We start from the raw sequence: 57,671 nt of genomic DNA, 5'->3' as shown, positions 1-57,671 counted from the left end.
TAGATACACCGGGTCACCAAGATTTTTCAGAAGATACGTATCGCACATTAATGGCGGCTGACAGTGCCGTCATGTTAATTGATATTGCGAAAGGCGTGGAAGCACAAACAAAAAAATTGTTTGCTGTCTGTAAAGAACGAGGCATCCCCATCTTTACATTTGCTAATAAACTGGATCACTATGGGAAAAACCCATTTGACTTGATCGAAGAAATTGAACAAGTCCTTGGTATTCGTGCAGTACCGATGAATTGGCCGATTGGCATTAATGGTGAATACAAAGGCATTTACGACCGCATGAATCACACTATTGAATTATTCGATAAAGATGAAACTCATGGGCAAGAAAAACTTGCCTCTACTAAAGGCTCTGTCGATGATCCTATGTTTAAAGAAATTTTAGGTGCTGATATTCATCAAGCCCTCATCGATGACATTGAGTTACTCGATGTAGCAGGAGATCAATTTGATTTTGATAAAGTCCAAGCTGGCGAATTAACACCTATGTATTTTGGTTCAGCTATGACTAATTTTGGGGTTAAACCTTTCTTGGAAAGTTTCTTAGAGTTAGCACCATCCCCTGCTCCACGACAAGCACTCGAAGAGGTGGTATATCCTACTTCAGAAGATTTTTCTGCCTTAGTCTTTAAAATTCAGGCGAATATGAATCCAAATCATCACGACCGCATTGTATTTATGCGTATTTGTTCCGGTAAATTCGAAAAAGGAATGACCGTTCTTCATAGACAATCGGGAAAACAGTTGCGCCTATCACAACCTCAACAATTTCTAGCTACAGAACGAACCATTGTGGAAGATGCATTCCCTGGCGACATCATCGGTGTCTTTGACGCTGGCGTTATGGGCGTAGGCGACACGCTATGTATGGCCAAGCACAAGGTTACATTTGGCGATTTTCCTGTGTTCCCACCTGAATTTTTTGCTCGTATATCGCCGAAAGATACGATGAAGCGTAAGCAATTTATTAAAGGCATGACGCAACTAGCTCAGGAAGGGGCCGTTCAAATCTTTGAACAACCTCATTCCCTAGATTCTTATATTGTCGGTGCTGTCGGTATGTTGCAATTTGAGGTATTAGAGTATCGATTAAAGAATGAATACGGCGTAGATTTATTAAATCATACCTTACCATATAGTGTAGCTCGTTGGGTAGGCGATGAAGTAGATATAAGCTCTATAAAAGGGTTAGATGCGGCGATGGTGGTCAAAGATAGTCGAAACCGCACGGTTATCTTGATTAGCAACGAGTGGCAAATGAATTGGGTACAAGAACGCAATCCAGATATCACTTTCTTGCGTACGCCTAAGTTACACGACAACTAGGGCCAAGTAGTCCCTCTATCAAGGGATACGATTAACTTATACATGATGGTAGGCACTTATGAAGCTTGTATATTCTTACAGTTTCTTACCCTACGGAAAGTAGGTTATTATTTTTAACGATATGGTTACAAAATAAGGGATTTCTTACAATTTTTTGTAAGAAATCCCTTATTTTCGTTTCTGCCATGCACGATTTACTTATACAAGTCGCTTATTATTCTATTATCATAGTTGTATGGCCCGTATATACTGATAGTACTCCATCGCCTATACATTAGATGTCTTGTGCTAAGCCTTGTTCCTGGGCAATGACCGCCGCAATTTGATTACATATTTGATTCAATTGTTCTTGATTAGATCCTTCCGCCATAACACGGATTAATGGTTCCGTTCCACTAGGTCGCACTAGAATACGTCCATTTTCACCTAATTCTAACTCACCTGTAGCAATGGCTGCTGCAATAAGTGTATTCGTTTCCCATCCTGTTTTAGTGGCTACACGAACATTCACAAGTTGTTGTGGATATTTAGTCATCAACCCGGCTAGTTCAGATAAAGGTTTCCCTTTTTCTTTCACAATGCTAACGAGTTGTGTAGCCGTCAATAGTCCATCGCCAGTGCTATTATATTGCAAGAATATAACATGTCCCGATTGTTCGCCCCCAATCGAGTAATCATCTTCTAGCATTCTTTCTAATACATAGCGATCCCCTACTGCAGTAGTGCACGTCTGCATGCCTAATTCTTTAGCTGCTTTATGAAAGCCAATATTACTCATCACAGTGCTGACAATCATATTATCATGCAATTGGCCTGCCTCTTTTAACTTTAAGGCACATAAGAGCATAATTTGATCTCCATCTAAGACCTGTCCTTTTTCATCAACGAATAGGCATCGATCGGCATCACCATCATTAGCTATCCCTAGATCTGCTTTATGAGCGATAACAGTTTCTTGAAGGCTCTCTAAATGGGTAGATCCGCATTGTTCATTAATATTAGTGCCGTTTGGATCAACATGAATAGGAATGACAGTAGCCCCTAATCGTTTTAATACTTCTGGTCCTACTACAGAAGCTGCGCCATTCGCACCATCATAGACAATTGTCATACCCTCTAAGGACATAGTTACTGTGGATACGATGAAATCCGCATACTCATGAGCTAGTTCCATATGATATTCAATACGCCCTATCTCTGCCCCTGTAGGTCGCGCTAATTCATTGCTCCCACTTTGACGACAGTATTCTTCAATTTCATCTTCTACTGCATCAGGTAATTTAAACCCTTCATGGTTAAAAAATTTAATCCCATTATCTTGAAATGGATTATGAGAGGCAGAAATAACAACCCCTGCATCCCACTCATGATGGCGAACAAGATATGCTACACCTGGTGTAGGAATAACACCAGCTATTACCACATTGCCTCCCATCGAAGTAATTCCTGCTGCTAAGGCACATTCTAGCATACCTCCGGAAATACGGGTATCACGACCGATTAAAAAGGTAGGATGTGCCTTTTTTTTACTAAAATACATCGCCGCCGCACGGCCTAAATGGTAAGCCAATTCCGGTGTCAACATTTCATTAACAACTCCACGAACTCCATCTGTCCCAAATAATCTAGCCATATATACCTCCGTATTATTCATTCACTCATCATGATTCTATTGTATTAGGGCGTTACACGGGTATGTATCGATTCAACTATACAGGTACATACCGATTTTATATAGTTACATCAGTCATTTACAGACTATAATTCATTCTAGTATATCATCATACTAGCACATATCATAGAAACTACCTTATCATATCTCTTTCGGTTTAGCAAATTCTGCCATAACCATAATTGCTGTTTCAGCACCATCTAAAGCGGCACTCATAATACCTCCTGCATAACCAGCGCCTTCTCCCATCGGATACAATCCATGTACATTAGAGGAAACTCGTTGTTCATTACGCTGAATCCTAAGTGGCGCAGATGTTCTAGTTTCTACACCAGTCATGCAGATGTTTTCATCATCAAAGCCTTGTATGCGTTGTCCAAAATACGGCAACGCGCGCTCCATTACTTCCGTTACATATGGTGGTAAGCAGTCGTGGAGATCGCTTACTACCACCCCTGGCTTATATGAATACAGTGCAGATGATTCTATATCTTCTATGGTATTTCTTAAAAAGGCACCAATTGTTTGTATAGGCGCTTGATATGTACCACCGCCCAACTCATAGGCCTTGTGTTCCCATTTTCGTTGAAACTCTACACCTGCTAATGGATGTGTGCCAAAGTCATCTGGTCCCACGGTAACCACTAACGCACTATTTGCAATCCCCGTATTTCTAGCATATAAGCTCATGCCATTTGTAACTACATGGTTTTCTTCCGAAGCACTCGCTACCACGTGTCCACCAGGGCACATACAGAAACTGTAACAGGTTCGCTTTGTTTGACTATCATGATACACCAGAGAATACTCTGCCGCACCAAGTCCTAGTTCCGTAGGATCCATACCATATTGAGAGCGGTCAATCATATCTTGCGGATGTTCAATGCGAACACCTATGGCAAAAGCTTTCCCCTCCATATCGACACCTTTATGGTACATCATTTCATACGTATCTCGAGCACTATGACCGATACCGAGTAGTACAATGGATGTGGAAATTTTTTCTTTGTCATTGACAACCACTGCTGCAATGCCCCCATTTTCAATGACAAGGTCCGTCACTTTAGCGCCGAAACGCACTTCGCCACCCCAATCGATAATCTGTTGGCGCATGGCTTTCACCATACCCCGTAATATATCGGTTCCCACATGTGGCTTATGCTTATATAAAATTTCTTCCGGAGCGCCAAAATTTACGAAATATTGAGCGATTTCATGCAAACGAGGATGGGTAATTCTCGTTGTCAATTTGCCATCTGAAAATGTACCAGAACCGCCTTCACCAAATTGTACATTCGATTCTTTTTTAAACGTACCATGTTTCCAAAAATTCTCCACATCTGCCGTACGCGTATCTACATCTTGCCCTCGTTCTAACACGATAGGCCTATATCCTTCACGAGCCAAATAAAAGGCTGCCAGCATGCCTGCTGGGCCAAATCCAATCACGATTGGTCGATGCTGTAACGTTTGTACGCCATGAGAAATAGGTTTTGGTTTTTCAGGGTTCATTTTACTAATATTTTTATCATTTCTTAGTTGGCGAAGTACCCTTTCCTCATGATCTACTTCTAAAAACAATGTGTACACAAAATAAATATGTGGTTTCTTGCGTGCATCTACGGCACGACGAACTACATGAATTTGTGTAATGGATCCACGTAAGGGCACATATTTCTTTTCTAATAACTGAATTAATTTTGTTTGTACCGTAACAGGTACACGAAAATTAATAAGTCTAATCATATACTTCTCCTATATTATATCTGCCATACGTGAGGTATTACTATAACAGATGTGATCAGCTAAACAATACTATATCTTATGAGCGTTCTAAGCCCATAAGATATAGTATCCTATACCACTATAACGAATAGGAATTCGCCATGGCATCTTTTATAATTTCAATTTTCACTTTTACCGTTGTTATAGCACTCGTTAAACCGGATGGTAAAAGTAGATTATAGGTTCCTTCTACTGTCGATTCAACACCAGATATGTCAATGGGTTGTGTTTTTATATCGGTCATGCTATTCAGTAATTCTTCTTTACCGTATATAGTAATTTGTGCTGGTGTAACGGTAGTTGCTTTTACAGTACATCCATCAGCTGGCACGCCTACTACATTCGCCGTAATAGGAAAGGCTTTTTCGGTTCGTATTTTGGTCAATTCAAATTGGGCTTGTCCCTGTGTAGGAGAAATTGTAACTGGTATCGTCTTACTATCAATATCAACAGCCTCTAATTTTCCTGTTTGGGTAAAACTCTTCGTTTGTTCCGACATGTTTACTTTTAATATAACATGCGCTACTTTATTAACTTTTGCCTTAGGTCCACTAATAAGAACTGTCTTTGGCATAACTGTTATTTTTTGCACTGCCATGTCATCTGGCAATTTACCAATCTGAATAATTTCTACCGGTACAGTCCGTTCTGCATATTCGTCAATGGTAACGGTAACGGTTTCAGGTGACATATCAGCAACCGTTGTGCCAGATGGAGGGGTAAAAATAATCGGTATATTACTTTGTCCTGGTTTCACTTCTGCTAAATCAATATAGGCTTTCATCAATTTATCATTCATCGTTAAAATTGTATTGCGTGGCCCTTTTAGTTGTACTCGAATTTCATGAGGCAATCCATCGGCTACATAATGGACATTCAGATTTTGCACTTGTACAGGAATCGTATAGGAAGCTTCAATGACCGGGTTTTGTTCTCGCATAATAAAGAACCACATCACAATAGCCGCTAAGACCGCTAATATTTTAGCACCCCAATTATGTTTAATATGTGTCAATATCTTTATCATTTGCGTGCCCCCCATTTCCATATACCTGTCATTGTTTGACGTGGGCGTTCCATAAATGTATGAAGGGCCTCTCTAATTTGTTCTTCTGGTAAATGGCGATAAATATGTCCACCATAGGTATAAGAAATTTTACCAGTTTCTTCACTGACTACCACTACTACTGCATCCGTCTGTTCGGTTACGCCAATGGCAGCTCGATGCCTTGTGCCTAGTTCTGTGCTAAGTGATCGATCTTCTGTCAACGGTAATAGGCAACCAGCAGCCATAATGCGTCCATTTTTAATAATCACGGCCCCATCATGTAACGGTGTACTAGGAACAAATATATTTTTTAGTAGTTCTCTTGAAAGCTTGGCATCTAATGCTACGCCTGTATCAATATAATCGCCTAAGCCAACTTCTCGTTCAAATACCATCAATGCCCCTGTATGATCGCGCGACATGACGCGCGCCGCTGCCATAACTTCAGAAATAGCCGCATCCATTTCTGCTTCGCTTACATCTTGGGCTTTGGCAAAAATACGGCCACGTCCTAGCTGTTCTAACGCACGTCGCAGTTCTGGTTGAAAGACGACTGGCAAGGCAAACAAAATAACTGTCATACCTTGTTGTAAGAGCCAACTCACCACATATAGATCGAGCATATGGGCAAGAACGTTAGCAACGCCAAGTATAAATAAGCCTTTCACCAAGGATACGGCCCGTGTATCTTTTAATAATTTATATAAAAAATAAAGGAACATCGCCACCACTAGAATGTCAACGACATCCATGAGGCGAAATGTTTCTAACAATGTTTGAAAGTGAATTCCCATAAATGTACTCCTTATCATATTGAATCAAGGAATATACATACTATATTACCATGTACTGTTTCATTTTACCTTATTTTACTAGGCCTGTAAAATCTCTACTCATATTGTGCTGAAATCCATACATCCATTGTACCGCCACACACCATGCCTTCTTTAACCGCTTCATCGTCATCTAAGGACACCCGAATTCGTCTACATGTTTCTCGGTGTTGCAACACATCTAACGCAGTAGCACGAATTTCATATTCTGCACGGCCACCACCGATAGTGCCAAAGGTAGTACCATTAGGATGCACTACCATGCTAACACCAGCTTTTCGTGGTGTTGATCCTTGGGTCCATACAATAGTTGCTACCGCTAGTGTATCATGTGGTCGCTCCCCCAAATATTCAATCATCTCTCGTATCATATTCTGTTACGCCTCCTATTAACCATTTAGTTATACTGCGGGGCTACGTAACGTACCTCCTCGTTTATTGCGTGTAACCGCCAAATATTCACTGACAATTGACAGAGCAATTTCTTCTGGTGTTTGTGCCCCAATATCAAGCCCAATCGGTGCATATATCTGTGCTAACTCTTCTTCGGTCCATCCTTCATGTCTCAATTGTTCAAAGGCATAATGAATCCGTTTTCGACTACCCATAACGCCCATATATGTAGGCAATTGCGTCCGCAACTGATTAAGACAAATCGTATCATATTCATGTGCCCGCGTAACAATGATAAATCCGGTATACTTAGATAACACTAAGGATTCTTCTAAGCATGTCATATCACAATGGACACGATGCACAGCAGCATCGAAAAATTCTGGTCGCAAGTAATCAAGTCTATCATCTACAACAGTTACTGCACAACCGACAAATAACAATATATCAGAAATAGCGCGACTCACATGTCCTGCTCCCATCACAAGCACCTCTGGATCACGCTCGATAGCTTGAACAAAATATTCAACGTGATCAGCTACTATCAACTCATTCACCTTAGCATCGCCTAATGAGAATCCTACGAAAGGTTCTCCATAAATAGTAGCACCCGATTTTTCATAAATAACACGATCCCCTTTGCGTGTGCCTGTCAAGGCCGTCACGAGGAACGTATCTTCTCGAGATTGTAATTGTCTTTTCATTGCATCATAAATTGTTTTCATAGGTTTCTTCCTTTTGTGCAATACCATGATTCCACAGCTTCTACAACACCACCACCAACAGCTAACGCTTTATCTGAAATTGTATAACAATGAAACTCTTCACAACGAGGATCGATATCGGCCAACTTACAATGTTTTGTAACCATCAATCCACTCGTTAAAATACCTCTTAGTATACCTGTAATTTTGGCTGTAATAGGTGTATCGTCTACATAGCCAAGCGTATCACCTTTTTTTACAGTTTCCCCAATATGTCGTTTGGCCGTAAATAGACCTACACATGGTGAATGCATAACCCGTTCATGTGTATATCCCCCTATATTACCAGGTACTCCCGTATTAAGAATGGCACTGCCTTCGTAAATACAACGCCCCAATGTATGTCCTCGCATAGTTTCTACAACTACATCAACACTTTCACCCGCTATAAATCCAGGGCCTACACCGACTACTAAGGATGCATCATCTGCACGGGTCCCTAAATTTTTTTTTGCCATAATAGCATCAACCACAATTCGTGGCTCTAATATATCTAATAGATCCCTATACGGCTCGATGACTACTGGAATATGTCCACGTAATAAAATTTCTTGTACCCTTGTCAAGGGTACACATTCTGCGGTAAGTCGTTCCAACGTGACTACGCCTTTATGCACCGCCGTACCATAACAAACTTCTCGTCGAATCATTGTAGGTATGGCAATTTCATTCACCACTACTCGATACCCTGAACGCACTAATCGATAAATGATCCCCGATGCAATATCTCCACCGCCACGAACTAATACTAATGATTTCATTGTTGCCTCTCTTTATACAATCCTATCTAGTACTATACTAACATATATTGTATCTAACTATCATGTTAGATGATTCATAGCTATACGTATCTATACTATGTGTCATATAGGAATACAATTATTACTCATGTCTCTTTCGTTGACTCTTATCTATGGTATGTATCATATAGTAATTGGTATTCTTCCATCGTATCTACATCTATGCCTTCATCACGATGAATGGGCACATATACGCACGATGTTTTCCCTTCACCATAGATAATTGAACGGCCCCCTACATCACCTGATAGCTGACGTAATCGTGAAAACCAATAAGGGCTAAATACAACGGGATTCGCTGCGGCAAAAACATTTCTATATTGAGGAATAACAATAGCCCTAGGATTTTTGCTACGTACATCATAAAAAGTTTCTATTATGCTTTCTACTACCATAGTCGACAACAGGGGCTGATCACAGACGGAGAATAAAACGCCATCTATACGCTTATTTTCTTGTGCTTCTATTTCGTCTACTGCTCGCATGGCTAATTGAATTGAATAGCCTTGTCCCCATTCTGGTTGATCATTTATGACAGTAGAAAATCCATACTCTTCTACAATGGATGTCAATTTTTTCTCTCTTCCATTAACAACTGCTAAGCGAACTACGTCGTAATCACCATCACCTGATAAGGCAACACATATATGGTCAAGTATCGTCTTAGATTTCCAAGGTAACAAGGCTTTACAAGTTCCCATTCGTTTCGACTCACCAGCAGCCAATATAATAATTCCTAATGCCATTGTATCACCTTATCAATCTGACAATCCTCTTCATATCCATTGGCCAATACAATCATAGTAATCGTAGTAGGCAGCAAGGCGATAAATTTTTGAATTTTCTCTTTATCAACTGTATCGGCACCCGTACAAAACAGAATATATTCACCTTTGGCGTATTGAAATAATCCATGCTCATGAGCTACGAAATGTGCTAACAAATCGGGTGTCATCGCCGTACCAACCGGTACATCTAAAAGTTGTAGCAACAGCGGTAGATTATGTATATAGAGCGAAGTAAATGTTTGATTTAGAATTTGTAAATTCACCACCCCTATCGTTCGTCTTGTCATAGTAGGAATCATCGGTTCTGTCCTTTTGTGAGCAGTCAGCCATTTTTCTTTGGCTCCGTCTGCTTCCACCACTATGTGCCATTGAGGATGTTTCCTATGAATGCTATCAATGTATTCTCCTCTAAGACCTATTGCTTTTCTATTCGCCACAGAATGAAACCAAGCAGCATACCCTGTACGAGCCATAGCGCTAGTACAATATGTTTCTGCCTCTGCCAGATTGTCACCATAATAGGGATCCCATGTGGCAATTTGTGATTCATACATTTTAGTGGTACTACTTACCATTGTTTCTTTTCCTATGAGCTGGCCATAAAAAACGAGTTTAGATAGTACCGTGGTTTTGCCTCCTGCTCCTACTAAGGCGGTAATGCCTGGAATCATCAATTGTTTCCATAGTACGATGTGTCTTGTCATTATCTATCCCTCATGGCTATGATAACATTACATTGCCTTATATTCTTCATTCATCGCCATATACACTTTTTCTGGTGTCATAGGCAATGTGGTAACATCCGCACCTACCGCATTATAAATGGCATTATGAATTGCTGGTGCCGACGTATTAATCACTACTTCCCCGATTGATTTAACCCCTACTGGCGAACTTGGTTCATAAGATTCAACAAATCCTACATGAATAGCACCAATATCTTGACGCGTTGGCAATTTATAGGTCATAAATCCCGCCGTTTCCTTGCGTCCATTTTTACCATAACGAACATCTTCATATAAAGCCATCCCAATACCTTGTACAATACCACCTTCAGCTTGTACTCTAACTAAATTAGGATTGATAATCGTACCACAATCAACGACGGCATAAAAATTAGTAGGAATAACTTTACCTGTATAGGTATCAACTTTAACTTCTGCTATACCAACCATAAACGGTGGTGGCGATATAGAACTCCCCCAGGAAGCAGTGGCCATCAATTGTTGACACTGTGTACCTACTAGCAATTTAGGGGCTAAGTCCTTTAATGATAACTTCTCTGTACCATCGCTAGTACTAGCTTTCACACCATCAAATTCAACTTGATCTATCGAGGTATGAAAGTAGTTAGCAAAGGCTTGTATAATTTTTTCTCGCAATTCTGTAGCGGCCATATGGGCGGCCGTACCCGTTACATAGGTTGTGCTCGATGCATACGAGCCAGGATCAAAGGGAACTACATCTGTATCCGATTCAATCACATTCATACATTCTACAGGACAGCCTAACACCTCACAGGCAATTTGACGCAATATAGTATTGGATCCCATTCCCATATCAGAAGACCCCGTGTATAGAGTATAATAGCCATCATCACCGACGCGAATTTCCACAGAGGCTGTATCAATATTCGCCACGCCCGATCCTTGCAAAGCTAGTGCCATTCCTAGTCCACCACGATAACGTTCATCAATTTGCCAACTATGTGGTCGTTCATCCCACCGTGCCATCGTGCGTGCTTTTTCCAAGGCTTCCTCAAATAATCCAGATGTCATAATTTCACCAGGTTCATAGAAAATGCTGGTTTCTCCTGCATGAATTAAGTTTTTCTTTCGTAAATCCGCTTCATCAACACCCATACGATGGGCTAACAAACTAACGGCGGACTCTAGGGGCCATAATGCTTCTGTCGCGCCATAGCCACGAAATGCACCACCTGGTGTGTGATTGGTGTACACACATTCAGATCCATAGTGTCCAGCCACAACCTTATTGTACAAGGGAACCGATTTATGTTCGCCTGCAGTCGTAGTCGTATAGGCGTGCGTCGCATGAGCCCCTGCGTCGGTAATCGCGTGCATATCAATGACTTTGATAATACCATCCTTTGTAGCACCCAATCGAATTGTCCAATCCCTAGCATGACGGCTAGTAGTGCAAGTATTAGCTTCCTCACGACTGTAGATAATTACCGATGGTTTTTGTAGTTTCCACGTAACAAAGGCATTCATAATCTCTGTAGCCGCTGTTTGCTTAGACCCAAATCCGCCACCAATGCGTGGCTTAATGACTCTGATTTTCGAGGCTGGGATTCCTAACGCTCTAGCAATATGTCGCCGTACATGGAACACGATTTGCGTAGAACTTGTAATACATAGTCGTCCCAAATGATCGATGGTGCAAAAACTTCTAAATGTTTCCATAGCAGACTGTAACGTAGCTTGATTCGAATAGGTACTTTCTACTATATAATCACATTCTTTTAACGTTTTCTCTATATCCCCCACCGTATGATTATAGGAACAAGCAATATTTCTTTTCGGATTTTCTCCTACAGGAAAATTGACAAAATAGTCATCTTCATCGTGAATGACTGTTTCATGATCAATCGCCGTATGCATATCAAGAACTGGAGGAAGCACTTGGTATTTTACTTTAATAAGTGGCATTGCTTTCATAGCGGCTATTTCATCGACGGCTACGATCAAAGCTACTTCATCCCCTACATAGCGTACCGTTTCTTCCAAAATGAGTGCGTCATAAGCAGAAGGTTCTGGATAGGTTTGTCCTGCCAAAGTAAACCGATGCGCTGGCACATCTTTATAGGTAAAAATAGCTTCTACACCTGGTATTTTCATGGCTAGCGTTGTATCAATATCTATAATTTTTGCCATTGCATAGGGGCTACGCAACACTTTTATGATAAGTGCATTGGGCGGAATGAAATCAGCTGTATACGCTGGTTTTCCTGATAAAATAGCATGGGCATCTACTTTATCATAGGTCTTTCCAATATGTTTCATTCTAAATCCCCCTCTAAATATTTTTTTATACCTCGCAATTGTGATTCATATCCTGTACAACGGCATAAATTACCAATGAGATATTCTTTAATTTCATCATCGGTAGGATGTACATCATGTGCCTTTAACATAAGCGCACTCATCATCATGCCCGTCGTACAATATCCGCATTGATCTGCCCCTTCAGAGGCTAAACAGGCTGCCAACTTACTCGCCTCTACTTCTACCCCTTCTAAGGTTGTAATCTCATGATTGGTGGCTCTAAAAGTAGGGTATGCACAGGATAATACTGTTTTCCCGTCTATCCAAATGGTACACAAACCACAGTTCGTAGTATCACAACCACAACGAACGCTGAAATATCCTAATTTACGCAATGTAGTCAATAGCATTTCATCTGTTTCAATCGATATATGATGCTGTTTACCATTTACTGTTAACGTGACTTCCATTTGTCTACCTCCGATACTAATCGACGAACCATACCTACCACCATGGCTTGTCGATATGCTGATGATGCATGAGAATTGCTCTGATATGTCAACTCATTCGCTGCTAATTCACCTGCTTTACAGGCCATCTGAGGGCCTATAGCGTTTAATAGATTGCTGGCTTCTACCGCCTTACCGGGTGCACCAGGTCGTGCTCCAATATATAGAGCATATCCTTCTGTATCGTAACGAATCGCCCCCGTTAGATAAGGAAAATCACCGCGAGAATTGCGCAGAGTATCAATGGCTACGGCTGGTGGATCACAAGAAATACGGACTTCTACAAGGATATCCCGTTCTTTCCACGTCATATATGATTCTAAGGACATACGTCCCCCATGATATAAGACCACATCGGCCCGCAAGGCTAATAAGAGAGGAATTATATCGGAAAATCCGAATCGACTTGCTACGGACCCACCCATAGTAGCCATATTCCTAAACTGCACTCCTAAAATTTCATGTACCGCTTTGGGTAATAAACCGTGGGCTACAGATTGTAATGATGTATCCCGTTCCACGTCACCTTGGGTAGCCATGGCACCAATGCAAATTTCACGTTCTTTTTCATCGAGTCGTATATAATCAAGTCCCGATTGACTCATGTCAATCACTAGTGGCCATCGTCGTTTTCCCAATCGTAACCAACAGCCGCCTGCTAATAAAGGGGCTGTCTTATGTTTTATAAATAATTGATATGCTTCCTCTAGTGTTTTAGGTTGTAAAACTTTTACAAAAGCTAACATATATACCTCTCTCAATGTTATAATACTATTATAATGAACAAATTAAAATTGATAGACTATTGCCAACAATTACATATTCACGCTGTAGGAATCGCTCCTTGGCCACTTCCTATGGAAGAAGCACGTCGCATTCTCTTCGAACAAGATCCTTGTCCCTTTACTGCCAGTGAATTACAGGCACGCTTACAAGGAAATACCACACTTGTGAATCCTCGTTGTGCCATTGTATGCTTATTTCCTTATTATGTGCCTACAAACGAGCCAACCAATATAGCTCGTTATACATGGGCCACCGATTACCATTTAGTCGTGCCTCACTATCTTTCTCAAATTATATCCTATTTACAGCAAGAGGAGCCATCTGCAGAATTTGAAATCCATTGTGATACATCCCCCCTAGCCGATCGCTACATGGCTTATTTAGCAGGTCTCGGATTTTACGGGAAAAATCACTGTTTTATTCATCCTTCATTAGGATCCTACGTGGTTATCGGAACGATCTTAACATCTATTCCCTTTGAACCGGATAGGCCATTACATGCTACTTGTTTAGGCTGTAACCGTTGTTTACAAGCTTGTCCAGGTCAAGCCCTCCAAGCCGATCATTTTCATTATCACACTTGTAAAAGCTATTTAACACAAAAAAAGGGAGATTTATCTGAAACGGAACAACAGATTATTGGAAAAACACCGCTCCTATTCGGTTGTGATATTTGCCAAGAAGTATGTCCTCATAACGCGCATCTTCCTATCACTCCATTTGCCGAATTTCGTCATATAGATCCACAGATATCAACCGAAGAGCTAGCCAATATGACTAACAAGCAATTCAAAGAGCGGTATGGGCATCGCGCTTTTTCATGGCGTGGGAAAAAAATTCTCCTACGCAACGAAGCGTATATTAAATCTAAAAAAGATTCTACCTAATATAGCCACTAGATGTCTTCTTTTGCCTTAGCACTATCTATATGATAGTAATGAAGTTTATCTAAGGAATAGCTTAATGGCTTACTATATAACTGTAAAAATAAATCTACTTCTGGCATATCTAAGGCTCGTAGTTTTGCCAAAATACTATCATGTGCTTCTTGAAATTCATCATTGCCAGCATGTACTTCGCGCACACATTTCATATAGGCTGCCAAAATATCTGCGGCTTTTACAAATCGACCAGTAGCTGATGTTGCATCTTCACAAATTAACGGTTCATAATCTGGTTGTAAGGGTTCTGGTAAGGTCTCTAATAATTTATGTTGTGCCGCTTTTTCAATATCTCCGTATAATTGTCGCAATGTAGCATTAAAATATTTAATCGGCGTAGGCATATCGCCTGTAAATACTTCACTAGCATCATGAAACATAGCCTTAACTGCTACTTCATTCGCATCAATGTGTCCGCCATAATAATGGTTGCTAATACATGCCAGATTATGTGCTATAAAAGCTACATCTAAACTATGTTCCTTTATATTTTCTATTTCCGTATTACGCATTAACCCCCATCGCTGAATATATTTCATGCGATGCAGAAAGGCAAATAAAAAACTTTCTTTCATATACACACGCTCACTTCTACTAACTACACATTCACAATTCTAACGTTCTATCTATACGATGGTAGCACGATAGACACCATTCATACATGCATAACCCACACTATGGCAGTCTTATGTTTTTCATATATGCTTATACCTAATAGTATTTTATATATTGTACCTATATCATTATCAAACAATCGATTTACATAGCAACGCTTTCATGCGAGTCTGTATGACTCGTTTTTTTATATCCTATCTATTCATGCTACGCAAGTGCTAAGCTTGTGCATTTTTTATATCAGAAGTGGTTTCTTTCACATTACTTACAGGTTCTTGTGTGTTCTCCACAGCTTCCTTTACATATACCACACGCTGTGGGTATGGAATATCAATACCATTAGCGTCAAATTTATCTTTCACTTCTGACATAGTACGATAGTAGACAGCCCAATAATTTTCATTTTTCACCAATGGCATGGCTCTAATTTGTACCGCATTGTCGCCAAAAGCAATAATACCAATTTCCATGTGATTCGCATTTAACACTAATTTATTCGCTTTAAAAATTTCTTTTAACAACTTAATCGCCTTATGATGATCATTATCATAACTAATATCAAAAACAAACTGAATGTACCGTTTCTTCATATAGCTACTATTCGTTAATTTTTGAGAGGTCAATAAAGAATTAGGAATAAATACAGTTTTGTTTTCTCTTGTTACAATGGCTGTATTCATGAGGTGAATATTCTTAACAGTTCCCTCTGCACCGTCAACTACGATATAGTCGCCTACTTTAAAGGTTTGAAAAAAAAGTATCATTAATCCAGATGCAAAATTAGACATATTATTTTGCAATGCTAAGCCAATGCCGATACCGATAGCACCAAAGCCAGCTATAAAGGATGTCATAGGAATGCCCATTTGATCTGCTGCCATCAACACAACGACGGCAATCATCAAGTAATACACAATTTGGCTGACAAAGTTCATGACTGTCTTATCATATTTTGTGCGCGCAATAATTCGATCGATGGCCCGTCTTAACAGCCGTGCAATCGCTTGCCCTATAACAAATGTAACAATGGCTAATAATAAATCAGTGATATGTGCTATTAACCAATATTGAATGTTTTCAACAGCAAAAAAACCTTTATCAATGGATAGTTTTATAGAATCAAAAAATTCAAACATAGGGGCCTCTTTCTATTAATAATACATCCCTTATAGTATACCATATCTAGTGATACCACGTGGAAATCAATCTTTTTTGTGTCGTCTTATCTCTATACAAATTTCTTTTCTATATAAAATTAGTCAATTATCTATGTCCATGATATACTTACTAATATGCTATAGCAATCATTTAAAGGACGTTATATCACAGTATGATTATCAATTATAATAACGGTATGATAGGTAGCTTCTTACACCCAATACGTGTCCATAGTGTCACGATTCAAATTTACTGTACTATACTCCTTCTCATCATAGATACAGTATACTATATTTTATTACCATCATTATGAGGTCATTATGCATACATCTAAGATTACACCTTTTCCAGCACCCACTCAGTTAGCTACTGGTGGTCATGTTCATTATGATACAAATTCCCTAACGATTACTTTTGATGATATACATTACTCACTAAGTACAGGTCAATTAAACGGAGGATATCATCATACCCTAGCAGTTCGCAATCAAAAATTAAATTTTTTCATTACTACAGAGCAAGACTTACCAGGTGGTTCTGTGGCTAACTATTTAGCTAGTGAATTTGAAACATTGGACTTGCCCATTCATTTTTGTACGGCTCTACTTACTTCTGCCGATATGACAAAACATGTGTATACCAAAGTCGTACAAGATGATTGCATCGTAGAAACAATAATTACTGCTGGCATTGAACAAACTGCACACACTGCTGGTGACGGTTACCATTATAAGGAAGAAAAGGGAGAATTCTGTCCACCGGGAACTATTAATATTTTAGCCTTTACGAATAAGGCGTTAACTGACGGTGCTATGGCTAAAGCCCTTATCACTATAACAGAAGCTAAATCAGCAGCGCTACAGGATACTAATATTTCTAGCCTTCAATCGACCTCTATCGCAACTGGATCCGCCACTGATGGCATTATTCTTACCATCGATACATCTGGTGACATTTTAACTGATGCTGGTACCTTCTCATTATTTGGCGATACGCTAGCCAAAGCAGTTCGCCAAGGTTTAGTTGCATCATTAACCACATTCTAACAGAAGAGAGTATTTCTGCTATATAGTGTCACCAATTAATACTCCTCAAACCACGTTGCTATACGTTCTCTGTCTGTAGTTTTTGTTAAGGCTAACATCAACAAAATACGTGCTTTCATAGGATTTAGTGTGCCACACACTAAGTAGTTACCGAATCGATCCGTGCCTAGCGAAGACACCATACCTCCATGCGTGCGTGAAGCACGTACAACGGGAATGGAAAGCCCTTTAGTAATCCTGTAAATCTGCTCGGGAATAGTCCCATGGCCTAACCCTACCAGGATCAATCCCTCTGGTCGTGTACTCAATATAGCTTGTAATAATTGAGGGTCTATACCTGCATAACAATAGGCAATCGCCACATTTGGTAAGGAGTGTATCTGCCTAGCAAAAAACTGTGATTCATAGGTATGTTTTTTAGTGGAAGTATAGTAAAAGTATGCTTTCCCATTTTGTATGATTCCCATATGGCCAAATACAGAATTACCAAAGGTATCCACATTCGTTGTATTCATTTTGGTCACATCTCTAGCACTATCTATATAACCATTAAGAGCAACAAGTACACCCTTGGCCGCGCTATCTTCTGTACGCACTAATTGTGCTGCATATAATAAATTGAGCGGTCCATCAGCACTAATAGAACCTGCTGGCCTCATAGCTCCTGTTATGGCGATGGGTTTTCTCGTATGTACCGTAAGATGTAAAAAATAGGCTGTTTCTTCCATACTATCGGTGCCATGTGTAATAATCACACCTGCCACATCATCTTCTTCTACAACAGACTCTACTAATTTTGCCAATGATAACCAAGTATCTGGCATAATATCAGAACTTTCCATATTAGAAAACTGAATATATTCAAAGGGGCCATAGGATTTTATATCCGGTACAGATGCGATAATATCTTGCAATGATAGAACGCCAGATGTATATCCTATTAAATCAGTCGCAGAACTACCTTTTCCTGCTATTGTTCCACCAGTACCAATTAAGACGATTTTTTTTCTTGTCATAAAAACATACTCCTACTCTACTCGTACTAGCACTACAACAAGACTACACTATAGTGATAAGGCTCCATCACTATTAATATACGCCTTATTGCGGTGCTTTATTGTATATCTAGGCTACTTCATGTAGTCTCATTTATTTCTATCTTATATTCTATCTATATTAATATTGTATATCAAATATACTATTCTTTGCTAGAAAGCTTTGTCATATCTCTAGCAATATGATAATGTAATAGTTAGAATATATTCATTGGTATGACTATTTTCTAACTAACTAGAATCATTCACAATAAGAGAGGTGCTATACATGAATGTAAATGTAGATTCACAAGTTGTATTAGATTTATTTACCACTATGAACAAAATCCCTCGTGGATCGGGCAACGAAAAAGCAATTAGTGATTTCCTAGTAAAATTTGCCAAAGATCGACACTTAGAAGTATCACAGGATGAACAATGGAATGTAATCATGCGCAAACCAGCTTCGCCAGGATATGAAGATAGACCTTCCATCATTTTACAAGGTCATATCGATATGGTCTGCGAAAAAAGTGCCGACGCAACGCATGATTTCACAAAAGATCCTATCACCTGTATTATAGATGGCGAATGGATGCACGCTGACAAAACAACCTTAGGAGCCGATAATTTAATGGGAGTAGCTATGGCATTAGCAGTCTTTGATTCTTCTACCATTCTTCACGGTCCACTAGAAGGTCTATTTACCACTAACGAAGAAACTGGTATGGAAGGGGCTGCAGCCATCAAAAAAGGTGCCCTTCAAGGTCAGTATTTACTCAACATCGATACAGAAGTAGAAGGAGAGTTTATCGTAAGTTGTGCTGGCGGTTGCCGTATCGATGTAGGTATTCCTTTACTTAGAGAATATCCAAGTGACATCTATGATGCTGCATTAGAAATATCGATTGATGGATTACTAGGTGGCCACTCTGGCATTGAAATCCATAAACAACGGGCTAATGCATTGCAAATACTAGCCAGAGCTCTTTATGACCTATCTCATGAATATTCCTACCAACTTGCTAACTTTCACGGCGGTTCAAAACATAATGCCATTCCTCGTAAGGCAACTTGTCTACTAACGGTAAAAAAAGAAGATGTACCGGCTATTAAAAACTGGTTTATTGCTAAAGCACTAGCATATCGTGCAGAGTTTACGCCACAAGACAAAGATTTAACGATTGTTGTTACCGATGCAACTATACCTAATACGGTCTATGCCGATGACACTACTGAAGCATTAATTACATTCTTATTCTTAGCCCCTAATGGCGTATTTTCAATGAGTCAATCCTTAGATAATTTAGTGGAAGCTAGTAATAATTTAGCCATTGTCAAAGAATCTGATCATACGATTGACATATTAATCTCCATTCGCAGTTCCAATAGAAATACATTAGCATTTATTAAAGACAAATTATTGCGCCTAGCCGATGTACTAGGCTTACAACATGAAGTAATTGGTAGTTATCCTGCTTGGGAATATGATGCGGGATCTAAATTAGAAGAACAAGCTATTAGCTTATATACAACGATGTTTGGCAAAGAGCCAAAGGTAACAGCCATCCATGCTGGTCTTGAATGTGGTTTATTAAAAGGTGCTTTACCAAATACGCAAATGATTAGTTTTGGTCCAACTATCACTGGTGCTCATACACCAGAAGAAAAAGTATATTTACCATCTGTCACACGTATATATACGTATTTAGTAGCCTTACTTAAACAACTATAATAACTGATTCTTAGAAAATCTATATACACCAAAAGCACTGATAGTACATGCTTACTATCAGTGCTTTTTAATTATCCATTAACTACGTTAATTGGTGTACCATTAAAAAATTGTTCTATATTATCAGCAATAATACTTACTAACCGTTCTCTTGTTTCTAATCCTTTCCATCCCATATGTGGCGTAATAATCACATTATCTAATGTATAAAGTGGACTATCCATAGCTGGCGGCTCTACTTCCTGTACATCAAGACCTGCTCCAGCAATGTCATGATGTACTAACGCAGCAATCAACGCTTTTTCGTCTACTAATGCACCGCGAGCAGTGTTAATTAAAAAAGCGCTGTCTTTCATACTCTTCAAAGCCTTAGCATCGATAATATGTTTCGTTTCTTCTGTTAATGGACAATGCAAAGACACATAATCAGACTGGGCCAATAGTTCAGGCAATGTAACATACGTAACACCTGGTTCATTATGACCTGGATGACGCTTATAGATTAATACGTTCATATCTAAGGCGCGAGCCACTTTCATGACCACTGTACCTATGCCGCCACAACCAATAAGACCAATTGTCTTTCCATGGACTTCTCTGTGAGGAACCATCAAATGGTCCGTAAAATTTCTATAATCCTTGGCCTGTAACATGCGAATTTGTTGTTGCATCATAGATGATAATTGTAAGACCATCATAATTGCTGTATGAGCTACACGCTCTGAACTATAGGCTGGAATATTACATACAGTAATACCTTTCTTAGTGGCCGCCTCAATATCAATATTATTATACCCCGTACCTGCCTCTACTAGTAATGTAACCGAACCAGGAAATCTATCAATCATGCTAGCTGTTACGGGCATCTCTTTGGTGACTAACACATTCGCGTCTTGAATGCGCAATAATAACTCATCTGCCGTGGTATCATCATAGGCTTCAACATGTCCCTTAATTACTGAAAAATCTAGTTTCTTATCATAATTCATTTTAAACGCATTGGCAATAACCACTTTTGGATTCATACATATACCACTCCTCTATTGTATACATAACACCACTAATACTGTCGCTTGCTCACTCTAATCCCAATCACTCACGATAACTGGATGTCTCTTATCATAAAAAATACGTCTACCTCGCTGTACACTAGATATCATACATGCCATAGATAGAAGGTTGTAACATTCTACATACACTTACACTACAATACTAAATGAATATCTGTCTTTATATATATTCGACAAAAAACGGGAAACTCCTACTTTGTTTCCCGTTTTCAATCATTCTATGAAATTCTACACCACTTATGCTTTTGCTAGTGCTTGTTCTAAATCTTCTAATAAATCGTCAATATTTTCAATGCCCACTGACAAACGAATCATATCTTCTGATACACCTGCAGCTCGTTGTTCTTCTTCATTTAATTGTGCATGCGTTGTACTAGCTGGATGAATTACTAATGACTTCGCATCAGCTACATTTGCCAAATTAGAAAAAATATGCAATGCATCCACAAATCGTACGCCAGCTTCTTTGCCGCCTGTAATGCCAAAGGTAAAAATAGCTCCTACACCTTTCGTAAAGTACTTATCCGCTAAGTGTTTATATGGACTCGTAGGAAGTTCTGGATAATTCACCCACGCTACTTTTTCATGGTTTGATAGGAACTCAACTACCTTTCTAGTATTTTCTACATGACGTTCCACACGCAATGACAAGGTTTCAATGCCTTGAATAATCGAAAAAGCCGATAGTGGTGCCAAGGTAGCGCCTGTATCACGAAGTAATTGTGCTCGCACTTTTACAGTAAACGGTGTCGGTAAATCAGACCATTTAAGACCGTTGTAGTGTTCATCTCCTTCTGTAAAATGAGGATATTTACCGCTGGCTCTATAATCGAACTTACCACTTTCCACAATAATACCTGCAATGGTAGTGCCATGACCACCTAAATATTTAGTAGCTGAATGAACAACCACATCTGCCCCATGTTCAATTGGACGGATTAAATAGCCACCGCCACCAAATGTATTATCCACGATCAAAATAATGTTATGCTTGTGTGCAATATCAGCAACAGCTTGTATATCTACCAAATTAATATTTGGATTTCCAATGGATTCAATATAAATCGCTTTAGTGCGATCATCAATGGCCGCTTCAAATTCTTCTAGCCGATCTGGATTTACAAAATTCGTATGGATGCCAACCCGTTCTAAAGTAGTACTAAATAAGCAATACGTACCACCATACAACGTAGATGCTGCAACAATATTATCACCTGCATCAGCTACATTCATAATGGCGTAGGTGATGGCAGCGGCACCTGAACCAACAGAAATGGCACCGGCGCCACCTTCTAATTGGGCCACACGACTTTCTAACACATCATTAGTAGGGTTTCCCAATCGAGAATAAATCGCACCTGGATCTGTTAAGGCAAATCGTCCTGCCGCTTGCTCTGCATCTTTAAACACAAAACTTGTAGATTGGTAAATCGGTACTGCTCTAGCACCGGTAGGGTCAATGGTATGACCTGCATGCAATTGTAATGTTTCAAATTTATACTGTGTACTCATAATGATCTCTCCTTCTTTTTCTACACACATAGTAGTTTCTCACGCTACTATATTATCTCTTTCTTCTCTTAATGCATATCATTTTACTATGTTTTAACTTCTTTGTCTACACAAATACAGCATATATGCTAGATTTCATCATAGTAATTATGTATGCATAGGTATAGTCTAAAACTATAAGAAATATATATTCTATTGCTCAATAGCTTATGTCAGCTATCCCAGCTAATCAATATATCCTAAAAATTTTCTACCGATGCACATAGATGCGTTTCATTTTTTCAATTTGATTCGCTATAAATGGCGTTTCTTGATACACATAATAATTAAGCCAATTCGTATATAAGATAGTAGCTGTCGATTTCCAACGTACAATGGGGCGCTTAGTACTATCATCATCAGGATAATAGTTCTTAGGTAATTCTATATCGAGTCCCAGTGCTTTATCTCGTTCATATTCTAACTTTAACGTATTCCTATCATATTCTGCATGGCCGAATATAAATACATGCCGATTGTCTAAGCTTCTAACAATAGCAGCTCCTGTTTCCTTGGATCCAGCAAGCACTTGTAATTCATCATGTTCTTGAATTTCATCCATATCCACCGTAGTATGGCGTGAATGGGGCATATAAAATATTTCATTCATCCCTCGCATTAACATAGGATGATCTTCATACATTTCATTTTCAAATACGCCGAATAGTTTTGAGGTCAATAATTTTTTATGAATACCAAAATGATAGTACATAGCGGCTTGTGCACCCCAGCATATGTACAAATTAGAGTAAACATGGCTATTGCTCCAATTCATAATATCAGATAATTCTTGCCAATAGTCTACTTCCTCAAAATCCATCAACTCCACTGGAGCGCCTGTAATAATCATGCCATCAAAATATTTCGTTTTAATCTCTTCAAACGTTCGATAAAAGCTTTCCAAATGGCTTTCTGCTACATGTTTCGCCGTCCTTGAAGCGGTGTGTAAAAACGTAACATCTAATTGTAAGGGAGTATTACTCAAGGCTCTAAGCAATTGTGTTTCTGTAATTTCCTTGGTAGGCATCAAATTCACAACTAATATATTTAAAGGGCGAATATCTTGTGACTCTGCACGTATCGTATCCATAACAAAAATATTCTCTTGTGCCAACTTTTCAATAGCTGGTAGATTTTTAACAACCGTGACTGGCATAACATGCTCCTATCTAGTATTGCTGCATAAGGTAATACATTATATTGATAATAAATCATTTTATTATACTAGCATTTATCAAGTAATGCTGATGTGTATCATCTTATCATAGAATTATTATATAAATAAATGATTATCTGTATAGTAATTCATATTCAAAACCTATGTTTTGTAATAGATTATACCTATAGACAAACCACCTATGAAATATGCTATAATAATAAAGTATTCTATGCGGCTGTAGTTCATCGGTAGAATGCGAGCTTCCCAAGCTTGAGAGGTGGGTTCGATTCCCATCAGCCGCTCCACCAAACACATAGAAAGAGCTAACGACAATGATACTATCATCTTCGTTAGCTCTTTCTTTTTTAATGTACAAGGGATTATTTACAACAAATACTTGTAAATCATCCCTTAGTGTCATTTTTATCGATCCTTTGCTAACCAGTCTATCAGCGTATGCGTTCTCTTGCTAATCAATTTGCTCCTCGTAAATAATAGTGTTTCAACACAGTCACCGCTGATAACTTATAAGATCTCCTAATACGGTTATATGAATCATGATGTACCTACAATCTACGAAAACTACGGTCTCTTCTTAGTATTTCATTCTGAGTATTCATGCCAAACAACCATTTTAAAACAATTGTAATTCGACTTCATCTTTTGTAATTATATTCGTAAATGAATATCTACACTGCCTCTATATCCATTTTTAAGAACCTGCATTAGCCCTACCATGTTTTCTACAACTAAAGCCACAATTAGGGCATCTAACATTTTTCATAAAAATATTCCTTCTAAAAAAATATATTCCTAGAAAGATAAAACCCTATTTAGGACAATAAATGCAAGGACTTTCAGTTTTTTGGCAACACATTTTGTCAGTCCTTTACAGTTCACTAAAAAATAAAATGCTGATAGAACTAGATATTTTCTAGTTCTATCAGCATTTAAAACAACACGTTTTGTCCTATAACCCTGAAAGTATGACTATCCTTTTCTTACAGTCTCATATATGGTTAACTTATTTCATCTTTATATCGTTGTTCTATACTATCACGAACCAACGTAGCATAAGCTTCTACGCCTTTATCATTAGGATGTACGCCATCTTCACCTAACCATTCTGGGTGCTTTGATACGGCGCTATACCAGTCAATAATCGTTATATTATGATGTTCTTTTGCTAATTGTTCTAAATATCGGTTATTGCTAGTTTGCCAATCTAGATCGGGACAATACACATTAATCCAAAATATGTGTCGATTCGCTCCTAAATAATTAATGAGATCATTCGTTTCATGTTCGTAGTATCCCGTAATCGGTCCATTTGTGCCTAACCCCACTAAGACAACGTCTCCAAGGCGCCCTTCTTCGTCCATACGTTTAGCAATATCTAATCCTGCCCCTACATAGCGTGATACTTTTGCATCAATATACACACCTGGCAATTCATTTCGTAATGCATCAGACGATCCTAACATAACAGAATCACCGATAGCTGCCACGTTCGTTAACGCTTTCTTAACGGCTGCTTGCGATAGTTCTTGTTGATGTCGCGCTTTTTCATTTTCCGCATCCTGTTTCGCTTGAATCGCTGCTAATCGGCTCTCTAATTCATTTTGCTCCTGTACTTTTTGATCTGACGATATGGCCACACCGTATATACCTACTGCCATGGCAAGAACTATTAAAAGTGCCACTATTCTTATAAATGTATCCTTACATAATCGCCATAATCCTAACATACTTGATATGCGCTGCATACCCTTGGTCATATAATCAATAAAAGTAGCCCCTAGTAAAATGGTGATAATTATCAATAAATTACATAGGTATTCGTTAGAAATTTGTCCATTCCTATGTAGTCGGTGAAAGGCAAATAACACAGGATAGTGACAAAGGAAAATGCCATAACTTTGTTGTCCTAACCATTTTAATATAGGCGTATCTAACCAATTCCCTAAAGTGGCCCTATTGCATTCTACTAATTTAACGAGCAACAAAAGGCCTACAGTAATTAGTACCATGCCCCCTTGATACACAATTGGTTCTTGACCATTAAAGCTGACATAGGCCACTAATAATCCTGCTAGTAGGAGAAAGGCTAATATGATACTAACAATTTTTTTACTTTCTACGGTTATTTGCTGATTGCCATAATTAGCACGTAACAATCCTAAGATAGCTCCGAACAACAAGGCATATAATCTTGTATCCGTACCATAATACAGACGAGTCACATCTTGTCCTGGTATATACAACAAAGGCATCATACTAGCAGATACTACCCCTACTATACCAATCACCGTAATTCCATAATATATATTCTTTGTTTTCTTAGTTAACCACCGATATAGATAGTATAGAATAGGCCAAATAATAAAGTACTGCATTTCTACTGCAATAAACCACAGATGGGTAAACGGCGAAGCATTTATGAGGCGCGTAAAATAGTTCGCATTTTGACTGATCTGCCACCAGTTATTATAGCCTAGAAAAATAGACAGTACTTCCATTCGAATCGCCGAAATCGCATGGGGCAATATAAAATTAAATATGCCTACCGTGGCCAATACGGTAATCAATAATGGTGGATAAATTCGTTGCAATCGTTTCATCACATATGTGCCAAGAGAAAATGGATGACTAGGGTTCGCACTTGTATAGGCTAATAAATAGCCTGTAATTACGAAAAATAAACATACGCCTAAATAACCACCACATACACTATCTGGGAACATATGAAATAAAGTAACACCTATAATAGCAATGGCTTTTAATCCATCTAAACCTGCAATATATGGTGATGCAATCTGACTCATATGTGTATTCTTAGAATCCAATTGTGACATAAACTATACACCCTTACTTTCCTATTTTTATTCGTTACTTAGCTTTATTAATTAAACACTGTGTATATATTCACATCATAAAGATTTTAAATTACGCCATACTTATTGACAGATAGCATAATGACAATCATTAACCTATTTCCACTATATAAACAGTACAATGTTTTATAATACTATATTTCAACAGTACTCATTATACCATACTATGTTAACTTATGGACGACAAATCAGATCATTAATTTGTAAAATCATCTGACAAGATTTAACAAAAGAGTCTATTGGCAAAAACTCTGCATAGGAATGGAAATTATGAGCTCCTGTAAAAAATTAGGCGTTGGAATGCCCTGCGTAGAAATAAAGGAACCATCTGATCGTCTTAAACTTTATTTCACCTCTAAGGTAGACCACGCATTAGCTATACGTGCGAATTCCTCTAATGTAAACGTTTCACCTCGACGATTTCCATCAATACCAGCTTTTTCTAATATAGTAGCAATCATTTCTTTGGCAAGTCCTGTGGTCTTCATCGTATTGGAAAAAGTTTTTCGTCTCTGTTCAAAGCCAGCTTTAACAACACGGAAAAATCGTTTTTCATCAATCACATCAACTGGTGGAGTAGTACGCACTGTGCAACGAACTACTGCACTATTGACAGCTGGTGCTGGCAAAAATGCTTTTGGCGGTACATCTAATACAATATCCGGTTCTGTGTAATATTGCACAGCTACCGATAAAGCACCATAGGCTTTTGTGCCAGGAGTCGCCACCATTCTCTGAGCAACTTCTTTTTGAACCATCATAACCATACATTCAATAGGCAGTTTACTTTCTAATAAATGCATAATAATAGGTGTTGTAATATAGTAGGGTAAATTAGCTACTACTTTAAATGGTTGATAATTCATAATCGATGGTATATCTAGTTTTAATGCATCACCATGGATAATCTGTACATTGTCATAAGGGGCCAAAGTAGTATCTAGTACTTCCAATAAACGTCGATCTAACTCAATCGCTGTTACCGTAGCACCTGTTTGTGCTAGTCCTTGGGTTAATGTACCAATACCAGGTCCAATTTCAAGAACTCGATCAATTTCTGTTACATTAGCAGCATGTACAATTTCATCAACCACGGAGCGACGAATTAAAAAGTTTTGTCCTAACTTTTTACTCATATGAATGCCAAAGCGTTTACACACATAGTGTACAACTTCTGGGCTTGCAATTACTGATTCTAACATACAGACTCCTTTTCTCTATCCATTTAATCCTATTATCGCTTATACTTACCAAAATGTATTTTATTCTATATCACGTATCGCCGTTTCAAAGTCCTGGCGACTAATGCCATAATGATTAAGGCGATATAAAAATTGTTTTCCATTACCATAACCTATGCCTAACGCAGCACCTAATTGTGTGCGTCTATGAACGCTATTATCAGCTCCTATCAACTCATGTGCTACCAAGTCAGTCATTGAGAGCTCATTAGATGATGTCATGCTATGCGTATGTAATACTGATAAAGCTTTACGAATGGCTTCTGGCGATGCTTGTTCGATGCCAATATCATCATTAGCAAAGGCCTCCTCTCTCGGCACAAAAGCGTGTTGTGCCTGAGGAAATCGTTTTGCCAAAAAACGACGAATACGCTCTCCTGCATAATCAGGGTCCGTGAGAATAATAATACCTCGTTTTTCATAGGCTACGCGAATTTTATCCAATTGTCGTTTATGTAGATTAAAACCTTCCGTTATAATACAATCTGCTTCCACAGCTTGTGAAATACGTTGTACATCAGATTTTCCTTCTACTACAATGACTTCTTTCAACATATCATATCTCCTGTAATGACTCACGTAATCTCTCATTCGCGCATACTATCTACCACTATTATCTCCATCAATATGACTTGTACAAATCAACCGTAGACTAGATTCTATGGTAGTTCTTATAAAAGTAGCATATGCATACTATTCTCTAGAATAATTGGTTATTCATTGCTTTTTAACCTATAGTTCTATCGACTTCTTTCTAGTCTATAAAAATTCAATGTCTACATCTACAAAGAAATACAATAGCTATAATAAGACATCATAGCGGTCATTATGACTTATAAATTGGTTGCAATCGTTCAATTACGGTCATGCGTTCTGTGTCGGCTTCTTTAGCTTCTCGCATCAATTCTTCTTGTGCTGAAATAGGATGTTCGTGATTCACTGTCTTTCTATAACTACCATCAGCACGCATTATATGTGTTTTTTGATTATCTTCTAGATACAAGCGTAGAATATCCATAATACGTGTTTTATGTCGTTTATCTTCAACAGGAATCATCAATTCCACCCGTTCATTTAAATTTCTAGGCATCCAATCAGCACTGGAAAGAAATATATTTTCATGGCCCCCATTATAAAAGTAAAATAACCGATGGTGTTCTAAAAATCTACCTACAATAGACCGTACAGATATGGTATCACTAACGCCAGTAATACCGGGACGCAATGTACAAATGCCACGTACGATTAAATCAATTTTTACTCCCGCCGAAGAAGCTTCATATAATTTTGCAATCACTTTCTTATCCAACAAAGAATTCATTTTTGCAATCATATAGGCTGGATTGCCCGCCTTTGCCTGTTGAATTTCATTGTCAATATATTCAATAATTTTTTCTCGCAAATTCAAAGGGGCTACAATAAATTTATTCCATAGTGGCGGATCAGAATAACCAGAAATGACATTAAAGAAACTAGACGCATCTGCACCATATTCATCATTACACGTAAAAATACCACAATCCGTATACATACGAGCTGTTTTACCATTATAATTGCCTGTCGCCACATGCACATAGCGGCGAATGCCATCTGCTTCTCTACGAACCACCATCGTAATCTTCGAATGCGTTTTTAGTCCTTTTAATCCATAAATAACATGGCAACCCGCTTTTTCTAACCGCCGTGCCATTTGAATATTATTTTCTTCATCAAAACGGGCTTTTACTTCCATCAATACGGTCACTTGTTTGCCATTATCAGCGGCTTTCATTAAGGACTTGATAATAGGTGAATGACCGCTAACGCGGTATAAGGTCTGCTTAATCGCCAACACTCCAGGATCAATAGCTGCTTGTGCCACAAAATCTTCTACGACGGTAAACGTTTCAAAAGGGTGATGAACAAAAATATCTCGTTCACGAATAGCATCAAATAAAGATGAAGGAGCGACCCCGATTAATTCTTGTGGTTGATGTGGTTCAAACGGAGGAAAGCGCAAATGTTCATACCCAGGCATATCACAAATGGAAAAATACATACGACAATCCAAATGACCATCAATACGATAGGCTGCCGATTTTTCTAGTTGCAAACTTTGTAAAAGAAATTCTAATAATTCCATATCACCTGTGCCACTCACTTCGATACGTACCACGTCACCACGACGACGTCTACGCAATGAAGCTTCTACTTCTGTAAGTAGGTCTTTCGTATCTTCTTCATCGATGGATAAATCGCCATCTCTTGTAACACGGAATGTCATAGCACTTTCAATAGTGTACCCTAAAAAGAAATCCTTTGCAAAGTATCGAATCACATCTTCCAAATAGATAAAATGATGTTCTTTAGTCTCTTTATTAGGCACTTCAATTAATCGATTTAACACAGATGGAATTGGTAAAATCGCAATTTTTATGTCCTCTTCATCTTTTGTACCTTGTCGCTTAATTTGTACGATTGTATTAATCGTATGATTTGCTAACAGAGGAAATGGATGTCCAGAGTCAACGGCTAGAGGGGTAACAACAGGATATACCTCACGTTCAAAATAAGACTGTAACCATTCTTTTTGAGACTCTGTTAATTCATCGATTTTCTTAATGCATAAACCTTCTGCTTCACATAATTCCAACACTTTATTAACATACGTATATTGCATATGCACTAGGCGGCGTACAGAATCATCGATGGCTTTGAGCTGCATAGACGCATTCATATGTGCTGGATCGTAATCAATCGGATCCGTCATAGCTTTATGACGTAAACCAGCCACGCGAATCATGAAAAACTCATCTAAATTAGAACTAGTGATAGCAATAAATCGCAACCGTTCTAACAAAGGGTTATGGCAATCCATTGATTCTGATAAGACACGTTGATTAAATTTTAACCACGACAGTTCGCGATTAAAATAATATTTAGAATTAGTAAACATTACCTATTCCTCCGAATCATCAATTGAATTTCCATGCCAAAAATTTCTGTGAAATATTCAGAATCACGTTTAAAGATCCATTCTTCTAAGGAAATATCTTCTTGTGTATACGCAATGACATGAACCACATTATCCTCAATCTGAATATCGATACTTTCTACCTTTTGATTGCTACCTGCATCTAAGGAACAAGCAGTGCGAATGATCGCCACCAATTTAGTCACTTGTATCTTTTGTAATTCTGTAAGTTTGGAAAAATTGTCGTCATCATCACTAGGTGTCCCTTTATAGTGATAATACACCACATTAGCCACTACTTCTTTTTCCTGTTCCGACAAGCCAAAAATATCTGTACCCATAATGATATGATACGAGTGTTCCCCATGATTACGAAGACTTACATATTTCCCTACACTGCATAAAATGGCTGCGAAGCGGCTCAAGTAGGCCCAACGTTCTGGCAATCCATAGGATGTTAAGGCTTGGCAAAATTGCAAGCTAAACCGTTCTACTTCTCGATCATGCAATGCATCTGTATGGTAACGGGCTGCAATAGCGCGAGCCAACTGTATATTTTGTTCCCTCAACATATGTAAATAGGGATGTTTTTCGTATTCTGCGCCATAATATAAACTAATGCCTTCTGAAAAGGATGCACGATTCATCAATAGTCGCTTAGGACGAATCATACTAATCAACTCATGATGTAAAATAATAGTCGGCATTAATATATGTGCTTTAAATTCTGGTAAATGGAAGCGATTGATCAATTTTGTCGCAGTTACACCATGAAAGGAATCAAAGAAATCATTAAAAATCTGGGGATCAATACTACGTGTTGCATCTGATACTTCTCCATAATTCATAAGTTTCGCAATGAGTCGTGCTTCATCACCAGATAAGACAATGCTCGTAATATGACATTCTTGTAATTCCGCTTTTAAAGGAGAAATCATACGCCGTATATATTCTGCTACAGCCGTTGGAAATGTGGCTGCCGCCCGTTCATTACGGTTAAAGGATTCCATAATGCGCAAGGATCCACTATGCACATTTCTTTGAAACAGCATAGATCCACCTTTCCAAACGGTCAACCCTACACCACCAGAGCTCATTTCTAAAAATAGCACCGCTTCATCATCACGTAACAAGTGTTCCTCATTCATAGAAAAGTATAGTAGAAAATATTTATAATATACTTCCTTAGGCATATCAACCACTTCAACGCGCATACCTGTATGAATAAAAATTTGATCTAAAATACTGCGACGATTAGTCGCTTCTCGCACTACGGCGGTACCATATAATTTATACCGCGATATACCATAATCGGCCATAAGCGATTTATAGCCCTTTAATACTACACATATTTCTTCAATCGTCTTAAAGCTTAATCGATTCGTTTGAAATAATTCTTCTCCAAATGTAACTTCTCGCCGTGCGTAATCAATTACTTTTACCTTATCAATTGTTTGATACTCTAATATAGTAATACTCATGCTACTAGCACCTACATGCAAAATAGCATAGCGTAATGGTTTATAGAGACCCATCTTTACACCTCACCATGATACATCGTCTATAGTCGCTCTTTCCACTCTACCAATAATTCTTTTTTAAATTCTTTTTTAAATGACTTGGTCAATTTATCGATAGCAGCCATAGCGATTAAGGCATTAACTTGTTTTTTTGTCCATACTGTCAATACCACTTCTCGATCTGTAATCACAGATGATACAGATACGGCCAATTGTTCATGACTTTCATCAATCGCTTCCGCAACACTCAAAATGAGTGACATTTTAGCAATTATCGTCTTATGTCCACTACCTAATAATTTAGCATACTCTGATGTTTTATATAACTTATTCGTATACCCATGAGAATTCATAACGATGAAAGCACATATGGCTTGTTCCACATGAGAAATACCGTATAAATTGCTATTAACTAGCATATACGCACTATGTCTAGCATGACTGTAATAATTAATTTGTTTGCCCATATCATGTAATAATGCGGCCACCATTAATAATTTACGTATTCGTTCATTACAGCCATGTAATGATTGCCATTGTTCAAAAATCGTATCTGCCAAATTCGCCGTATATTTTACATGGTCCAAATCATTTTGAGGTATTGATAGCAATACATTTTCTGCAGAATGCATTAATATATCATCAATAACACCGGATGTATTCATGTAATGTTTACCATAGTAATCATAAAATAAACCTTCTCGAAGCCCAGACCCACCGATATACATCGATTTAGCACCTACATACTTACTAAGTTGTTGAATCAAGGCTGCCCCCGCCACAATAATATCGGCTCGTTCTTGAGAAAGTCCAGGGATTTTACGCCGTTGTGCTAATGATTTACTCGTCACTAACTCTAAAATTTCTACTATTCGTGAATATTTTAATTCATAATTATGGAGTTTAGCAATGGGATATTCGTGGGAGCGCTGATCTATTTTAGCCATGTTTCTGGCCGTACCACCAATGCCAACTAAAGGCCATCCTATCTGTTTTAACCACGGTTCATCCTCTAGTAGCATTTGAATATGGGCTATCATTATATCATACTCTTTTGTCGTTAACTCTGTGCCATGTTGGAACATCCCCGTCAATGTTAACGCCCCCATAGGTAGACTCACTGAACGCACCACTTGTCGATTTTCTACTAAGGATACTTCCGTGCTAGCACCGCCTAAATCAAAGAGCACAAAATTATCCAATCCGATCGTATTAATAACACCAAGAAATCCCAAGCGAGCTTCTTCTTCACCAGATATACAAGTTAAAGTAATTCCAGTTTCTTCATACACCCGTTTAATAAAGGCCTTGCCATTACGAGAAAATCGTACTGCTGCTGTGGCCACTGCATACACGTGTGTTGCGTGCATAACTTCTGCCATATGTGAAAAAACTTGTAACGCATTAATAGCACGCTTCATAGCCGCTTCCGTTAAATAATTAGTTTCCCACATACCTTCACTAAGACGAATGCTCTCTTTTTCCTGATAAATAAGCCGATAACTCCCATTATCTGCAATTTCACTAATCACAAACCGTACTGAATTTGACCCCAAGTCTATCAATGCTAGTCGTTCCATATAAACTCCAAATCTTTCTGACTACCTTACAAAAGAGCACACTACTTAATAGTTGCTAATATATAGAATATCTATATACAGAGTTCTACCAAGCAATGTGCCTCTTATTATTTTATATTAAAAATTGTTTTACCATTCTCAAGAGTGATATGTGCTAATTCTTCTTGATCAATCCCTTTTAATCGAGCAATCTCTTCTACCACAAATTGTGTCTTAGATGGATCATTCCGTTTTCCTCTAAAAGGAGGCGGTGTTAAATAAGGAGAATCAGTTTCTACCAATAGTCTATCCAAAGGAATTTCTTTTGCCACTTCTTTTAAGGATGTAGATTTTGGAAATACTACTGGTCCTGCAAAAGAGATATAAAATCCCATCTTCATCGCTTGTCGAGCCATTTCGTAACTGCCCGAGTAGCAATGAAAAATACCTCGATTACCTTTTCCATGAAGGCGCAATAAATCCATTACATCTCCATGTGCATCACGATCATGAATAATAATCGGCACATCTACCTCTCGTGCAATATCTAACTGACGAATGAAATATTCTTTTTGTAGGTCTTTTGTAGATGTGTCCCAATAATAGTCTAGTCCGATTTCACCAATAGCTACAACCTTCGGATGCTCTTTAGCCGTAGTGTAATAATATTCAAAATCTTCTTCCTTAGCCGTTTTCACCTCTTCTGGGTGTAAGCCAACAGCGGCATAAATTTGTGTATACCGCTCTGCCAAGGCAACTGCCGATTCAGAAGTAGGTCGATCACAACCGGGACATACGATATATTCTACGCCGCTATCGAAACACGCCTCTAGCATACGCTCTCTATCATCCAAAAAGGCTTCATCATTGACATGGGCATGAGTATCAAATAGTTTCATTATTTCACCAAGCTTCCTGGTGCCATATCTTGAATCGTAGTTACTTCTAAATGTTCTGAAAAATCAGAGGCTGATAAAATCATACCATATGATTCTATCCCCATTAACTTACGTGGTGATAGGTTCGCTAAATAAATAACTTTTTTCCCTATAAGCTCTTCTGGTTCATAGTAATTAGAAATACCACTAACCACAGTACGTTCTTCTACACCGACATCTAAGGTAAATTTAAGTAATTTTTTTGATTTCTTCACTTTTTCACAAGTTAGCACTTTAGCTACGCGTAAGTCCAGCTTTTCAAAATCATCGTAGCTAATCGATTCCTTAATAGGAGGAATCGTTTCTACTGTACTATCTTCCACGGATTTTCCCTCCTCTGTATTCGTTACGACTGTTCCCTTTTCTTTTTCTATATCTGATGACACCTCTATCATTTCTGGCATGTCAAAACGAGGATAAATCGGTTCTCCTTTCATCACCTTTGTACCAGTTGGAATCTGCCCCCATGTAGTGGCATCCTGTAAAGTAATCTTGTCAAATCCTGTAAGTCCTAATTGTTCCCAAATACGAGGCGCCCCAGTTGGTAAGATTGGTGATACTAAAATGGCAATGATACGCAACGCTTCTGCCAAGTGATACATAACTGCCTGTAACCGTTCTTCATCACCATCATGACTATGTTTTGCCAATATCCATGGTGTTGTTTCATCAATATATTTATTGGTACGACTAATGAAAGCCCATACAGCTTTTAAGGCTTTATTAAGTTCCATATGTTCCATATGTTCCTCATAGTCGGTAACTGTTTGCATCGTCAACGCTACTAAATCTGTATCAAATTCGCTCGTGCTATCACATTTCGTAAGAATTCCATGATGATATTTTTCAATCATCGCTACTGTACGATTCAACAAATTACCTAAATCATTAGCCAAGTCAGAATTAATGCGTTGTATAAAATTAGGTAATGTAAAGTTTCCATCATTTCCCAACTGAATTTCGCTGAGTAAGAAATACCGCAATGCATCCGATCCGTATGTATCAATCAATGGAATTGGATCAATCACATTCCCCAAGGATTTACTCATTTTTGTGCCATCCACAATTAACCATCCATGACCAAATACTTGTTTTGGAAGGGGAAGTCCTAAACTCATCAACATAATCGGCCAAATAATCGTATGGAATCGAACAATTTCTTTCCCTACCAAATGCAAATCTGCTGGCCAAAATGTATTATATAAATCACCTGTTAATGTGTCTCCATCTATAGTTGGTTCCAACGCACTAATATAGTTAACGAGTGCATCAAACCATACATAGACAACATGTTTTTTATCGAAAGGTACTTGAATACCCCAGTCAAAACTAGTGCGAGATACACACAAGTCCTCTAACCCTTGTTTCACAAACTGAATCATTTCATTCCGTCGTGATTCTGGTTGGATAAAGTCAGGATGTTCTTCAATAAATTGTAGCCATCGATCGGCATATTTGTTCATTTTAAAGAAGTAACTTTCTTCTTTAACCAATTCTACTGGTCGACCACAGTCAGGGCAGGTATGATTATCCCCCAATTTTTGTTCTGTCCAAAAACTTTCACATGGCGTACAATACCAACCTTCATATTCTGCTTTATAAATATCTCCATTGTCATAGGCTCGTTGAAATAAAGCTTGTACTACACGTTCATGACGAGCATCTGTAGTCCTAATAAAATCGTCATTAGAAATGTTCAATCGTTTCCAAAGGTTCTGAAAGGTAGATACAATCTCATTCGTATACTCAATGGGTGTAATACCTCTCTCTTCAGCCGCACGCTGAATCTTTTGACCATGTTCATCAGAGCCTGTCAAAAAACGTACTGTATAGCCCGCCAATCGTTTATACCGAGCAATCGTATCCGCCACTGTAGTGCAGTACGTATGACCTATATGCAATTTAGCACTAGGGTAGTAAATCGGTGTGGTAATATAAAAACGTTTATTTTCTGCCATTCTTAAAATCCTCCTTGCCCACTCGCTGCCTCTACGGCATTATATACATCTCGCCGTGATACATGACGCTTCTTAGCAACGATTCGTATCGCTTCTTTTTTAGCTATGCCACTCTGTATAAGACTATATACAGCTTCTTCATAGGGAATATCTTCCGTAGTATCATCATGCGCCGCCGTGTTTAGCGATGTTTCCGCCCCGCCGACAACGACTACAAATTCACCTTTATACATAATTTGACTATCATCCGCCACTAAGGATGACAAATCTGTGCGAATCATAGTTTCAAATTTTTTTGTCACTTCTCGAGCAATCACAATCGGTCGATTGCCTAATTGTTCATGCATATCTAATAACACGTCTCGCAACCGATGGGGTGCCTCATAAAACAATAATGTTCCGTCTTGTGAACGTATGCGAGATAACATTTCTTTGCGATTCGACTTTCGCTTTGGCAAAAATCCAAAAAATGTAAACTGTTTTGTAGAAAGGCCTGAAGCAATGAGTGATGTCAATGCTGCATTAGCACCTGGTAAAGGAACAATGGAAATACCCGCTGCAATCGCTTTTTTGACTAAGTCTGCACCTGGATCAGAAATAGCTGGCATACCTGCATCACTCACTTGAGCAACGGAGTTACCCGCTTGTAGTAAAGAAAGTAAATACGCCCCCTTCTCATTCTTATTATGTTCGTGATAAGAAATTAATGGTTTATGAATATCATAATAGGATAATAAAATGCCCGTATGTCTTGTATCTTCAGCGGCAATCATATCCACTTCTCTTAATACTCTAACCGCTCGATAGGTCATGTCTTCCATATTTCCAATCGGCGTTGGTACCAAGTATAGTACGCCACTTCTATTACGCTCCACATCATGTATTGCATGGTCAACGAATCTACTATCCCCACTCATCGATACCTTATCTTGCTTGGCATTTTCTATATGAATACTATCATTTTTTTCATGTATCCATGAGTTGTTCTCCATACCAGTCACTCACCTCCTTACTGTATACATTTTTTTCTTGATAGATATATAAAGGCGGTTCTACCATAACGCCCTCTTTTCCCCCTTGTACCGCTTCAACGAGTACTAATTTGGCTACCTGATGAGGAAAACTATGAACAAATCGTATGCGTTTAGGGGCAAACCCATGGGCTTCTAAGAGCCTTAGCACATAGGATATACGATCCGCTACATAAATCATCCAATATTTTCCTTTATATTTAACAAGCCTTTTAGCGGCTTGTATCACCTCATCTAAGGATGTGTCATCTTCATGAAGTGCTAACGCCCTATCCTTATGCTGTGAAAGAGCACCGCAGTTGACGCCATAATACGGGGGATTAGCAATGAGGCCATCAAAATGGCGTTCTACCTTATAGGGGATATAGGCGACCATGGGCGATGCAGTGTCTTTCTTATAAGAAGATGACTTACTATCTATCTTATAATCATGGCTTACGGAATTAATGGAATGATTTTGTGTGTTTTCTATCTCTTCTACAGATAGATGCTTCATCGTTTGCCATGTGGCTAGTTGTCGATAATCACCTTGTATAATCTGAATCGACTCTTTCTTTTTATTATAGTCTACACTACATGTTGCCAATAACGCCATGGTGGGATTTTTTTCAACTCCTACAATATGTCTACAACCTTTCGCAGTAGCCAATAAAGGGATTATACCTGTACCTGTTCCCAATTCCACATAGGAATCCTTTGCTTTATAAGGTATAAAATTAGCTAATATAACCGCATCAATAGAAAAGCAAAACTGATCCGACCGCTGATATAATTTCATGTCATCAATAATTATATCGTCCAGTCGAACACGAGGATCTCTAAGCAATCGTCCCGTGTCTATCAAGTTTTGCTCTTTCAGTGCAATTTCTAACTGTGCCGAAGAGTCGGAAAAATGTCTGTCAAAAGGTTGATTCATAGTCTTCCTATTCTTCACCTCATTCATCCGGTTCTGCCACCTCTGACCAAGGCAAATCGATAGTTCTTCCTGCCTCAAGCTGTACTTTCACAGTTTTTTTATTTTTATTAATCTTTACTACCTTACCGATGCCTTCATCGGTTACCACATCTTTACCTACACCAGGTGGCTCTACATCTACAGGAGGTTGATTTGTTTTCTGTACATACAAATCGCCCCCCTTAGCATATAAATGATCTTCATAGTTTAAGCAACACATTAATCGACCACATACACCTGATATTTTAGTCGGGTTCAAGCTCAAATTTTGATCCTTAGCCATGCGAATTGATACGGGCGAAAAATCTCCTAAATAAGTGGAACAACATAGTGATCTGCCACAAGCACCAATACTATTGATAATTTTAGCTTCATCACGAACGCCCACTTGTCGTAACTCAATACGCGTTCTAAATACAGTCGCTAAATCCTTAACCAATTCACGAAAATCAATACGCCCATCAGCAGTAAAGAAAAAGATGATTTTATTCATATCAAATGTGTATTCTACATCAATCAATTTCATGGGCAAATTTCGGTTAGCAATTTTTTCCAAACAAATAGAAAAGGCCTTTTGTTCGCGCAACTCATTTTTATTAACTTGCTTCATATCTTTCGCGGTAGCTTTACGAATCACTGTTTTCAATGGTTGCACCACTGCATCATCGGCTACCATACGAGGACCGATTACTACTGAACCATATTCTAATCCTCTAGCCGTTTCCACAATGACACCATCATGTAACTCTAAATTAATAGTTCCTGGTGAAAAATAATATATTTTTCCTGCTTTTTTAAATCGCACACCTACAATAGTAATCAATCTGTATCCTCCTGTAGTGCTCGATGAACTGCTATTATCAATCCATCAACCACTAATGATGTTTTTACATATAATTTTAACGCCTTTTCAGCTTGTAATGATTGTTTCATTAAATAATCTAAGGTTTTAGTCCGCCATACAGGCAGCATAGTCAGCAATGTATCATGATGCAAAGGACATTGCCATGTATCTCTTGTAGCCCCATAACGTAAGGCTAACATATCTCTCGCCAACACACGAATCCAATGTAATACTTCGATCATGTCATCACGACTGAGTGATTCTGTCCACAACGATATGAGTGTAAAATACCTACTTTCAAAGGACAAAGCATCCATAATATCGACCGCTAAGGAAAGCATCTTAAGTTGCCCCTCGATCGCGAGTTGCCTAACGAGTGCAGGATTACCATGTCCAGAGATAATTGCTTGTTCAATATCGCCTGTAATCCCTTCTTTTTTTAAGGTATCGCGAATGATATCATCAGAAACTGCGGTAAAAGGCAACGCCATACATCTAGATATAATGGTTGGTAACACTGTATGGATTGTATTCGTAATGATAATAAAGTATACATTGTCAGGTGGTTCTTCAATCGTTTTTAACATAGCATTAGCCATGACTGCGTTGGCCGTCTGAAAGTCTTCAATAATAACGACGCGAGGTGATTCACTCGTTACCGTAAGATAGGTTTGAAGCAGTGTATACCATTGTTCTACCTTTAACATAGTTTTCACAGGACGCAACCAAAAAGCCTCGTGTTGGTCCACATACATCGATAATCCTTCAGCTTGAATTTTTTTATCTGATTCACCCTGTTGACTGCGAATCGTATCTATATGGGCTAAATACTCCTTACCACCATGAGGGGAAAATACCTGTCTGCCTATCAATAACGAAGCTAGTCCTATGGCCATATCTAATTTACCAAGGCCCGCCTCACCATAGAATAATATACTATGCGGTAAGACTTGTTTATGAACTAATTCTATAAGAGTTGACTTATTAGTATCTTGTCCTATTACAGAATCAAAATATGTCATAATTCACCTCTTACTAGCAAAATTTATACAACAATAACAGTATTATTTTATCATAGGTGCTATATATTTTCTATACTAAAAGCAATCTACCTATATTCTATCGTTATTCCAACAGGTAAGTGATACGCGCTATGCATAATTTATAGGTTATAGTAAATCTACGATTGCCGTATAGATGTCTTCATGAATAGCTTCTATGGAGCGCATGTGACTCGTTGTACCATCTGCACTAGCAGCACAAGGAATTCGTCGCCACCCATAGCGTTCAACTAGCTCATCATACGCAGCATGCACATCTGCTAAGTATTGGTGATTCTTTTCATGAATATCACCGGTTGCTCCCCCCGTTTTATGTTCTCTATGCTTCATTAAGTCTTCACTAACTAAGAGCGGTACATCCAGCAAGCACACCAAATCTGGTTTAGGTAATTGAAATTTAATAAATTCAAAATCTTCTAACCATGTTAGAAATGCGTGCCTTTTTTCAGGATCCCTATATTTTACCATCTGATGCACCATATTTGATGTAGTATAGCGATCGGCTAATACAATGCCGCCCTCTTCATAAAATGATTGCCAGTCTTGTCGATAGGACGCAAATCGATCAATGGCATAAAAACTACTCGCCACATAAGGGTTGACATCATTTACATCCTTACCAAATTCACCAGCTAAATACATTTTTATCGGCATAGAAGAGGGGCTATCATAGTTGGGAAAACTAACAGCTTTAACAGCATAGCCTTCTTGTTGTAATCGTTTTGTTAATAACGCAGTCTGTGTTGCTTTCCCGCTACCATCGCCACCTTCTATAATGAATAATTTGCCCATGCCTATTCCTCCATCTATACTACATATATCATACTATAGCGATTCACGAATGATTCCCTATAAAAATTTTCCTATACTACCTATATTATACTGCATGATTTGATTCATCTATCACACGAATCGTAGATAGCGTTATATCTGCTGCCCCATTAGGTATATACCCCGCTAATCTCTGACTTTCAATATAGTCCACTACTTCCTTTGTAATTACCTCGCCCCTAGAAAGGAAAGGAATACCTGGTGGATAGTAACTAATCGTTTCCGCACTAATGCATCCTAGGGCCTCTTGTAATAGTATCTGTTTATATCCTTTATAAAATGCCTGTCGTGGTGTCATGGCGACAACAGGCGTTGGTAATGGATGTATTGTTCTCGTTGGCGGTACTATTGTATTGTCTGTACGAATAGTATTAATCATACTGTCACTAATTCTTTGTATTCCCTGTACTAGCGCCTGTATCGATGCTAGTGTATCACCTATCGTAATTAATACTAACACGTGGTTGCCTTGTACCAATTCCACTTCTATATGTTCTTTACGTAATAGCTTTTCAAAAGAAATACCATCTAACCCTAATTCACTAGCATCAATTAACACCTTAGTCAAATCAAAATGAGTAACTCCCTCTAATGAAGTAAGATTCATAACACGAATGCCAGCAATCGCCATTAATTGACGACGCAATTGATTAGCTAACATAACCGCTCGTTCGACTAATACAGATCCCTCTGTAGCCAATTGATGGCGTGCCATATCAAGAGAAGCAAGAAATATATAATTAGGGCTCGTACTTTGTAACATTTGATGTACCTGTGTAACACGCCTATAATCAATGCGTTGTCCTTGCCCTAATAAAATTGATGTTTGTGTGAGAGAGCCTACTAATTTATGCGTACTTTGTGCCACTAAATCAGCCCCTGCTGCAATTGCTTCCACAGGCAAAGCTTCTGAAAAAGGCAAATGTGCCCCATGTGCCTCATCTACGAGAACAATAACGCCATGCGCATGAGCCATCTCAACAATCGCTTCTATATCAACACCAATACCATAATAATTAGGATACACTAATACAATTGCTTTTGCTTCTGGATGTGCTTGTAAACACATTGATACTTCCTCTACCGTAGTCCCCAAAGGGATGTTCCAACGATTGCTATATCGTCCTTCTAAATAAACTGGTGTAGCCCCACTCAATACTAAGGCATTATTAATAGACTTATGTGCTTCTCGTGGAATGATCACTGTATCATGTTCGCCAACCACGCTCATGATCATGGTTTCAATCAATGCAGTTGTGCCATTAATAGAAAACCAACATTGCTTTGCACCGTATACATCAGCGGTTAACATCTGCGCTTCCCGTAAAACTCCCTCTGGTTCATGCAAATCATCTAATGCATACATGACACCTAAATCATAGGCCAACGTATCGCCTAACCACCGTTTAAGTGACTTAGGAGCTTCTCGCCCCAACTTATGACCTGGTGTATGAAATGGCACAAAGCATTCTGCTTTATACGCTTCTAAGGCCTCTACAAAAGGCATTCGTTTCTGTTTATTTATATCCATATCTACTGTCCATTATCTACCATTTATCACTCCATGCCAGCTTGATGTGATTGTTTGTAGGAAATCTATCGTATAGTAATATTCTACAAACCACTCGTTGCTACTAGCATATATTCTTTTTTATTATATAACAAATATCTCGTTAGAACGATAAAAAAGTAGTCATTCTTTCATAGAGCAGACAATATCATCCATATAGGCCTACCTTATAACGTTTTATAAGAAATGTAAACTAGCGATGATCCTAGATATAATCTATTTTCATCGCTAGTAAAAATACTGCTGTAATCCTATCAACTACATGTATATTCATAGATACAACAGCACCTATTACATGTAACGCTATACGATTAACGACTTAGGCATCATTGACAGCAATGATACCTAAGTCGTTACCTATATACATATTAAGTTTCTATCATCTATCACAATCTATAGTCCATACGACGGAATATGCACATAAAAGAACGTAAACGATCAATTATGTATGCCGTTTTCCCTTTTTAGGATTATACAAGTTCATTCCTTTATCAATACCTACTTCTATAGTCCCCAAAACGGCTTTTGCCATATTGGTAACTCCCTCAGTAATGGTATGCTCTTGTTCTTCTGTAAAGGGTGATAATACATGATCAACAACAGTCCATTTTGGCAAAGGACGTCCTATCCCCACACGAAACCGCGGAAATTCTTCGGTGCCTAAATGAAGAATTAAAGACTTAATGCCATTGTGTCCACCAGCACTACCATTTGGTCGAATGCGTAGCTTTCCCACAGGTAAATCCATATCATCATAGATACAATAGACATCAGCAGGATCTATTTTATAATATCTCATTAAAGACCCTACCGCTTCACCACTATTATTCATAAATGTTTGTGGCTTTACTAACAGCACTTTTTCTCCAGCTACCGTACTAGTACATACATCGGCCTTTTTCTCTTCCCGCCACGGTGTATGGGAGAGAGTACTAGCGATCTCATCAATAACCATGAATCCTACATTATGTTTCGTCGCTTCATACTGTTTGCCAGGATTTCCTAAGCCTACTACTAATTTCACAAAATCACCTATTATTTGTCAAATAAATTACTTACCGATACTTCGTGGAAAATACGCATAATTGCTTCGCCTAACAATGGAGCTACTGATAAACTTGTAATCGTATGTAAGTTCTTAGCTTCTGGAGGCAAAGGAATTGTATTAGTTAAAATCAATTCACTAATATTAGAATTAGCAATGCGTTCACAAGCAGGATTTGTTAATACCCCATGTGTCACACAAGCAGTAACTGATTTGGCGCCAAATTCTTGTAACGCTTTAGCACCTTCTACTAATGAGCCAGCTGTATCGACAATATCATCGATAACAATACAGTTCTTACCCTCCACATTACCAATTAAATTCATAACCTTTGCCACACCTGGTTCAGGTCGTTTTTTCTCGATAATAGCAATCGGTGCATCGATGCGATCGGCTAAATCACGAGCACGCGTAACACCGCCTAAATCAGGAGATACAACAATGACATCTTTCATTTGTTTCTCATTAATATATTTAGCAATGATACCAGCACCGAGCAAATGGTCTACAGGTACATTGAAAAAGCCCTGGATTTGACCTGCATGCAAATCAATTGTCACAAGACGAGTAATACCTGCAGTTTGCATTAAATCGGCTACCAACTTGGATGTAATTGGTTCACGACCACGGGTTTTTCGATCTTGTCGCGCATACCCATAATAAGGTACCACGGCTGTAATATGACGTGCAGAAGCACGTTTTAATGCATCTGCAATAACTAGTAGTTCCACTAAATTATCATTAACAGGATAACTAGTTGGTTGCACAACGAAAACATCTTTACCGCGAACACTTTCGTCAATCATAACCTGTACTTCACCATTATTAAAGCGACCAACATGAGCTTTACCCAAAGGCAATCCTAAATAATCACAAATTTCTTTTGCCAATTCTGGATTCGCGTTACCTGTGAAAATTTTTAGTTTTTTGCCGTCTTCAAATGCCATTTTCAATACCTCTTTAGCCTTACTGATAAACACCTATTTATACATATAATGTACTACATCTTTATATTGTATACTATTTTACGAAAAATTGTAATGCGTTTTACTATTTTCAAAAAATATTTCTATTTGCTTTGCTTTTTAAAAGTATCTTCTGTTACCCAATGTTCTTTTATAATTTGTTTACTGCGTCCTACAGCTAATGCCTTAGATGGTACATTTTTAGTAATCGTAGATCCAGCACCGATATAGCTATATTCGCCAACAGTTACAGGCGCCACCAAATTACTATTGCAGCCTACAAACGCACCATTTCCTATGGTAGTGCGATGTTTAATTTTACCGTCATAATTAACAGTAATACTCCCACAACCGATATTAACACCACTGCCTATGTCGCTATCTCCAATATAGGATAAATGAGGTAATTTAGTGCCTTCACCGACATGACTATTTTTTACTTCCACAAAATTGCCAATATGAACTGTATCGTAAATAACAGTATTAGGCCTTAAATGTACATAGGGACCAATATCTGTATTATTTTTAATTTCACAGTCATGACCATAGGTAAAATGAATTGTATTACCATCGCCTACAGTCACATTAGTAAGTCGTGTATGCGGCCCAATCTGACATTCTCTACCAATGATGGTGTGTCCCTCCAAGATAGTTCCTGGATATAATATAGTATCTTGTCCTACAGTCACTTCTGGGGCTACATAGGTGTTAAGAGGATCAATAATAGTCACTCCCGACTCCATTAATTCACGATTTTTACGATGTTTCAAAATAGCTTCCGCTTCTGCTAATTGTGCTCGTGAGTTAACACCTAACGATTCTTCAAAATCATCTGTTACATAGGCACTGACGCATTCACCAGCATTCACTAAAATGCTAATCACATCGGTAATATATAATTCTCCTTGTGCATTATCATCAGACAATTGTGCTAAACAAGGCCATAATTTATGACTATCAAAGGCATACATACCTGTATTTACTTCCGTTACCGCTAATTCCTCTGGTTTACCATCCTTTTGTTCCACGATGCGAAGCACATGTCCTCGATCATCACGGATAATTCTTCCATACCCAGTAGGATCTGGCATATGTGCCGTTAATACAGTCGCTGCTGCATGCATCGCATCATGTGTTTCTAGCAAAGCTTGTAAGGTTTCCCGTTTCACTAGTGGCGTATCGCCACACAATACTAAAATAGTGCCATCAAATGTTTCTAACATCGGCTGTGCTTGTTTAACTGCATGACCTGTACCTTTTTGTTCCTCTTGTACCACAAAATCAGCTCTATCACCGATATAGTCTTTCACCATATCACCGCCAAAGCCAATGACAATAATGTTTTTCTCTGTACCCAAGGATTGTACCGTATCTAGCACTCGTTCCACCATAGCTTTACCAGCCACTTTATGCAGTACCTTTGGCAACTTGGATTTCATACGAGTTCCTTTGCCTGCAGCTAAAATTAATGCGCCTATATCTTTCATATATCCTCCTGCCATTCACATCGTACCAATTACTTTCCATTACGTGTATATCATCGATTATTCTATGTCCTATCAACCGCATCAAATATGGGTTCTATGTGAATTTTTTTCGTTTGTTCATCGATACTGTAAAACGTAAATAGTGCTTCATAATCATTCACCAATTTAGGGCTAGGGCTTTGGGTCGCTACTAATACACCTGTACCTACAACGACACCATTCATTTCTGCCACTAATTCTGCCAACCCCTTCGCTGTACCCCCAGCTTTCATAAAGTCATCAATAATTAATACTCGTGCATGAGGGGGAATGGCACGCTTCGTTAATGACATAGTTTGAATGCGTCCCGACGATCCTGTTACATAATTAATGCTAATCGACGACCCCTCTGTAACCTTGCTATCACGCCGTGCAATCACCAACGGTTTATTAAATGCTCGTGCCACCATAACCGCCAACGGAATTCCCTTGGTTTCCACCGTCATAATATAATCCGGATGAGAGGTAGCAAACCGAGTCATAATAATTTCACCTAACCGACTCACCACATGCCAATCATAGAGAATGTCAGACATGTAAATAAAGCCGCCTGGAATAATACGATCCGACGTCATCAATCGTTGGTATACATCCTCAAGTACTTGATTGGCTCGTTCTCCCTTGCGATAAGGAATAAACCGCACACCACCTGCTGCACCAGCTACAGTTTCCAATGTACCTAATTCAAAATGTTTCAATGATTCTTTTACAGAAGATAAATCTTCACTTAATGTGGACTTAGCAATATTAAAAAAATCACAAAATGTATTGAGCGAAATAAGTCTTTGTGGGGAATCCACTAATAATTTGGTTAAAGCAACCATCCGATTCACACGTTTTACCTTTTCCACAAATATCCCCCTTTACATCACTTCTTGGTAATATGTATTTCATACGTATCTAAAGTATTATACACTACTTGTCTATGATTATCAATCATTTTTAGCATATCACAAAATGTAAAAGAAATATATGATAAAATGCACGAAAACTACGGCCTTGTCCTGGCATTTCATTCTGAGTATTCTTGCCGAACAACCGTTTTAAAAACATTTGTAATTCGACTTCATCTTTTGTAATTATATTCGTAAATGAACATCTACACTGCCTCTATATCCATCTTTGGGAACCTGCATTAGACCTACCATGTTTTCTACAACTAAAGCCACAATTAGGGCATCTAACATTTTTCATAAAAATACTCCTTCTAAAAAATATATTCCTAGAAAGATAAAAACCTATTTAGCCCCGTAATTGCAAGAGGTTTCAGATTTTTCTGCAACACGTTTCGTTCACCCTTTAAAGTTCACTAAAAAAATAAAATACCAATAGAAGCATATACTTCCTAGCTCCATCAGCATTCAAAGCAACACGTTGTCCTATAAGCTGATATAAATTACCTCATCTAACAAGGTTTTCCTCTCACCTAGCTGCTATCAACTACTAAAAAGACGGCTATCCATCATATGGATAACCGTCCTTGATTACCTATAACATCTAAGTACTATATTACTTAGCGCGTTTTAATTGTACTATTTCTTTTTGTTGTTTCTCTACTTGTGCTTGCAATTTTGCTATCGCTGCATACAACTCTGCCACTTGTGACACATGTTGTTTTTCAGCAGTTTTGCTATGAGATCCTACACGAACAGATGCACCAAAGGTATAAGCATTGTCGTTACCACCTACAGAGGATCCAAAGCTAAGAAGTATATCGCGATTTGGTTGATAGAATCCGCCTAGTGCTAACGCATGTTCACTCTTATACGAACCGCTAGCTACGGAAAGGCTCAATTTGTTATTTTTATCGAATGCTAGTGGATGTAATCCAGCTAATGCCGTTACCTTAGCTAACCCTTTGTTAGTTTGGTTACGTAATTCATTCATTTCTTTCATAACATTTCCTTTTGGAGCCCCCATAGCACCTTGTATATCATCTCTAAGGCTCTTTATTTCTTTATCGAATTTCTCTACTTCTTTTTCTGCTTTCTCTGCTTTGCTTTTTGCTGCAGTCGCCTGAACCTGTGCATCCTGAGCCTGAGCTATAACATCCGGCAAAGCTCCTGCTTTTTCTTCAAGATTCTTTATCTTCTCATCATGACCGTCTACTCGTCCTTTAAGCACATTAGCGTTGTCTTGGGCAGCACCAATCTTCTGGTCTAGTTCAGGCACCCTATCTGCATTAGCTTTTACTTCCTTTACAGCCTCTTCTGCTTTAGTAAGCTCCTGCTTAATAAGAAGATTTGAAGTTCTTTGTCCTTCTACCAAAGCAGAAGCTTTTTTTATTTCTTCATCATAACTATTTATCTTTTGATCATAGCCATTTATCTTTTGGTCATAATCATTAAACTTGCCCTCATGTTGTTGTATTTTACCTTCATTTTCATTCGCTTTTGTCTCAGCATTACCAGCAGTTTTTCCTACATTGTCAATCTTCCCATCCAACGCATTAACCTTATCTAATGCTTGCTGTGCTATTTCTTGTGGTGTTTGTCCTGCTTGTTGTGCTTGTGCACAAGCCAAGGTAGAGAAAAACGCGGTACAAATGGCAGTGGTTACTATAATTTTTTTCATATATACTCCTATACTCTTAAAAAGAACTTAAACATATTTTTTATCAGTATAACCAAGTTTTGTATGAAAAATCAAGATATTTTGTATGATTTATTTTCATAAGCTATATCAAATAAACATATTAGATATAAACATCACAAGAACCGCTTTATATCTGCATTTTATGATAAAATAATGTCGATTACAATGCATTTTTTATTATCTCATTTTATAAAACAAAACGATAACAAACTGGTGTGTACACATTAGCTATTGAAAATCGCATCGCATGATATGTCCCCCTTATTCCACGAATTATAGATATAAAAAGCGTATTCAAATCAACTCTCATGAACGCCTACCAAGATGTCCACCCTTACCAGTAGATATCTAATCATCACAAAAGCCCCACCCTTTTCAGTATGTCTACCGAAAAGAATAGGGCTTATATGTGATTGATAAGCATGCAGCTAGGTTATTCTATTTCATTCCCATCGCCTGCATAAGCATTTTAATTTGTGCTTTCATTTCTGCATTTTCTGCATCTTTTCTAGCATTTTCTGCTTTTAATGCAGCAATTTCATCTTGCATAACATAGATAGAAGATATCGGTCCACCTTTATATCGTTCTGGAATGCGGTTCGCATCGCTTGTACCAAAACGATAGGTAGCGCCAATATTTGCCATCATCTTACCTTCACCCACTGTAAAGCCTGCATTCACCATAATGTTTTCATTTGGATTATAGGCAAGGCCCAGTGCTAGCGCTTGGTTTCCATCATAGGTTCCGATGCCTGCCATGATTTGAGATTTTCTCAATGGATCATAGCCTAATGGATTCATCGCAGCCAATGCAGCTGCATGAGCCCCCACTTCATTAACCCGTTGTGCATTTTTAAGGATTGCATCGCCGGCTTTAAGAAGGTCTTCACGCAACTCATAGATTTGTCCGCCATTGACAGCATCTTTAGAATCTTTTGCAATCGCCCCATCTTTAACATTGGTGAGTTGCATCCCATCATCATTTGGACCTACTGGTGGTTTAAGACTCATTTTAATGGCACCGCCACTTACTGGTTTTACCTCATTACCATTATTTTGTTCTTTCGTAAGCGGTTCACCGTTATCGTTTAACTCACTTTTTTTATAATAATTACCATCTTGTCCTTTTACTACAGGCTCTCCATCTAGATTTACATATTGGAATCCCCCTGCTGGACCGTCTTTAAGTTCCTTAATATCCTTACGAAGTTTTGCCGTCATCTCCGGATCGAGTCCTACTGTGAAAGTTTTGACTTTCGTCGTATCGTCCACCTTAGACGATACGACAATCCCCTTATCACCTGTCACATTGATAAGGCCGGTAATCACTTCTTTACCTTTTGAAGATAGGTCTTTTAAATCTTTCGCATTCGTAGCGACTGTAGTAATTCGATTATCCAAATTAGTTACCGCATCGCCTACGGTGTTTACTTCTTTAGTGGTACCATCGGCTTCATTCGTAACCTTGAAAGTCGGTTTTTCAATAGTGCCATCATCGTTCACTTTGGCACCACCGCCAAGAGCATCTGCAACGCTCTTATTACCGGCGTAGATTTGTGCACCATTCACCGCATCTGTCGATGTTTCTCCAATTTTACCCTTACCCACATTCGAGAATGCTACAGGCGTATCGGTTCCATCTGGATTCATTAATCGGGCTTGTATTTTATCCGATGCTACTGGTGTTGGCTTCGCGCCATCACCACCTACTTTCACATTACCATCCGCATCCACGTCGGTTTCTTTGTATAATTTCCCATCCTTTGCTTTTCTCAACGGATTTCCTTGATCATCTCTGTAGACTACGGAACCGGCTTGACCGTTGCGCAACGCATTTACTTTTTCTGTCAATGTTTTACCATTCAACCCATCAGCACCTGTCATGCCTTGATCGGAACCTACACCATCTGAAGATGTATCGCCTAATTGATCTATCTTACTTAATTTATCTTTCAACGTTTGTGCTAAACCAATGGTGATTTCATTACCTTTTACCGCTGTAGCGATTTCATCACTAGCACCTTTAACGGTTAATGTATCTTTCGTTAAGTTCACCGCTACATCAGGTGCATCTGTATCTTCCTTGGTTTTTGTTGTATCCCCTTTAATTTTTAATACTGTAGTATTGGATAAATCATTTTTCAATGCATCAATTTTATCCGTAATATCCGCAGTCCATACTTTATCCGTAACTGCTTTTTTTATATCTTTAATATCGTTTTCAGCAGTAGTTAAACGAGTTCCCTGGTCGGTAACTGTTTGATCAATATCCTTGACTTTATCTTGCACCGTCTTCACATCAGTTTTAATAGTACCTACTTCGGTTTTAGTGGCCACACCAGTAATCGTAATTTCTTTACCTGCTATCGCTGTATCTGGGTTTGTGCCATTGGCTTGTGATAATGTAATTGTTCCATCGTCCGTAGCTGCATAGGTACCTGGAATGGTATGTAATTCTGCTTCTTTTATCGCATCTAATTTACCATCAATCTTAGTTTCCAAGGCAGTACGTGCCGCTTCATTCGCTTCATTCGCACGAGTGATGTTATCATTCAAGCCTTTAATTTCATCAGCTTTTTTCCCCAATGTATCTGTGAATTTTTTAAGCGTATCCACATCCACTTTATCTTTTACTGCATCTGTCAAAGCTTTTAAATCAGAGGCATTCGCTTTATCTGCCAGCGCTGCATTCATATCATCTTGACTTACCTTCTTAGCCAATTCAGTTTGAATACCACTTACAGCAGTTGTCAAATCATCTTTACTTGCTTTTCCATCCACCTCTGTTTTTAAATTGTCTAATGCGGTTTTGCTAGCAAGACCAGTAATTTTTACTGTTTCATTGTCTTGTACAGTACCTGTACCATCTTCTTGTTGTAATGTAACGGCACCGTCCCCATCAACTGCATACGAACCTGTCTTGACATGCAATTCCTTTGCTCCCAATGCTTTTAACTGTTTTACATTTACTGCATCATAATCATTGGTACCACCTGCCACATTGATAATGCGGCGTGTTATCTTTTTAGTAGCATTACCAATCGATACAACACCATTACCAGAGTTATTAACACTCTCATTCGTCAAATACGATGTTGTATTAACACCTTCCTCTTCTTGTGCCAGTGAACTTTCCCCTAATACGACAGAGTGCTCAATATCAGCTTGTGCCGCTGGACCTAATGCCACGGACGCGTTTCCATTTGTTATTGCCTTTTTACCTAATGCCGCGGAGTCTTTTCCATAGGCTTGTGCATTAAACCCGATAGCCATAGCATAGGTAGTCGCATCTCCCGTTTCCGAGATTCCTTTCCCCGCTCCACCGCGTTTAGCGTTTCCTACATACGAATCTGTACCGATAGCAAGAGAGTTCGCACCATTTACAGTGGCATAGGATCCTAATGACAAGGCATTTTCACCATAGGCGAGCGTGGATTGCCCCAATGCAATCGTTTGCATGCCATTACTTACTGCATAACTGCCTAATGCAACCGATCGAGCTCCCATACTATTAGCCCAAGGGCCTACAGCTACAGAGTTTTGACCAGTTGCCCCCTCATTATTAAAGTTTCCCTTTAATACCAAGTTTGTCGGCTTATCATTTTTACCTAGTGTCCATGTTGTATCTGGGTAATCGGCCTCTGTTTTATCCGCCGCTCCAGAAATTGCCAAGAAACGAGTTCTAGTTACTTTTTCTAACGCTTTTAACTGTTTTACATTTACTGCATCATAGTCGTCATAACCACCAGCTACGCCCACGATGCGACGAATAACGCTCCCATTAGTATCGCCGAAATTGCGTTTAGTGCCCACTGATACAACACCGTTACCAGTATTATTCACAGCTTCTTCCGACATATAGGATTTACCATTTGTGGCACCATCGCTGGCAAGTACCGTAGAATTATAGCCTAAGGCAACAGAATTAGCACTATCAACGGTAGTATTTGTACCGAGAGCAACGGCACCTTTTTTCTGTGCTTTTGCGCCAAATCCGACAGCTACGGATTGACTTTCTTCTACTCTTACATCACGACCAATCCCTACTGCATCATCGGCTACAGCGGTTGGCACACCACTTTTATCAAATTTTCCTACCTTCAAATCAACCCCAATGCCGATGGATTGATTGCCATTGACATGTGATTTCGATCCGATTGCAATCGTATTTTCTGAAAATGCCCGTGATTCATTACCCAAGGCAATTCCAAAATTTCTCTCGGCAATAGCTCTACGACCGATTGCCGTTGAACCAGTCAGACGAGATCTAGCAAAGGCACCTATGGCGATACTTTCATTCCCCTCAGCTCCATCATTATTACTATTAGATTTCACATCATCTGGAACCCCATTGATAGTCATTTTCTCGTCGCGACCATTACCTTTGACGGACATATAATTTAACCCTTTTGTTCCCACTGTAACTTTACCATTTGCAGCAGTTAAGGTAATATTATTTCCTGCTTCTAAGGTTATCTTACGATCCGTTGGAGTAACATCAGTAGATGTATCTCCGTCCTTCACAGTAAGCGTTTGTAGACTCACATTTTCCAAGGCTTTCAATTGTTGTATATTCACTGCGTCATAGTCATTAAAACCACCTGCTACGCCTACGATACGGCGAGTAATCTTACCATTGTTATCACCAGAATTCCGTTTCGTACCTACCGATACAACACCGTTTCCCGAATTATTAACTGCTTCATTTGACAAATAGGCCTTATCCGTTGCAGCTGTATCTTCCTGTATTACCTTCGATCCATACCCTAAGGCCACCGAGAAACGGCCATCAACAGTTGCACCCTTACCTAAGGCAACACCGCCTTGTTGTTCAACCGTAGTATCTAATCCTAACGCTATGCCTTCATGTGCTTTTATTTTTATATTTCGCCCGATACCGATAGCTTCATTTGCTCCAGCTTTTGTGGGTTTATTATTATCAAATTGCCCAATCTGTAAATCGACGCCAATTCCTATAGACTGAGCGCCATTGACTTGTGATTTCGACCCAATCGCAATCCCGTTTTCATCATATACACGCGATCGATTACCTATTGCAACGCCATAATTTTTTTCAGCAATAGCATATTGACCGACAGCAACAGATCCTAACAATCTTGTTCTAGCATAGGAACCAATGGCTACACCACCCGGATAACTTGAACCATCACTATTTTTATTATCTTTAACGGTTCCTTCCACATCAGGAAGTGTAATTTCTGCCTCCTTATTATCTCTTGCATGACTTACTGACACATAAGGCGTATTGGCCTGTATTGGGTCAGCGCCTTCAACTACCACTATATTCACACCTATTGTTAAAGCCGCCAATACACTGGCTACTACTGTTTTCTTCTTACTCGAATGACTGTTTGCCATTTCAGAAACTACAACATAGCACTGTTTTGATTGACTCCAAATAACTTTAAATATCTTATTCATATACTCCTCCTACTTGTATATACATATGTCACAGTATAAGTATTCATAGCATTAATACGAATTATGATATGTATTCATACTAGCTATGATATATATATATATATATATATACTATCATATTTTGCACAATGTATCAAGTTTTTCCTAGTAATTTGGTTTGTATTTCTGTAATTCTGTTGCTTATTTTATTGATGTTATACATATGAGTAATATTTATGTGTATCACCTAGCGCTAACCACGCATGATTCCTATTTATTTCATGATGCGTATAGTGTCATCATCAGGGGTAATGTCTACTCATCACAAAAGCCCTACCCTTTTCAACATGTGCTAAAAAGGATAGGGCTTATATGTGATTCATGAAGCATGCAACTAGGTTATTCTATTTTATGCCCATTGCTTGCATCAATTTTTTAATTTGCGCCTTCATTTCTTCATTATCTTGTGCCATTTTACTATAGGATGCTTTCATTTCTTGGTTTTCTGCTTGAATATGCGCATTATCTTCCAATACTTTTTTATATGCTGCTTTTGTAGTTGCATTTTCTTCTTTCAATGCAATCACTTCATCCTGTAACACATAGACTGATGAAATAGGGCCCGCTTTATACCGATCAGGGACTGCTCTCTTATCTGCACTCCATCCAAATTTATGGCTAAAGCCAGCATTGAACATGTTTTCGTTTTCCCCTAATGTTATGCCTGCATGGAACATAGTATCTTCACGTGTAAAGTGTGCGATACCTAATGCTACTGCTGTTTCTTTTTTATAGTTACCTATACCAGCCATAATTTGCGTTGGTTCTAATGGATCATATTGCAATGGCTTTAAGGCTGCTAATGCCGCAGCTTTAGCACCAGCTTTATAAATATCTCCTGTAGCTTCGTTCATAACGTTGTTTGTTGCATCTTTCAACTGATCCAGATTAACTGCATCGGTTCCTTTTACGCCTGGTGCCACATTCGTGATACGATTACCACCATTATTGAGTCCGTTGAATGTTAACGATACATCTGGTCTATGTTCTTTGCCATCAAGAGTCGTAGAAGAAATCGTAACACCTAATGGAGATACATTAGTGGTTGCAAATGGAGTAGCCTTTGGTTCCTTCGTTGGATCTACACCAGGACGATACATTGTATACGTTGTATCCGTACCACTATGTAACACATCCGTTTTCATTTCCACAGGTTTCTTATGATCGTCAAGTATCGGTTTATATTTCTTTTTCTTGTCATCATAATATTGTGGAGTATGTGTGCCCGTATAGTGGGTTGTACCGTCTTGCATTTCCACATTTTTTGCCAATTTCACTGTCATAGTAGCCGGTGTTTTTATAGTACCATCTTTATTCGTAACAGCTTCTGTTACCTCTACGCCAATGTTCTTATCCGTTAGGTTTGTAGCTCCCCCTTTAATGGCCAAGGTTTCTCCAAGTTTAACCTTCAGAGCAAGATCTTTGCCCTCTTTCGTCTTCGTATCGCCTACAAATTGGCGAATGCCACCAAACTGTTTGCTGACAGCAACCAACTGATCTTCCGTAGCGGCGCGACCCGATACAAAGGTTGGATTTGTTACATCCCATTTCGTATTATCAAGTCCTGTAAGGAAATTACCTGTTGTAGCAGTGCCATCTGTTTTCTTACCATCATCACTAGGGGTAACGGTTTGGTTACCAATCACTACACCACCAGTAACAGTGTTATTTTCACCTGTTTTGCCATTCACACGAATGGTAGTACTTGTCACATTCGTTGCGTTTGTATCGTCTTTGAAAGTAGCACCTGCAGCATCTACTTCGGATTCTTTTTTATCCTTTTTCACAACGACACCCGTTGTAGAAACGGTAGTATCACCCGTAGATACGGTGCCGGTAGTGCCGTTAATCGTAACTTTATTAGCACCAGTACCAGCTTCGACAATGCCTGTTGTACCATTTACAGTAACTTTACTATCACCAGTGCCAGTTGTAATAGTGCCAGTAGTGCCGTCCATGATAACTTGTTTTGATGGATCTGTACCTAATGTTACCGTATCTTTTAACCGAATATCATAATTAGTATGACCATCCTTAGCAGTGGTTTTAGTTAAGGTAAGATTTTTATTCACATCTTTATCTTCATCATTAACCGATACTGTTGAGGTTGCTTCAGTAACGCTTTTTTTCAATTGTTTTACAGTAACCGCGTCTGTATCAGCTTCACCCTCTGCTACATTGGTAATTTTCTTACCACCATTATTTAGACCCTTATCTGTTAAAGATACCTTCGCTCCTTTGTCTGGAGTAATCGTGATACCGTTTGGACCTGTCACTGTGGTGGTTGTACCATCAGTAGTTGTCACTTTTCCAGCTTCTACCTTCGTTGTAGTCTTTCCATCAGTACTAGTAAATTCAGCACTCGTTAAGCCTTTCAACTCTTTCGCCAACTTCACAGTTACCGTAGAACCACTAGCATTCACACCGATGTTATTGTCCGACAATGTATTTTTATCAGCTCCACCAGTGATATGGAAAGCAAGTCCACCAGCCTGATTCAAAGATTGTACCTCTGTGACAGAATTATTATCTGCACCGAACTTGATCGTATTATTAGCAATTGCTTTCGTTGTATCCGATACAGTTTTCAACTGATCTTCCGTAGCGGCACGACCCGATACAAAGGTTGGACTTGTTACATTCCAGTCTTTGTTATCTAATCCTGT

At 38.7% G+C, this 57,671-nt stretch carries 43 protein-coding genes, 1 tRNA gene and 1 pseudogene (1 of these 45 running past the window's edge); 5 read left to right on the top strand and 40 right to left on the bottom strand.

What is annotated here, in order from left to right; genetic code table 11:
- Positions 1 to 1,343: the 3' portion of a peptide chain release factor 3 gene (locus tag P6940_RS04280; RefSeq protein ID WP_277293295.1), read on the top strand. The gene continues 250 nt to the left of window position 1, outside the view; the window shows 1,343 of its 1,593 coding nt (coding positions 251-1,593); its start codon lies off the left edge, out of view; it ends in the stop codon at positions 1,341 to 1,343.
- A gap of 274 nt (positions 1,344 to 1,617) precedes the next feature.
- Here the strand turns inward: P6940_RS04280 and glmM are convergent, their stop codons facing one another.
- The 12 genes from glmM to P6940_RS04220 form a co-directional block, all read right to left on the bottom strand.
- Positions 1,618 to 2,976 carry a phosphoglucosamine mutase gene (glmM, locus tag P6940_RS04275; protein ID WP_277293294.1) on the bottom strand — a complete coding sequence of 453 codons (1,359 nt, stop codon included), beginning with the start codon at positions 2,974 to 2,976 and terminating at the stop codon, positions 1,618 to 1,620.
- 180 nt (positions 2,977 to 3,156) lie between these two features.
- Entirely contained in the window at positions 3,157 to 4,761 is a 1,605-nt protein-coding gene (locus P6940_RS04270; RefSeq protein WP_277293293.1) for an NAD(P)/FAD-dependent oxidoreductase, read from the bottom strand.
- Between the two features lie 118 nt (positions 4,762 to 4,879).
- Positions 4,880 to 5,827: a CdaR family protein gene (locus P6940_RS04265; protein WP_331279502.1), complete on the bottom strand. Its 948-nt coding sequence runs from the start codon at positions 5,825 to 5,827 to the stop codon at positions 4,880 to 4,882.
- Positions 5,824 to 6,642: a diadenylate cyclase CdaA gene (cdaA, locus tag P6940_RS04260; protein ID WP_038113585.1), complete on the bottom strand. Its 819-nt coding sequence runs from the start codon at positions 6,640 to 6,642 to the stop codon at positions 5,824 to 5,826. Before cdaA ends, P6940_RS04265 begins: the two co-directional genes overlap by 4 nt.
- Positions 6,643 to 6,737: 95 nt before the next feature.
- Complete coding sequence (locus tag P6940_RS04255) at positions 6,738 to 7,052, bottom strand: XdhC family protein (RefSeq protein ID WP_028257630.1); 315 nt, start codon at positions 7,050 to 7,052, stop codon at positions 6,738 to 6,740.
- A gap of 30 nt (positions 7,053 to 7,082) precedes the next feature.
- The gene (locus P6940_RS04250; protein WP_038152895.1) at positions 7,083 to 7,799 is read right to left on the bottom strand and encodes an XdhC family protein; all 717 of its coding nucleotides are present in this window, start codon (positions 7,797 to 7,799) and stop codon (positions 7,083 to 7,085) included.
- Positions 7,796 to 8,599 carry a selenium-dependent molybdenum cofactor biosynthesis protein YqeB gene (gene yqeB / locus P6940_RS04245; RefSeq protein WP_038113582.1) on the bottom strand — a complete coding sequence of 268 codons (804 nt, stop codon included), beginning with the start codon at positions 8,597 to 8,599 and terminating at the stop codon, positions 7,796 to 7,798. The genes P6940_RS04250 and yqeB overlap by 4 nt, the downstream gene beginning before the upstream one ends.
- A 146-nt stretch (positions 8,600 to 8,745) precedes the next feature.
- Positions 8,746 to 9,384 carry a nucleotidyltransferase family protein gene (locus P6940_RS04240; RefSeq protein ID WP_052076907.1) on the bottom strand — a complete coding sequence of 213 codons (639 nt, stop codon included), beginning with the start codon at positions 9,382 to 9,384 and terminating at the stop codon, positions 8,746 to 8,748.
- Positions 9,375 to 10,130, bottom strand: a complete 756-nt coding sequence (gene yqeC, locus P6940_RS04235; RefSeq protein WP_277293292.1) for a selenium cofactor biosynthesis protein YqeC — start codon at positions 10,128 to 10,130, stop codon at positions 9,375 to 9,377. Before yqeC ends, P6940_RS04240 begins: the two co-directional genes overlap by 10 nt.
- 27 nt (positions 10,131 to 10,157) lie before the next feature.
- A complete protein-coding gene (locus P6940_RS04230; RefSeq protein WP_277293291.1) occupies positions 10,158 to 12,452 on the bottom strand; it encodes a xanthine dehydrogenase family protein molybdopterin-binding subunit in 2,295 nt (764 codons plus the stop codon).
- The gene (locus P6940_RS04225) at positions 12,449 to 12,904 is read right to left on the bottom strand and encodes a (2Fe-2S)-binding protein (protein WP_038152898.1); all 456 of its coding nucleotides are present in this window, start codon (positions 12,902 to 12,904) and stop codon (positions 12,449 to 12,451) included. Before P6940_RS04225 ends, P6940_RS04230 begins: the two co-directional genes overlap by 4 nt.
- The gene (locus P6940_RS04220; protein WP_277293290.1) at positions 12,889 to 13,689 is read right to left on the bottom strand and encodes an FAD binding domain-containing protein; all 801 of its coding nucleotides are present in this window, start codon (positions 13,687 to 13,689) and stop codon (positions 12,889 to 12,891) included. The genes P6940_RS04225 and P6940_RS04220 overlap by 16 nt, the downstream gene beginning before the upstream one ends.
- 33 nt (positions 13,690 to 13,722) lie before the next feature.
- Here P6940_RS04220 and P6940_RS04215 point away from each other — a divergent pair, with 33 nt between their 5' ends.
- Positions 13,723 to 14,616 (top strand): epoxyqueuosine reductase, encoded by an 894-nt coding sequence (locus P6940_RS04215; RefSeq protein WP_038152900.1) that lies wholly within the window; start codon positions 13,723 to 13,725, stop codon positions 14,614 to 14,616.
- 8 nt (positions 14,617 to 14,624) lie between these two features.
- Here P6940_RS04215 and yfbR read toward each other — a convergent pair whose 3' ends face one another.
- Positions 14,625 to 15,245: a 5'-deoxynucleotidase gene (gene yfbR / locus P6940_RS04210; RefSeq protein ID WP_038152901.1), complete on the bottom strand. Its 621-nt coding sequence runs from the start codon at positions 15,243 to 15,245 to the stop codon at positions 14,625 to 14,627.
- A 258-nt stretch (positions 15,246 to 15,503) separates the two neighbouring features.
- Positions 15,504 to 16,421, bottom strand: coding sequence for a mechanosensitive ion channel family protein (locus tag P6940_RS04205; protein ID WP_038152902.1), 918 nt, complete (start codon positions 16,419 to 16,421; stop codon positions 15,504 to 15,506).
- 342 nt (positions 16,422 to 16,763) lie between these two features.
- On the opposite strand from P6940_RS04205, the gene P6940_RS04200 reads away from it, so the two are divergent.
- Positions 16,764 to 17,489, top strand: a complete 726-nt coding sequence (locus tag P6940_RS04200; protein WP_028257621.1) for an adenosylcobinamide amidohydrolase — start codon at positions 16,764 to 16,766, stop codon at positions 17,487 to 17,489.
- Between the two features lie 35 nt (positions 17,490 to 17,524).
- Here the strand turns inward: P6940_RS04200 and P6940_RS04195 are convergent, their stop codons facing one another.
- A complete protein-coding gene (locus P6940_RS04195; RefSeq protein ID WP_277287738.1) occupies positions 17,525 to 18,505 on the bottom strand; it encodes an asparaginase in 981 nt (326 codons plus the stop codon).
- A 307-nt stretch (positions 18,506 to 18,812) separates the two neighbouring features.
- On the opposite strand from P6940_RS04195, the gene P6940_RS04190 reads away from it, so the two are divergent.
- A complete protein-coding gene (locus P6940_RS04190) occupies positions 18,813 to 20,258 on the top strand; it encodes an aminoacyl-histidine dipeptidase (RefSeq protein WP_277287739.1) in 1,446 nt (481 codons plus the stop codon).
- Between the two features lie 71 nt (positions 20,259 to 20,329).
- Here P6940_RS04190 and P6940_RS04185 read toward each other — a convergent pair whose 3' ends face one another.
- The 3 genes from P6940_RS04185 to P6940_RS04175 all read right to left on the bottom strand — a co-directional run bounded on the left by P6940_RS04185 (position 20,330) and on the right by P6940_RS04175 (position 24,035).
- Complete coding sequence (locus P6940_RS04185) at positions 20,330 to 21,283, bottom strand: 2-hydroxyacid dehydrogenase (RefSeq protein WP_277293289.1); 954 nt, start codon at positions 21,281 to 21,283, stop codon at positions 20,330 to 20,332.
- Between the two features lie 282 nt (positions 21,284 to 21,565).
- A complete protein-coding gene (locus P6940_RS04180) occupies positions 21,566 to 22,840 on the bottom strand; it encodes an O-acetylhomoserine aminocarboxypropyltransferase/cysteine synthase family protein (protein WP_277293288.1) in 1,275 nt (424 codons plus the stop codon).
- 250 nt (positions 22,841 to 23,090) lie between these two features.
- Positions 23,091 to 24,035 (bottom strand): homoserine O-succinyltransferase, encoded by a 945-nt coding sequence (locus P6940_RS04175; protein WP_277293287.1) that lies wholly within the window; start codon positions 24,033 to 24,035, stop codon positions 23,091 to 23,093.
- A 234-nt stretch (positions 24,036 to 24,269) separates the two neighbouring features.
- On the opposite strand from P6940_RS04175, the gene P6940_RS04170 reads away from it, so the two are divergent.
- Positions 24,270 to 24,343: transfer RNA gene (locus tag P6940_RS04170), tRNA-Gly, on the top strand.
- Positions 24,344 to 25,057: 714 nt separating this feature from the next.
- Here P6940_RS04170 and P6940_RS04165 read toward each other — a convergent pair.
- From P6940_RS04165 to P6940_RS04060, 22 genes and pseudogenes are all read right to left on the bottom strand, one after another.
- Positions 25,058 to 26,893, bottom strand: coding sequence for an acyltransferase family protein (locus P6940_RS04165; RefSeq protein WP_277293286.1), 1,836 nt, complete (start codon positions 26,891 to 26,893; stop codon positions 25,058 to 25,060).
- A gap of 383 nt (positions 26,894 to 27,276) precedes the next feature.
- Positions 27,277 to 28,134: a 16S rRNA (adenine(1518)-N(6)/adenine(1519)-N(6))-dimethyltransferase RsmA gene (gene rsmA / locus P6940_RS04160; RefSeq protein WP_277293285.1), complete on the bottom strand. Its 858-nt coding sequence runs from the start codon at positions 28,132 to 28,134 to the stop codon at positions 27,277 to 27,279.
- Between the two features lie 60 nt (positions 28,135 to 28,194).
- Entirely contained in the window at positions 28,195 to 28,728 is a 534-nt protein-coding gene (gene rnmV, locus P6940_RS04155; protein WP_277293284.1) for a ribonuclease M5, read from the bottom strand.
- 271 nt (positions 28,729 to 28,999) lie between these two features.
- Positions 29,000 to 31,108, bottom strand: a complete 2,109-nt coding sequence (ppk1, locus tag P6940_RS04150; protein ID WP_277293283.1) for a polyphosphate kinase 1 — start codon at positions 31,106 to 31,108, stop codon at positions 29,000 to 29,002.
- Positions 31,108 to 32,661 (bottom strand): phosphatase, encoded by a 1,554-nt coding sequence (locus P6940_RS04145; protein WP_038153013.1) that lies wholly within the window; start codon positions 32,659 to 32,661, stop codon positions 31,108 to 31,110. The genes ppk1 and P6940_RS04145 overlap by 1 nt, the downstream gene beginning before the upstream one ends.
- Positions 32,662 to 32,687: 26 nt before the next feature.
- The gene (locus tag P6940_RS04140) at positions 32,688 to 34,226 is read right to left on the bottom strand and encodes a Ppx/GppA phosphatase family protein (RefSeq protein WP_277293282.1); all 1,539 of its coding nucleotides are present in this window, start codon (positions 34,224 to 34,226) and stop codon (positions 32,688 to 32,690) included.
- A 107-nt stretch (positions 34,227 to 34,333) separates the two neighbouring features.
- Positions 34,334 to 35,104: a TatD family hydrolase gene (locus P6940_RS04135; protein ID WP_277293281.1), complete on the bottom strand. Its 771-nt coding sequence runs from the start codon at positions 35,102 to 35,104 to the stop codon at positions 34,334 to 34,336.
- Positions 35,104 to 37,101 (bottom strand): methionine--tRNA ligase, encoded by a 1,998-nt coding sequence (gene metG, locus P6940_RS04130; RefSeq protein ID WP_277293280.1) that lies wholly within the window; start codon positions 37,099 to 37,101, stop codon positions 35,104 to 35,106. The genes P6940_RS04135 and metG overlap by 1 nt, the downstream gene beginning before the upstream one ends.
- A gap of 2 nt (positions 37,102 to 37,103) precedes the next feature.
- Positions 37,104 to 37,976 carry a 16S rRNA (cytidine(1402)-2'-O)-methyltransferase gene (gene rsmI / locus P6940_RS04125; RefSeq protein WP_423839111.1) on the bottom strand — a complete coding sequence of 291 codons (873 nt, stop codon included), beginning with the start codon at positions 37,974 to 37,976 and terminating at the stop codon, positions 37,104 to 37,106.
- Positions 37,977 to 38,067: 91 nt separating this feature from the next.
- Positions 38,068 to 39,048, bottom strand: a complete 981-nt coding sequence (locus P6940_RS04120; protein WP_277293279.1) for a tRNA1(Val) (adenine(37)-N6)-methyltransferase — start codon at positions 39,046 to 39,048, stop codon at positions 38,068 to 38,070.
- A gap of 19 nt (positions 39,049 to 39,067) precedes the next feature.
- Positions 39,068 to 39,910, bottom strand: coding sequence for a PSP1 domain-containing protein (locus P6940_RS04115; protein ID WP_277293278.1), 843 nt, complete (start codon positions 39,908 to 39,910; stop codon positions 39,068 to 39,070).
- Positions 39,907 to 40,953: a hypothetical protein gene (locus P6940_RS04110; RefSeq protein WP_277293277.1), complete on the bottom strand. Its 1,047-nt coding sequence runs from the start codon at positions 40,951 to 40,953 to the stop codon at positions 39,907 to 39,909. The genes P6940_RS04115 and P6940_RS04110 overlap by 4 nt, the downstream gene beginning before the upstream one ends.
- Positions 40,954 to 41,100: 147 nt before the next feature.
- Positions 41,101 to 41,784, bottom strand: coding sequence for a dTMP kinase (locus P6940_RS04105; protein WP_277293276.1), 684 nt, complete (start codon positions 41,782 to 41,784; stop codon positions 41,101 to 41,103).
- A gap of 85 nt (positions 41,785 to 41,869) precedes the next feature.
- Positions 41,870 to 43,348 carry an aminotransferase class I/II-fold pyridoxal phosphate-dependent enzyme gene (locus P6940_RS04100; RefSeq protein WP_277293343.1) on the bottom strand — a complete coding sequence of 493 codons (1,479 nt, stop codon included), beginning with the start codon at positions 43,346 to 43,348 and terminating at the stop codon, positions 41,870 to 41,872.
- A gap of 487 nt (positions 43,349 to 43,835) precedes the next feature.
- Positions 43,836 to 44,417, bottom strand: coding sequence for an aminoacyl-tRNA hydrolase (gene pth, locus P6940_RS04095; RefSeq protein WP_277293275.1), 582 nt, complete (start codon positions 44,415 to 44,417; stop codon positions 43,836 to 43,838).
- Positions 44,418 to 44,428: 11 nt separating this feature from the next.
- On the bottom strand, positions 44,429 to 45,385 hold the full coding sequence (locus P6940_RS04090; protein ID WP_028257598.1) for a ribose-phosphate diphosphokinase: 957 nt from the start codon (positions 45,383 to 45,385) through the stop codon (positions 44,429 to 44,431).
- Positions 45,386 to 45,507: 122 nt separating this feature from the next.
- Positions 45,508 to 46,890, bottom strand: a complete 1,383-nt coding sequence (gene glmU, locus P6940_RS04085; protein ID WP_277293274.1) for a bifunctional UDP-N-acetylglucosamine diphosphorylase/glucosamine-1-phosphate N-acetyltransferase GlmU — start codon at positions 46,888 to 46,890, stop codon at positions 45,508 to 45,510.
- A gap of 62 nt (positions 46,891 to 46,952) precedes the next feature.
- Positions 46,953 to 47,780: a pur operon repressor gene (gene purR / locus P6940_RS04080; protein ID WP_277293273.1), complete on the bottom strand. Its 828-nt coding sequence runs from the start codon at positions 47,778 to 47,780 to the stop codon at positions 46,953 to 46,955.
- 133 nt (positions 47,781 to 47,913) lie between these two features.
- Positions 47,914 to 48,123: pseudogene (locus tag P6940_RS04075) on the bottom strand (IS256 family transposase); the annotation flags it as partial.
- 315 nt (positions 48,124 to 48,438) lie between these two features.
- Positions 48,439 to 49,503: a YadA-like family protein gene (locus P6940_RS04070; protein ID WP_038153023.1), complete on the bottom strand. Its 1,065-nt coding sequence runs from the start codon at positions 49,501 to 49,503 to the stop codon at positions 48,439 to 48,441.
- A 459-nt stretch (positions 49,504 to 49,962) separates the two neighbouring features.
- Positions 49,963 to 54,966 carry a YadA-like family protein gene (locus P6940_RS04065; RefSeq protein ID WP_277293272.1) on the bottom strand — a complete coding sequence of 1,668 codons (5,004 nt, stop codon included), beginning with the start codon at positions 54,964 to 54,966 and terminating at the stop codon, positions 49,963 to 49,965.
- A 383-nt stretch (positions 54,967 to 55,349) separates the two neighbouring features.
- Positions 55,350 to 57,671: YadA-like family protein (locus tag P6940_RS04060; protein ID WP_277293271.1), on the bottom strand; the 2,322-nt coding region annotated here is incomplete at its 5' end.

The sequence above is a fragment of the Veillonella montpellierensis genome (genome assembly GCF_947090115.1).
Lineage (GTDB): Bacteria > Bacillota > Negativicutes > Veillonellales > Veillonellaceae > Veillonella > Veillonella montpellierensis.
This window is presented reverse-complemented; position numbering and strand designations above follow the sequence as displayed.

Coding starts and splice junctions, on each gene's coding strand:
- glmM (WP_277293294.1), bottom strand. CDS start 2,976: ATGGCTAGATTATTTGGGACAGATGGAGTTCGTGGAGTTGTTAATGAA.
- P6940_RS04270 (WP_277293293.1), bottom strand. CDS start 4,761: ATGATTAGACTTATTAATTTTCGTGTACCTGTTACGGTACAAACAAAA.
- P6940_RS04265 (WP_331279502.1), bottom strand. CDS start 5,827: ATGATAAAGATATTGACACATATTAAACATAATTGGGGTGCTAAAATA.
- cdaA (WP_038113585.1), bottom strand. CDS start 6,642: ATGGGAATTCACTTTCAAACATTGTTAGAAACATTTCGCCTCATGGAT.
- P6940_RS04255 (WP_028257630.1), bottom strand. CDS start 7,052: ATGATACGAGAGATGATTGAATATTTGGGGGAGCGACCACATGATACA.
- P6940_RS04250 (WP_038152895.1), bottom strand. CDS start 7,799: ATGAAAACAATTTATGATGCAATGAAAAGACAATTACAATCTCGAGAA.
- yqeB (WP_038113582.1), bottom strand. CDS start 8,599: ATGAAATCATTAGTATTAGTTCGTGGCGGTGGAGATATTGCATCGGGG.
- P6940_RS04240 (WP_052076907.1), bottom strand. CDS start 9,384: ATGGCATTAGGAATTATTATATTGGCTGCTGGTGAGTCGAAACGAATG.
- yqeC (WP_277293292.1), bottom strand. CDS start 10,130: ATGACAAGACACATCGTACTATGGAAACAATTGATGATTCCAGGCATT.
- P6940_RS04230 (WP_277293291.1), bottom strand. CDS start 12,452: ATGAAACATATTGGAAAGACCTATGATAAAGTAGATGCCCATGCTATT.
- P6940_RS04225 (WP_038152898.1), bottom strand. CDS start 12,904: ATGGAAGTCACGTTAACAGTAAATGGTAAACAGCATCATATATCGATT.
- P6940_RS04220 (WP_277293290.1), bottom strand. CDS start 13,689: ATGTTAGCTTTTGTAAAAGTTTTACAACCTAAAACACTAGAGGAAGCA.
- P6940_RS04215 (WP_038152900.1), top strand. CDS start 13,723: ATGAACAAATTAAAATTGATAGACTATTGCCAACAATTACATATTCAC.
- yfbR (WP_038152901.1), bottom strand. CDS start 15,245: ATGAAAGAAAGTTTTTTATTTGCCTTTCTGCATCGCATGAAATATATT.
- P6940_RS04205 (WP_038152902.1), bottom strand. CDS start 16,421: ATGTTTGAATTTTTTGATTCTATAAAACTATCCATTGATAAAGGTTTT.
- P6940_RS04200 (WP_028257621.1), top strand. CDS start 16,764: ATGCATACATCTAAGATTACACCTTTTCCAGCACCCACTCAGTTAGCT.
- P6940_RS04195 (WP_277287738.1), bottom strand. CDS start 18,505: ATGACAAGAAAAAAAATCGTCTTAATTGGTACTGGTGGAACAATAGCA.
- P6940_RS04190 (WP_277287739.1), top strand. CDS start 18,813: ATGAATGTAAATGTAGATTCACAAGTTGTATTAGATTTATTTACCACT.
- P6940_RS04185 (WP_277293289.1), bottom strand. CDS start 21,283: ATGAATCCAAAAGTGGTTATTGCCAATGCGTTTAAAATGAATTATGAT.
- P6940_RS04180 (WP_277293288.1), bottom strand. CDS start 22,840: ATGAGTACACAGTATAAATTTGAAACATTACAATTGCATGCAGGTCAT.
- P6940_RS04175 (WP_277293287.1), bottom strand. CDS start 24,035: ATGCCAGTCACGGTTGTTAAAAATCTACCAGCTATTGAAAAGTTGGCA.
- P6940_RS04165 (WP_277293286.1), bottom strand. CDS start 26,893: ATGTCACAATTGGATTCTAAGAATACACATATGAGTCAGATTGCATCA.
- rsmA (WP_277293285.1), bottom strand. CDS start 28,134: ATGTTAGAATCAGTAATTGCAAGCCCAGAAGTTGTACACTATGTGTGT.
- rnmV (WP_277293284.1), bottom strand. CDS start 28,728: ATGTTGAAAGAAGTCATTGTAGTAGAAGGAAAATCTGATGTACAACGT.
- ppk1 (WP_277293283.1), bottom strand. CDS start 31,108: ATGTTTACTAATTCTAAATATTATTTTAATCGCGAACTGTCGTGGTTA.
- P6940_RS04145 (WP_038153013.1), bottom strand. CDS start 32,661: ATGGGTCTCTATAAACCATTACGCTATGCTATTTTGCATGTAGGTGCT.
- P6940_RS04140 (WP_277293282.1), bottom strand. CDS start 34,226: ATGGAACGACTAGCATTGATAGACTTGGGGTCAAATTCAGTACGGTTT.
- P6940_RS04135 (WP_277293281.1), bottom strand. CDS start 35,104: ATGAAACTATTTGATACTCATGCCCATGTCAATGATGAAGCCTTTTTG.
- metG (WP_277293280.1), bottom strand. CDS start 37,101: ATGGCAGAAAATAAACGTTTTTATATTACCACACCGATTTACTACCCT.
- P6940_RS04120 (WP_277293279.1), bottom strand. CDS start 39,048: ATGAATCAACCTTTTGACAGACATTTTTCCGACTCTTCGGCACAGTTA.
- P6940_RS04110 (WP_277293277.1), bottom strand. CDS start 40,953: ATGACATATTTTGATTCTGTAATAGGACAAGATACTAATAAGTCAACT.
- P6940_RS04105 (WP_277293276.1), bottom strand. CDS start 41,784: ATGGGCAAATTATTCATTATAGAAGGTGGCGATGGTAGCGGGAAAGCA.
- P6940_RS04090 (WP_028257598.1), bottom strand. CDS start 45,385: ATGGCATTTGAAGACGGCAAAAAACTAAAAATTTTCACAGGTAACGCG.
- glmU (WP_277293274.1), bottom strand. CDS start 46,890: ATGAAAGATATAGGCGCATTAATTTTAGCTGCAGGCAAAGGAACTCGT.
- P6940_RS04070 (WP_038153023.1), bottom strand. CDS start 49,503: ATGAAAAAAATTATAGTAACCACTGCCATTTGTACCGCGTTTTTCTCT.
- P6940_RS04065 (WP_277293272.1), bottom strand. CDS start 54,966: ATGAATAAGATATTTAAAGTTATTTGGAGTCAATCAAAACAGTGCTAT.